55 protein-coding genes (1 of these 55 running past the window's edge) are annotated in these 57,671 nt (G+C 40.7%); 30 read left to right on the top strand and 25 right to left on the bottom strand.

Annotation, left to right across the window (positions count from 1 at the left end; all coding sequences use genetic code 11):
• Positions 1–383: the 5' portion of a shikimate dehydrogenase gene (gene aroE / locus ACHUE3_RS19065; RefSeq protein ID WP_394193882.1), read on the bottom strand. It extends 442 nt beyond the left edge of the window; the window shows 383 of its 825 coding nt (coding positions 1–383); it begins with the start codon at positions 381–383; its stop codon lies off the left edge, out of view.
• A gap of 53 nt (positions 384–436) precedes the next feature.
• On the opposite strand from aroE, the gene ACHUE3_RS19060 reads away from it, so the two are divergent.
• Positions 437–874 (top strand): group II truncated hemoglobin, encoded by a 438-nt coding sequence (locus ACHUE3_RS19060; RefSeq protein ID WP_064668289.1) that lies wholly within the window; start codon positions 437–439, stop codon positions 872–874.
• A gap of 263 nt (positions 875–1,137) precedes the next feature.
• Here ACHUE3_RS19060 and hemF read toward each other — a convergent pair whose 3' ends face one another.
• The 6 genes from hemF to ACHUE3_RS19030 form a co-directional block, all read right to left on the bottom strand.
• Entirely contained in the window at positions 1,138–2,088 is a 951-nt protein-coding gene (gene hemF / locus ACHUE3_RS19055) for an oxygen-dependent coproporphyrinogen oxidase (protein WP_394193881.1), read from the bottom strand.
• Positions 2,089–2,091: 3 nt separating this feature from the next.
• Positions 2,092–2,658 carry an L-threonylcarbamoyladenylate synthase type 1 TsaC gene (gene tsaC / locus ACHUE3_RS19050; RefSeq protein WP_394193880.1) on the bottom strand — a complete coding sequence of 189 codons (567 nt, stop codon included), beginning with the start codon at positions 2,656–2,658 and terminating at the stop codon, positions 2,092–2,094.
• Between the two features lie 33 nt (positions 2,659–2,691).
• A complete protein-coding gene (locus ACHUE3_RS19045; protein ID WP_394193879.1) occupies positions 2,692–3,264 on the bottom strand; it encodes a DNA topoisomerase family protein in 573 nt (190 codons plus the stop codon).
• A gap of 61 nt (positions 3,265–3,325) precedes the next feature.
• The gene (locus ACHUE3_RS19040) at positions 3,326–3,799 is read right to left on the bottom strand and encodes a DUF494 family protein (RefSeq protein WP_394193878.1); all 474 of its coding nucleotides are present in this window, start codon (positions 3,797–3,799) and stop codon (positions 3,326–3,328) included.
• 1 nt (position 3,800) lies between these two features.
• Complete coding sequence (dprA, locus tag ACHUE3_RS19035; RefSeq protein WP_394193877.1) at positions 3,801–4,889, bottom strand: DNA-processing protein DprA; 1,089 nt, start codon at positions 4,887–4,889, stop codon at positions 3,801–3,803.
• A gap of 28 nt (positions 4,890–4,917) precedes the next feature.
• Positions 4,918–6,039, bottom strand: a complete 1,122-nt coding sequence (locus ACHUE3_RS19030) for a LysM peptidoglycan-binding domain-containing protein (RefSeq protein ID WP_394193876.1) — start codon at positions 6,037–6,039, stop codon at positions 4,918–4,920.
• Positions 6,040–6,156: 117 nt separating this feature from the next.
• Here ACHUE3_RS19030 and def point away from each other — a divergent pair, with 117 nt between their 5' ends.
• The 5 genes from def (at position 6,157) to ACHUE3_RS19005 (ending at position 12,636) form a co-directional block, all read left to right on the top strand.
• A complete protein-coding gene (gene def, locus ACHUE3_RS19025; RefSeq protein WP_099297198.1) occupies positions 6,157–6,663 on the top strand; it encodes a peptide deformylase in 507 nt (168 codons plus the stop codon).
• Between the two features lie 21 nt (positions 6,664–6,684).
• Entirely contained in the window at positions 6,685–7,638 is a 954-nt protein-coding gene (fmt, locus tag ACHUE3_RS19020) for a methionyl-tRNA formyltransferase (RefSeq protein WP_394193875.1), read from the top strand.
• Entirely contained in the window at positions 7,631–8,929 is a 1,299-nt protein-coding gene (rsmB, locus tag ACHUE3_RS19015) for a 16S rRNA (cytosine(967)-C(5))-methyltransferase RsmB (protein WP_394193874.1), read from the top strand. Before fmt ends, rsmB begins: the two co-directional genes overlap by 8 nt.
• 8 nt (positions 8,930–8,937) lie before the next feature.
• On the top strand, positions 8,938–10,314 hold the full coding sequence (gene trkA, locus ACHUE3_RS19010) for a Trk system potassium transporter TrkA (RefSeq protein WP_099297192.1): 1,377 nt from the start codon (positions 8,938–8,940) through the stop codon (positions 10,312–10,314).
• A gap of 171 nt (positions 10,315–10,485) precedes the next feature.
• A complete protein-coding gene (locus ACHUE3_RS19005) occupies positions 10,486–12,636 on the top strand; it encodes a TonB-dependent siderophore receptor (protein WP_394193873.1) in 2,151 nt (716 codons plus the stop codon).
• Positions 12,637–12,724: 88 nt separating this feature from the next.
• On the opposite strand, the gene ACHUE3_RS19000 is transcribed toward ACHUE3_RS19005, so the two are convergent.
• The 10 genes from ACHUE3_RS19000 to ACHUE3_RS18955 form a co-directional block, all read right to left on the bottom strand.
• Positions 12,725–12,940 carry an EF-hand domain-containing protein gene (locus tag ACHUE3_RS19000; protein WP_394193872.1) on the bottom strand — a complete coding sequence of 72 codons (216 nt, stop codon included), beginning with the start codon at positions 12,938–12,940 and terminating at the stop codon, positions 12,725–12,727.
• Positions 12,941–13,008: 68 nt separating this feature from the next.
• The gene (locus tag ACHUE3_RS18995) at positions 13,009–13,221 is read right to left on the bottom strand and encodes an EF-hand domain-containing protein (RefSeq protein ID WP_394193871.1); all 213 of its coding nucleotides are present in this window, start codon (positions 13,219–13,221) and stop codon (positions 13,009–13,011) included.
• A gap of 137 nt (positions 13,222–13,358) precedes the next feature.
• The gene (locus ACHUE3_RS18990) at positions 13,359–13,571 is read right to left on the bottom strand and encodes an EF-hand domain-containing protein (protein ID WP_394193870.1); all 213 of its coding nucleotides are present in this window, start codon (positions 13,569–13,571) and stop codon (positions 13,359–13,361) included.
• Positions 13,572–13,648: 77 nt separating this feature from the next.
• Positions 13,649–13,861 (bottom strand): EF-hand domain-containing protein, encoded by a 213-nt coding sequence (locus ACHUE3_RS18985; RefSeq protein WP_394193869.1) that lies wholly within the window; start codon positions 13,859–13,861, stop codon positions 13,649–13,651.
• 77 nt (positions 13,862–13,938) lie between these two features.
• Positions 13,939–14,151 (bottom strand): EF-hand domain-containing protein, encoded by a 213-nt coding sequence (locus ACHUE3_RS18980; protein ID WP_099297184.1) that lies wholly within the window; start codon positions 14,149–14,151, stop codon positions 13,939–13,941.
• 878 nt (positions 14,152–15,029) lie between these two features.
• A complete protein-coding gene (locus tag ACHUE3_RS18975) occupies positions 15,030–15,710 on the bottom strand; it encodes a flagellar brake domain-containing protein (protein ID WP_394193868.1) in 681 nt (226 codons plus the stop codon).
• 68 nt (positions 15,711–15,778) lie between these two features.
• Positions 15,779–17,230 (bottom strand): TrkH family potassium uptake protein, encoded by a 1,452-nt coding sequence (locus ACHUE3_RS18970; RefSeq protein ID WP_394193867.1) that lies wholly within the window; start codon positions 17,228–17,230, stop codon positions 15,779–15,781.
• Between the two features lie 50 nt (positions 17,231–17,280).
• On the bottom strand, positions 17,281–17,895 hold the full coding sequence (locus tag ACHUE3_RS18965) for a YigZ family protein (protein WP_394193866.1): 615 nt from the start codon (positions 17,893–17,895) through the stop codon (positions 17,281–17,283).
• A gap of 69 nt (positions 17,896–17,964) precedes the next feature.
• Positions 17,965–19,287, bottom strand: coding sequence for a Xaa-Pro dipeptidase (gene pepQ, locus ACHUE3_RS18960; protein WP_394193865.1), 1,323 nt, complete (start codon positions 19,285–19,287; stop codon positions 17,965–17,967).
• A 111-nt stretch (positions 19,288–19,398) separates the two neighbouring features.
• Positions 19,399–21,285 carry a transglycosylase SLT domain-containing protein gene (locus ACHUE3_RS18955; protein WP_394193864.1) on the bottom strand — a complete coding sequence of 629 codons (1,887 nt, stop codon included), beginning with the start codon at positions 21,283–21,285 and terminating at the stop codon, positions 19,399–19,401.
• A gap of 210 nt (positions 21,286–21,495) precedes the next feature.
• On the opposite strand from ACHUE3_RS18955, the gene fadB reads away from it, so the two are divergent.
• The 3 genes from fadB to tusA all read left to right on the top strand — a co-directional run bounded on the left by fadB (position 21,496) and on the right by tusA (position 25,267).
• On the top strand, positions 21,496–23,655 hold the full coding sequence (gene fadB / locus ACHUE3_RS18950) for a fatty acid oxidation complex subunit alpha FadB (protein WP_394193863.1): 2,160 nt from the start codon (positions 21,496–21,498) through the stop codon (positions 23,653–23,655).
• Positions 23,656–23,659: 4 nt separating this feature from the next.
• Complete coding sequence (gene fadA, locus ACHUE3_RS18945) at positions 23,660–24,829, top strand: acetyl-CoA C-acyltransferase FadA (protein ID WP_394193862.1); 1,170 nt, start codon at positions 23,660–23,662, stop codon at positions 24,827–24,829.
• A gap of 198 nt (positions 24,830–25,027) precedes the next feature.
• Entirely contained in the window at positions 25,028–25,267 is a 240-nt protein-coding gene (tusA, locus tag ACHUE3_RS18940) for a sulfurtransferase TusA (protein WP_394193885.1), read from the top strand.
• 41 nt (positions 25,268–25,308) lie between these two features.
• Here tusA and ACHUE3_RS18935 read toward each other — a convergent pair whose 3' ends face one another.
• The 8 genes from ACHUE3_RS18935 to dnaA form a co-directional block, all read right to left on the bottom strand.
• Complete coding sequence (locus ACHUE3_RS18935) at positions 25,309–26,022, bottom strand: hypothetical protein (RefSeq protein WP_394193861.1); 714 nt, start codon at positions 26,020–26,022, stop codon at positions 25,309–25,311.
• Positions 26,023–26,149: 127 nt separating this feature from the next.
• A complete protein-coding gene (locus ACHUE3_RS18930) occupies positions 26,150–26,599 on the bottom strand; it encodes an early set domain-containing protein (protein ID WP_394193860.1) in 450 nt (149 codons plus the stop codon).
• A 60-nt stretch (positions 26,600–26,659) separates the two neighbouring features.
• Positions 26,660–28,729, bottom strand: a complete 2,070-nt coding sequence (gene glyS, locus ACHUE3_RS18925; RefSeq protein ID WP_394193859.1) for a glycine--tRNA ligase subunit beta — start codon at positions 28,727–28,729, stop codon at positions 26,660–26,662.
• Between the two features lie 2 nt (positions 28,730–28,731).
• The gene (glyQ, locus tag ACHUE3_RS18920; RefSeq protein ID WP_058562007.1) at positions 28,732–29,631 is read right to left on the bottom strand and encodes a glycine--tRNA ligase subunit alpha; all 900 of its coding nucleotides are present in this window, start codon (positions 29,629–29,631) and stop codon (positions 28,732–28,734) included.
• A gap of 143 nt (positions 29,632–29,774) precedes the next feature.
• The gene (gene gyrB / locus ACHUE3_RS18915) at positions 29,775–32,201 is read right to left on the bottom strand and encodes a DNA topoisomerase (ATP-hydrolyzing) subunit B (protein ID WP_394193858.1); all 2,427 of its coding nucleotides are present in this window, start codon (positions 32,199–32,201) and stop codon (positions 29,775–29,777) included.
• Between the two features lie 12 nt (positions 32,202–32,213).
• The gene (recF, locus tag ACHUE3_RS18910) at positions 32,214–33,308 is read right to left on the bottom strand and encodes a DNA replication/repair protein RecF (RefSeq protein WP_394193857.1); all 1,095 of its coding nucleotides are present in this window, start codon (positions 33,306–33,308) and stop codon (positions 32,214–32,216) included.
• A gap of 6 nt (positions 33,309–33,314) precedes the next feature.
• Positions 33,315–34,418 carry a DNA polymerase III subunit beta gene (dnaN, locus tag ACHUE3_RS18905; RefSeq protein WP_394193856.1) on the bottom strand — a complete coding sequence of 368 codons (1,104 nt, stop codon included), beginning with the start codon at positions 34,416–34,418 and terminating at the stop codon, positions 33,315–33,317.
• 13 nt (positions 34,419–34,431) lie between these two features.
• Positions 34,432–35,820, bottom strand: a complete 1,389-nt coding sequence (gene dnaA / locus ACHUE3_RS18900; protein WP_394193855.1) for a chromosomal replication initiator protein DnaA — start codon at positions 35,818–35,820, stop codon at positions 34,432–34,434.
• Positions 35,821–36,326: 506 nt separating this feature from the next.
• Between dnaA and rpmH the strand changes: the two genes are divergently transcribed.
• From rpmH to ACHUE3_RS18795, 21 genes are all read left to right on the top strand, one after another.
• A complete protein-coding gene (rpmH, locus tag ACHUE3_RS18895) occupies positions 36,327–36,461 on the top strand; it encodes a 50S ribosomal protein L34 (RefSeq protein WP_004335215.1) in 135 nt (44 codons plus the stop codon).
• A 5-nt stretch (positions 36,462–36,466) separates the two neighbouring features.
• A complete protein-coding gene (gene rnpA / locus ACHUE3_RS18890) occupies positions 36,467–36,892 on the top strand; it encodes a ribonuclease P protein component (protein ID WP_058562002.1) in 426 nt (141 codons plus the stop codon).
• A gap of 125 nt (positions 36,893–37,017) precedes the next feature.
• Complete coding sequence (gene yidD, locus ACHUE3_RS18885; protein WP_099297148.1) at positions 37,018–37,293, top strand: membrane protein insertion efficiency factor YidD; 276 nt, start codon at positions 37,018–37,020, stop codon at positions 37,291–37,293.
• Between the two features lie 8 nt (positions 37,294–37,301).
• Complete coding sequence (gene yidC / locus ACHUE3_RS18880) at positions 37,302–38,978, top strand: membrane protein insertase YidC (RefSeq protein ID WP_394193854.1); 1,677 nt, start codon at positions 37,302–37,304, stop codon at positions 38,976–38,978.
• 137 nt (positions 38,979–39,115) lie between these two features.
• Entirely contained in the window at positions 39,116–40,480 is a 1,365-nt protein-coding gene (gene mnmE / locus ACHUE3_RS18875) for a tRNA uridine-5-carboxymethylaminomethyl(34) synthesis GTPase MnmE (RefSeq protein ID WP_394193853.1), read from the top strand.
• A 909-nt stretch (positions 40,481–41,389) separates the two neighbouring features.
• A complete protein-coding gene (locus ACHUE3_RS18870; protein ID WP_394193852.1) occupies positions 41,390–41,845 on the top strand; it encodes a flavodoxin domain-containing protein in 456 nt (151 codons plus the stop codon).
• Positions 41,846–42,268: 423 nt separating this feature from the next.
• A complete protein-coding gene (mnmG, locus tag ACHUE3_RS18865) occupies positions 42,269–44,158 on the top strand; it encodes a tRNA uridine-5-carboxymethylaminomethyl(34) synthesis enzyme MnmG (RefSeq protein WP_394193851.1) in 1,890 nt (629 codons plus the stop codon).
• Positions 44,159–44,173: 15 nt separating this feature from the next.
• Positions 44,174–44,794 (top strand): 16S rRNA (guanine(527)-N(7))-methyltransferase RsmG, encoded by a 621-nt coding sequence (gene rsmG, locus ACHUE3_RS18860; RefSeq protein ID WP_394193850.1) that lies wholly within the window; start codon positions 44,174–44,176, stop codon positions 44,792–44,794.
• Positions 44,795–44,807: 13 nt separating this feature from the next.
• Positions 44,808–45,593: a ParA family protein gene (locus ACHUE3_RS18855; protein WP_394193849.1), complete on the top strand. Its 786-nt coding sequence runs from the start codon at positions 44,808–44,810 to the stop codon at positions 45,591–45,593.
• Between the two features lie 20 nt (positions 45,594–45,613).
• Positions 45,614–46,537 carry a ParB/RepB/Spo0J family partition protein gene (locus ACHUE3_RS18850; protein WP_394193848.1) on the top strand — a complete coding sequence of 308 codons (924 nt, stop codon included), beginning with the start codon at positions 45,614–45,616 and terminating at the stop codon, positions 46,535–46,537.
• 142 nt (positions 46,538–46,679) lie between these two features.
• Entirely contained in the window at positions 46,680–47,060 is a 381-nt protein-coding gene (locus tag ACHUE3_RS18845; RefSeq protein ID WP_394193847.1) for an ATP synthase subunit I, read from the top strand.
• Positions 47,061–47,075: 15 nt separating this feature from the next.
• Positions 47,076–47,933 carry a F0F1 ATP synthase subunit A gene (atpB, locus tag ACHUE3_RS18840; RefSeq protein WP_058561984.1) on the top strand — a complete coding sequence of 286 codons (858 nt, stop codon included), beginning with the start codon at positions 47,076–47,078 and terminating at the stop codon, positions 47,931–47,933.
• Positions 47,934–47,993: 60 nt separating this feature from the next.
• Positions 47,994–48,227, top strand: coding sequence for a F0F1 ATP synthase subunit C (atpE, locus tag ACHUE3_RS18835; protein WP_010561330.1), 234 nt, complete (start codon positions 47,994–47,996; stop codon positions 48,225–48,227).
• Between the two features lie 41 nt (positions 48,228–48,268).
• Positions 48,269–48,739, top strand: a complete 471-nt coding sequence (gene atpF / locus ACHUE3_RS18830; RefSeq protein WP_394193846.1) for a F0F1 ATP synthase subunit B — start codon at positions 48,269–48,271, stop codon at positions 48,737–48,739.
• A 16-nt stretch (positions 48,740–48,755) separates the two neighbouring features.
• Positions 48,756–49,289, top strand: a complete 534-nt coding sequence (gene atpH, locus ACHUE3_RS18825; RefSeq protein WP_394193845.1) for a F0F1 ATP synthase subunit delta — start codon at positions 48,756–48,758, stop codon at positions 49,287–49,289.
• 14 nt (positions 49,290–49,303) lie between these two features.
• A complete protein-coding gene (gene atpA, locus ACHUE3_RS18820; protein WP_013466263.1) occupies positions 49,304–50,845 on the top strand; it encodes a F0F1 ATP synthase subunit alpha in 1,542 nt (513 codons plus the stop codon).
• Positions 50,846–50,905: 60 nt separating this feature from the next.
• Complete coding sequence (gene atpG / locus ACHUE3_RS18815; protein WP_394193844.1) at positions 50,906–51,766, top strand: F0F1 ATP synthase subunit gamma; 861 nt, start codon at positions 50,906–50,908, stop codon at positions 51,764–51,766.
• 33 nt (positions 51,767–51,799) lie between these two features.
• Positions 51,800–53,185 (top strand): F0F1 ATP synthase subunit beta, encoded by a 1,386-nt coding sequence (gene atpD, locus ACHUE3_RS18810; protein ID WP_394193843.1) that lies wholly within the window; start codon positions 51,800–51,802, stop codon positions 53,183–53,185.
• Between the two features lie 13 nt (positions 53,186–53,198).
• On the top strand, positions 53,199–53,621 hold the full coding sequence (locus tag ACHUE3_RS18805) for a F0F1 ATP synthase subunit epsilon (protein ID WP_058561979.1): 423 nt from the start codon (positions 53,199–53,201) through the stop codon (positions 53,619–53,621).
• 280 nt (positions 53,622–53,901) lie between these two features.
• Positions 53,902–55,260, top strand: a complete 1,359-nt coding sequence (gene glmU, locus ACHUE3_RS18800; protein WP_394193842.1) for a bifunctional UDP-N-acetylglucosamine diphosphorylase/glucosamine-1-phosphate N-acetyltransferase GlmU — start codon at positions 53,902–53,904, stop codon at positions 55,258–55,260.
• A 143-nt stretch (positions 55,261–55,403) separates the two neighbouring features.
• Positions 55,404–57,245 (top strand): choice-of-anchor I family protein, encoded by a 1,842-nt coding sequence (locus ACHUE3_RS18795; protein ID WP_394193841.1) that lies wholly within the window; start codon positions 55,404–55,406, stop codon positions 57,243–57,245.
• The last annotated feature ends 426 nt before the right edge of the window (positions 57,246–57,671 follow it).

The raw sequence follows: 57,671 nt of genomic DNA, 5'->3' as shown, positions 1-57,671 counted from the left end.
CCAGCACCAATTAACAGTATTCGTTTATCTTTTATAGCAACTTTGTTTGCCAATAAGTCATTTACAAACCCAACGCCATCGGTGTTGTCACCAAGTAAGCGGCCATCATCAAGTAACTTAATGGTATTTACGGCGCCAACAATGGTTGCCAGCTCAGTCCGCTCGTCGACCAACTCAAATGCTTGTTCTTTAAATGGCATAGTCACATTAGCCCCCTTACCACCTTGAGCAAAAAAGTCAGTCACTGATTTTTTAAAGCCGTCAATCGGTGCTAATATTGCGCGGTAATCAATTTGTTCACCTAGTGAGGTTGCAAATTGCGTATGTATAGCGGGTGATTTTGAGTGTTCGATTGGGTTTCCAAAAACCGCATATTTGTCCATGTTCAAGCAACCTCTTTGCACAGTAAACACTGTTAATTAACGATGATAAAATTATGATTAGACGACTTTTCTCAAAATCGAAACCAGCAGAGCCACAACAAGCCCCCACGCCAGAAAAAACACCATACCAAATGATGGGCGGTGAACAAGGAGCACGTGCTCTGTCTGATAGATTCTACGATATAATGGCGAGCGATGAATACGCCAAACCGTTATATGATATGCATCCTCAACCATTAGACCGTATACGCCAAGTATTTTTTGAGTTTTTATCAGGTTGGTTAGGCGGCCCAGACTTGTTTGTAGAAAAGCACGGCCATCCGATGCTACGAAAGCGCCATATGCCATTCCCGATTGATCAGGACTTACGCGATCAATGGATGCATTGTATGAATAAAGCATTGGATGCTGAAATTGATAACCCATTACTGCGTGAAGGGCTGCGTAAATCTTTAGCGCAATTAGCCAGCCACATGATTAACCAGCATTAAACTTTTATTTAACCTGAACTCTGGTTAAGAGATGTACTAATGTATTGATATTAAATCACAAATATATTTATTAGTCTCCAGCCGGAGACTTTTAGCGATAACAAGGCGAATTTACGCGTCAATAGCTAGCCTATTGCAAGTAAATTCAACGCAGTTAGCGTTGAAAGTAGCCGCTGGAGATAGATTTATTATCCAGAGTTCAGGTTATTTAGCTCTCATACAAAAAGGCGCTAATTAGCGCCTTTTTAATTACCGTGTAATTCTTATAACTGCCATTCTCTTGCTATCAGCTCACTTGGTTGACTATTTAACCAACCTTGAGGACGTAAATAATATTGGTATAACTTCGCTTCAGCGCTGTTAGCTGTAGGTTTATAATTATATTCCCAGCGGGCTAAAGGCGGCATCGACATTAAAATGGACTCAGTTCGGCCTCCTGTTTGTAAGCCAAACAAGGTTCCTCTGTCCCAGACAAGATTAAACTCAACATACCGACCCCGACGATACAATTGGAAATCGCGCTGTTGCTGAGTGTACTCGTCGTTTTTACGACGCTCCACAATCGGTAAATAAGCATCGAGAAAGCCATTACCAACCGCTTGCATAAAGGCAAAGCTCTTTTCAAACCCTTGCTCGTTCAAGTCATCAAAGAATAAACCACCAACACCCCGGGTTTCGTCGCGATGCTTAATATAAAAATACTCATCACACCATTTTTTATATTTCGGGTATACGTCATCGCCAAACGGTGCACAGAGATCGCTAGCAACTTGGTGCCAATGCTTAACATCATCAAACACGGGGTAAAATGGTGTTAAGTCAAAGCCACCACCAAACCACCAAATAGGTTGTTCACCTTCTTTTTCGGCGATAAAAAAGCGCACATTGGCATGGCTCGTAGGAATGTGTGGGTTTTTAGGATGAATAACTAATGACACACCACAAGCGTGAAAACTACGCCCAGCAAGCTCAGGGCGATGCGCTGTCGCAGAAGCTGGCATAGAAGCGCCAAATACATGCGAGTAGTTAACTCCGCCTTGCTCAATAACATGGCCATCACGAATAACCCGAGTGCGACCACCGCCACCTTCAGCTCGCTGCCAGCTATCTTCAACAAATTTGGCGCTACCATCAGCTTGTTCTAAGCCTTGGCAAATGCTGTCTTGCAATGCCATTAAATAAGTTTTTACTTGTTCGAGTAGGTTACTGTGCATTGCTTATCCTCTAAATACTTTGCCGGTCATTACGTCTTTAATAGTGCTAGGTTGTGTATTGCCGCCAAGCGGTTCATCAACATAATAAGCAACCTGTTCAGCAAACTCACTTTTAGCCATTGCTATACTGGTAACCGTATCTTGACCAGACAAGTTAGCACTGGTTGAAACCAAAGGCTTACCTAGCTCTTGGCACAAGCGTTTTACTGTAGGGTGATTAGTTACACGTACAGCAATAGTATCAAACTGCCCGGTTAACCATTTAGGTGTATTTTTAGCTGCAGGCATAACCCAAGTAATCGCACCGGGCCAGCTAGAGAAAATATCAGCTCGCTTATCCATTGGGATTTTTGCATCATCAACATACTTTAAAAGTTGACCGTAATTATCGGCAATTAAAATCAGCCCTTTCTCGACTGGACGCTGTTTAATTGCTAATAAGCTTGCTACGGCTTGTTGGTTATCGGGGTCGCAACCTAAACCAAATACAGCTTCAGTTGGGTAAACAATTACACCACCTTGTTTTAATGCATCAACAACAGTTAAAGGTGAAGGGATTGGATCTGTCACACAAATCTCCAAATACAATAAAAGTTAAGCGTTTTACTCGCTGACAGTGATTTTATGCGAGCAACTTTTCTGTGGGCATTGTAACACAACACTGTTAGTCATTTGCTTTTGCATCATGACTGGCCACTGACACTCGGGGCAAGTATGCTCAATAGGTTTAAAATTAAGGGTGTATTTACAGCTTGGGTAACTATCACAGCAATAAAAAGTTTTACCAAATTTATTACTACGCGCAACTAACTGCCCTTTTTTGCATTTAGGGCAAGCGGGTAACACTTCAGCATCGGGCTCTTTTTCATCGTGAACAATGTAATGGCACTCTGGGTAACCGGTACAGCCAATAAACATACCGTAACGGCCATTTTTAACCACCAGCGGATTGCCACATTCTGGACACGGACTATCATCAAGTACTTTAATTTGCTGAGTATCATGTTGAGCTAGAGGCCGAATAAAATCACATTTAGGGTAGCTTGCACAACCTAGGAAAGGCCCGCTTTTACTGTTGCGTATCACTAATTCAGAACCACATTGAGGGCAAATTTCGTATTCTTTTTCGAGGGCATGCTGATTAGCAGAGAAAAGCGAATGATCTATTTTACTCATGTGGTTCCAAAGCGATTAGCTAATTTTCGCCTAATATACCCAAACTAATTAAAGATACAAGTTAATGTAATACCTCTGCTGGCTCATCAAAAATAAGATCTTCCATTTGCGAATAAGCAAGCTCAGAGCCTGGCACATTAAAGAGCACCATCAACACAACCCATTTCAAGTCATCTAGGCCAATGTATGGTTTGTCTAAAGCAAATAACCGATCCATCACCATTTCTCGGGTTTCATTATTGATTACACCTATTTGCTCTACAAACATTAGAAAGCCACGACATTGTGTACTAAGCATCTGACACTCACTGTCAGTAAAAATACGCACAGCGTGTTGTGGGTAAGCATTTAGATAAGGAACTTCATCACTGTGTTGTAGGTCTGCGAGTTGCTCAAGCCAATCAAGGGCTTTGAATATTTCGGGTTTATTAAAGCCTGCGCGCAATAGCTCATCGGTGAGCTCATTTTGCTCAACAAAGACTTCTGCTTCACTATGAATATAGTTTTCAAACAAATACATGAGGATATCGAACATATTAGCTTCCTCCCAATTTGATATAGCCGTCTAAAACTCGCTCTACTTTGTCATCCAATTCCAAATCAAGTAAACGAGTCTGTACTTTCTCAATCGACCATTGACAGCGTCGAGCAATTACATCAACCGGTGTAACTTCAAAACCTACGCTTTTCAGTACGTCGCATTCAGGCTTATTTTCAACAGGCTCATCTATATTATATAGACTGTTTTCGCTGAAAAAGCTCACTTCTTCTAAAATATCACTAACATTTTCGACTAACTTAGCCCCCTGCTTTATTAAAAAGTGGCTCGCTTGTGATAGTGGATTTTTAATAGAGCCAGGTACTGCAAACACCTCTTTATTTTGCTCAAGCGCATATCGAACGGTAATTAACGAGCCACTTTTAATCTCAGCCTCCACAATCAAAACCCCTAAGGATAATCCAGATATAATGCGATTACGGCGCGGAAAATTATTAGCATTGGCTGCTGTTCCTGGTAAAAACTCACTGACTAGTAAGCCACTATTTAACACTTGGTCTGTTAAAAGCTTATGCCGTTTAGGGTAGTAAACATCCACACCAGTGCCTAATACTGCAATGGTGTTTCCCGTTCCGGCGAGTGCGCCTTTGTGAGCTGCGCCGTCAATACCAAGCGCCATACCTGATGTAACAGTTAAATTAGCTTCGCTAAGCTGATGTGCAAATTGAGCGGCTATTTCGAGCCCGATGGGCGTTGCATTTCGGCTGCCGACGATGGCTATTTGTGGACTGGTTAAAAGCGCCAAGTCACCACGACAAAATAGTAATAATGGGGCACTGGCAATTTGTTTTAACAATGGCGGATAACGCGAATCAAAATAACTAATAACATTAATGTCGGAAGCTAATATTAGTTTTTCGTAGTGCTCAACAAGTTGCCAATCCGTTGCCACCAGATTTGTAGCGACTTGCTGGTTAAGACCTGATTTAAGTAGTTGCTGATAAGATAAATCAACGAGGTTTTCTAATGGCACTTTTTCAGCGAGTGCCAATAACGTTTTAACTCCTAGACCTTTGCATAAATAAAAAGCAAGCCAATGCGTTAGCTTGCCGTATGACTGTTCCATGCTCTCTCCTTAGAGCACTCAAACCTGCTTAATTTATTACTGCAAAATCACCGACTCGGATTGGGTGCTGGTTTTTCACTATTAAGGCATAGCTAACTTTGTCGTATACTTTAAACACCATTAGCTCACCGACTTTTTCTTTAGGCATATGCCATACAGTCGCGTCTTCATCTGCTTCGACACCCAAAAACTCGCTAGTATTTGTTATTAGCTTTTCAAGGCTATTCGAGTCTTCTTTGTATCGAGGGCCATTTCGACCATCAAAAACAGTTGGCGACTGACGCTCTATATCTAAAATATGGCCTGCTTTAATCTGCTGCTCTGACCCCAAGTTTAGCACTACTATATCCATCGTGCTAAATTCTCTCAGCTCAGTTACCGCAGAAATTATATTTCCCTCAATGGGTTGCTCTGGGCGCTTCATATTAAAGAATGCAGGAAGAGTTTGCCCTTCCATTGCTGGTAATAAAAAGTCTGTAGCTCTAATTTCTTGTTTAACGCTTTCTACTTTCACTGAAGCAGGTACGCCATTTTCTAAATTACCTGCTCTAAATGCACGGCCTACACCGACTAATACAGATTTATAAGCAAGCACATTATCGCTATCAATATCTTTATATGGTTTGCCTTTTCGGTAAATGGCATAACTTTCATGCTTGTTAAGATTACCTTTAACGTAAACGATGTGACCTAAAGTATTCATTTTAGTATTCTCGTTCGCGCCTAAAATGTAAGGTAAATCAGCAATTTGTTCACCACTAATCGCTTGTTCATAGGTTAAGTAAGGACGAAGTAGTGCTAGCGGCAATGTAGGAATCGCATTTTTACCTTTAGGCGTTATACGTCCCTGCGGAGAAAGCTTTTTATAGCCGGTGTTAATAACTAATCGTGGATTTCCATGCTCATCATAAATTAGAGAGAGTGCATCACCGGGATAAATTAAGTGCGGGTTATTAATTTGTGGGTTCATTTGCCACAGTTCTGGCCACAACCAAGGTTCGCTCAAATAGATACCCGAAATATCCCACAATGTGTCACCTTTTTTTACAACATATTGTTTAGGCGCATCTTTTTTAATTGATAAAACATCTGCATGAGATGAAAATGCAGAGCTTAATATCAGCGCAGCGGCTAAAAACGGGTATTTCATTGGGCTTCCTTGTGGTGTTTTTTCATTATTATTAACCAAAACCTGTTAAAGGTGAACGCGAATGGCTAAAATAAGAGCATACAATACCCTATATTATGCACAAGTGAAAAGGTTACTATGGCTAGGTTAGAAGTTTTAAGATTTCCAGATGAGCGTTTACGTACTGTCGCTAAAGACGTAGCAAGCGTTGACGACGAAGTTCGTCAAATAGTTAAAGACATGCTAGAAACAATGTATGACGAAAATGGCATTGGCCTTGCCGCCACACAAGTTGATATTCATCGACGTATTGTGGTGATCGACGTATCAGAAGAACGCAACGAACCATTGGTTTTAATTAACCCTGTTATTACCAAACAAGATGGCGCAACAGTAAGTGAAGAAGGCTGTTTATCTGTGCCGCATTCTTACGCAAAAGTAGATCGCGCAGAAACCGTAACGGTTAGCGCACTTAATGAAAAAGGTGAAGAATATAGCCTAGATGCCGATGAGCTTTTGGCGATTTGTATTCAGCATGAGCTGGATCACCTTAAAGGCAAATTATTTATTGATTACTTATCACCATTAAAGCGTCAACGTATTCGTAAAAAGCTTGAAAAAGAAGCTAAATTTGCAGCACAGTAATAAGCACCTTAGGAAAACTCAGTGACAAAACCACTACGCATTATTTTTGCTGGTACGCCGGACTTTGCTGCGCGCCATTTACAAGCTCTTATTGATTCTGAACATCAAATTGTTGGTGTTTATAGTCAGCCAGACCGCCCAGCGGGACGCGGTAAAAAACTAAAAGCCAGCGAGGTTAAAGAGCTTGCTTTAGCCAATGACTTACCTGTCTTTCAACCTGCGTCATTAAAAAGTGACGATGCATTAGCTGAATTAAGCAGCTTAAATGCAGATATCATGATTGTCGTTGCGTATGGGCTATTACTGCCAAAAGCAATTTTAGAGGCTCCACGCCTAGGTTGTTTAAATGTGCATGGTTCAATTTTGCCACGCTGGCGTGGTGCGGCACCGATTCAGCGCGCTATTTGGGCGGGCGACGATGAAACTGGCGTAACCATAATGCAAATGGACGAAGGGCTAGATACCGGTGATATGCTGCACATTAGCCGCTGCCCTATTGATGCTACTGAAACCAGCGCAAGCTTGTATACTAAACTCGCAGAGTTAGGCCCAACAGCACTTATCGAGACGATAGCAAAGCTAGCCAACGGCGAGCTTACTGCACAAGTACAAGATGACGAATTAGCCAATTACGCGAAAAAGCTATCAAAAGACGAAGCTAATATTGATTGGTCTATGGATGCTACACAAATTGAGCGTAATATTCGTGCATTCAACCCTTGGCCTGTCTGCTTTACAAAAATGGGCGAGAACACAGTAAAGATTTATCAAGCCGATGTGGTTGAGCAACAAGGCACTCCAGGCACTATTTTACACAGTGACAAACACGGTATTGTAGTCGCTTGTGGCACACACGCGCTAAAAATAACCCAATTACAGCCACAAGGTAAAAAACCAATGGCTGTTACAGACTTTTTAAACGGCCGCAGTGACTGGGTTACTCCAGGCAGCGTCTTAGGCGAAAATAATGAGTAATGTTCCAAACGTACGTGCGCTTGCCGCAGAAACTTTATATAACGTAGTCGATAAAGGCGCATCTCTAAACCAAGAGCTCCCTTTTGCAAGCCAAGGCTTATCGCCTAAAGATAAAGCCTTATTGCAGCAGATTTGCTATGGCGTGTTACGTTATCTGCCGAGTTTAGAGAATTATTGCCAGCATTTGGTTGAGCAACCGCTTAAAGGTAAACGCCGTATATTCCAATTTTTGTTGTATGTGGGCATTTACCAACTACAACATATGCGGGTTCCCCCACATGCTGCGATCAGTGAAACGGTGAATGCTTTAGCACAACTTCGAGCGCTTGGTTTAAAAGGCCTGATCAACGCTATTTTACGTAGTTTTCAACGCCAGCAGAGTGAGCTTGAAGAAAAAGCCAAACAAATTCCGGTGTGTTTATACAACCATCCAAACTGGTTTATTAAACAGGTAAAAGAAGCCTACCCTGAGCAATGGGAACAAATTTTAGAGGCCAACCAGCTACAAGCTCCTATGTGGTTACGTGTCAATCAAGCGCAGTACAGCACCGCTCAATACAGTGAAATGCTCAGCGCGAATGATATTGAACACACAGTAAACCCTGACTTTGTTGATGGTATTAAACTAGATAAACCACGCGATGTGTTCTCGCTGCCTGAATTTGATACTGGCGCTTGCTCAGTACAAGATGCGGCAGCGCAATTAGCTGCGCGCTTGTTAGACCCTAAAGATGATGAGCATATACTTGATGCTTGTGCAGCGCCTGGCGGTAAAACCTGCCACATTTTAGAGCTCGCCGACGCCGATGTACTTGCCCTTGATAGCGATGCAACCCGCCTTGAACGCGTAAAGCAAAACTTAACCCGTATCGGTTTAGGTGCAGACTTACAATGTGCAGACGCATCGCAACCCCATACTTGGTGGGATGAGCAGCAATTTGACCGCATTTTACTGGATGTTCCTTGCTCTGCGACTGGCGTTATTCGTCGTCACCCAGATATAAAATGGCTACGTCGCGCGTCAGATATTAATGACTTGGCTGCGCTACAGGGTGATATTTTAGATAGCATCTGGCCTTTACTAAAACCAGGCGGCACATTAATTTATGCAACCTGCTCAGTATTACCACTTGAGAATCAACAACAAGTTGCTAAATTTCTAGCAAGTAACACTGATGTTGAGCATATACCTTTGCATGATAACGACACCACCACAAACCCAGGCTTACAATTACTGCCAGGCGAAAGTGATGGGTTTTATTATGCCAAGCTTGTAAAAAAACAGTCATAAGATAAATAATGAAAATAATCATACTCGGCGCCGGGCAAGTAGGCGGCACACTCGCTGAAAACTTAGTAGGTGAACAAAACGAAATAACGGTTGTTGATATCGATGGCAACCGCTTACGTGAGTTACAAGACAAGTACGACCTACAAGGTGTTACTGGCCACAGCGCACACCCCGATGTATTACGCAGGGCCGGTGCCGAAGACGCCGATATGATCATTGCAGTAACCAGCTCAGACGAAGTCAATATGGTTGCCTGCCAAGTGGCTTACAGTATTTTTAATACGCCCACTAAAATTGCCCGTATTCGTTCTGAGCAATATCTTAAGTACCGTGAAAAACTATTTCAAAACGACGATTTACCCGTTGATCACTATATTGCGCCTGAACAATTGGTGACTAAGTATATTCGCCGCTTAATTGATTACCCTGGTGCGTTACAGGTATTACAGTTTGGCGATGGCATGCTGTCCTTAGTGGCAGTAAAAGCGTACTACGGTGGTTTACTCGTCGGTTATGCACTTTCAGCTCTCAAAGAACACATTCCCAATGTTGAGACGCGTGTAGCGGCTATTTATCGTCAAGGTAAAGCCATAAAACCATTAGGCACCACCGTCATTGAAGCCGACGATGAAGTGTTCTTCCTTGCCGCAACTAAACATATTCGCGCGGTAATGAACGAACTGCAAAAGCTTGAACGTTCATACAAAAAAATCATGATCGCAGGTGGTGGTAACATTGGTGCAGGACTTGCCCGATCGCTTGAGAAAAACCACAGTGTAAAATTACTTGAACGCAGTAAAGAACGCGCCGAGCAGTTATCTGAACTACTCGACAATACCGTTGTATTTTGCGGCGATGCATCAGATCAAGAGCTCCTCTCTGAAGAGCACATTGAACAGGTTGACGTGTTTATCGCTGTAACAAACGATGATGAAGCAAACATAATGTCTGCCATGTTAGCAAAACGCATGGGGGCACAAAAAACCATGGTGCTAATACAGCGTGGCGCTTATGTTGATTTAGTACAAGGTGGCGAAATAGACATTGCAATATCGCCGCAGCAAGCCACAATTTCAGCATTGCTTACTCATGTACGCCGTGGTGACATTGTTAATGTTTATTCACTGCGTAAAGGTGCTGCAGAAGCAATTGAAGCGGTAGCCCATGGTGACGAACACACTTCAAAAGTTGTTGGCCGAGCTATTGCAGACATCAAACTCCCCGCAGGTACTACCATTGGTGCCATTGTACGAAACGACGATGTACTCATTGCCCACGACGATACCATCATTCATTCTGGCGACCATGTGATCATGTTTTTAATCGACAAAAAGCATATTCATTTTGTTGAGAAGCTATTCCAAGTCAGCGCTATTTTCTTGTAAACATTTTTTGCCTTTTGTGGGATGCACTCAAAAGGCAAATAGAAATCAATCTCAATATCATTTACAAAAACAATTAAATCTATTACCCTCCTTGTGCCTTATTTTTAGACAGGCTTTCTTGTATGGATAACTAATTCCATATCATCAATCTATAAAAATGGACTTCTTCAGATGTTACACCCTCTATTAAAAACACCACTCTCCCTTACGTACTGCAGCGTCATTGGTATTTTATTTTCGACGTTCTCTCAATCAGTTGCAGCAAAAGCACATAATGATATTGAGAAACTAACCGTTGTCGGCGTAAAGCACAGCGGCTATAAAGTTGACTCTATGAACTCTGCAACAGGCCTTGATTTATCTCATTTAAAAACGCCGCAATCTGTTGTTGCTGTAACAAGTGAGTTTATGGCTGATCAACAACTTACTAGTACTATTGACGCCATAACCAGCGTGACAGGCATTAACGCTAGAGAGGCTGATAATGGTAAGTTTTCTATATCAGCTCGCGGCATTAGTGTGACCAGCATTTTATATGACGGTATTGCCACCACCTATGATACTCGCTTTAACTATGGCGATAACCTCACTGATACGGCTATTTATGAGCGCGTAGAAATTGTGCGCGGCGCAACAGGCTTAATGCTCGGTGCAGGTAATCCATCCGCAGCAATTAACTTAATACGAAAGCGCCCTACCGCAACTCAGCAAATCAACATTTCAGCCTCTGTAGGCTCATGGCAAAATTATCGCGGTGTTGTTGATGCATCAGGTAGCTTAAATAATAATGAGACAGTACGTGCTCGTGCGGTTATTGCATATCAGGATCAGCACTCATATCAGGACAGGTTTTCTCAAGATAAAACCACGTTATACGGTATTATTGAGGCTGATTTAACCGATAACACACTGCTAACCGTTGCTATTGATAATCAAAAAACCACACCTAAAGGCACGATGTCTGGCGGTTTGCCTATTTTTTATAGCGATGGTTCGCGTACTAACTATGATAGAGAAACATCAACAGCAACGAACTGGTCCTCTTCAACAACAAATGCACTAAATAGTTTTATTCGTATTGATCATGACTTTAATGCCAACTGGCAACTTAGTGCTAGCTATATATATGGTAACAACGATCTAGAATACGATGTGTTTTGGGCTACAGGACACCCAGACGCACATACTAATATAGGTATGACACCAGGCTCATTAAATTTTATCGATGCCAAACGAATTCAGCGTACTTATGAGATAGAGCTTACCGGTAGATTTAACTGGTTAGAGCAAAGTCACCAAATCATGTTTGGTTATAATAGCCAAGAGCAAAATTTTGCAACGCCCTACTTCCCAGGTCAAGAAGACGCAGAAATCATCGGAGACTTTACAGCCCCAAACTATGACTACGCAAAACCAACTTGGCAAACCACAGCCGCATATGGCTCTTATGGCACAACAGAGCAAAATGCTTTGTACTTTGCCTCACAACTTAATTTAACAAATTCATTCTCATTGATTTTAGGCAGCCGGTTAAATCAGTGGCAAACAAATCAAGACAACTTTGGTCGTGAACATGATTATGAATTAGATAACGAACTGACCAATTATTTAGGTGCCACTTATAGCTTGGCAGATAATTGGGCACTTTATGCTAACCACACCGATATATTTACCCCACAAAGTCGGGTCGATAAAAATGGCAATTATCTTGACCCAATTCAAGGTCAAAATTATGAGTTGGGTATCAAGGCCTCGTTATTGGATGAGCGTTTAGATATTGCACTATCGGGGTTTGAAATTCAGCAAGACAATGTGGGGGAATACACTGGTGAAACAATCCCTGATACTCTCCAAGCAATTTACCAACCTATCAATGGCACAGTTACCCAAGGTTTTGAGTTTGAACTTAATGGCACCTTGAGTGACCAGTGGGATGGCTACTTTGGTTACACTTACAGCGAAGGTGAGACACCTGAAGGTGATATTCTCAATACGACCAACCCAAAAAACCAATTTAAGTTATTCACGACTTACAAATTAAACAACATCTTAGAAGGTTTAAAAATTGGTGCAGGCTATCGCTGGCAGAGCCGTAGCTATGATGAAGTAAAAAATCCTGTTCACGGTCAAGTTGAAGTAGAACAATCAAGTTATGGAATCGCAAGCCTTATGAGTAGTTATCAAATAAACTCACAAATGTCTGTTAGTGTAAATATTGATAATTTATTTGATAAAACCTACTACAACCAAATCGGTTTTTATAATCAATACCGTTATGGCAACCCCAGAAAGTTTGCATTGCAGTTTAACTATAATTTATAAACATAAAAAAGCAGCTTGCCTATTTCAAAGGCAAAGCTGCTTTAACGTATATGAAGTGAAATTAACGTATTTTCTTTACCAAACAGTATTACTGTACTTTGGAGAACTCTTCTTTTGAAAGCTCACCATTTTGGTCAGTATCTAAAGCCGAAAAAATCTCAACAAGCTGTGCATTCACAGAGGCTTCTTTTTGGCTAATAGCGCCATCGCCATTAGTATCGAATGTGTCAAAGCTCACAGCAGCAAATGCTGCAGATGAAGTAGCAAGGGCGATAATAGCAAGTGCTGTATTAATATGTTTCATAATTTGTTTCCTAATCAAATAAAGGTAAGAAGTCCTTTTCAAAGATCCATTGTGCGTAAAAATTCACATTAAGCTTCTGAAAACTCTTGTTTAGAAAGTTCACCATTGCCATCTTTATCAAGCTCGTTGAATTGGCTTGATAACGTTGCATCAACCGCTGCTTCGCTTTGGCTTATTACACCATTACCATCAACGTCTAAGGTATCAAAATCTGTCATTGCAAACGCTGCTGATGAAGATGCAAGTGCGATTAGGGCTAATGTTTTAGTAAATTTTTTCATCTATATATTCCTTCATTGTTTATTGAACTAGCTTTAGGCTCTATATCCTTGCGCTTCTTTGTCATAGGCTCCTTGCCTATTTAGGTTGTCTTTGGCAACTCAGAATTATTACGCTAAAGCCTTTGAGTAAATTGTCATTAGGCGCTTTTGAACTCTTCTTTAGAAAGCTCGCCATTGCCATCAGTGTCTAACTCAGCAAATTGGCTCATTAATTTTGCATCAACTGATGCTTCGCTTTGACTGATCGCGCCATTACCGTCTACGTCAAGCGTATCGAAATCAGTTGCAGCAAAAGCTGCTGATGAAGATGCTAGTGCGATAAGTGCTAATGTTTTGTTTAATGTGTTCATAATAAAATTCCTTCAATCTCTGAATATTGCGTTAATTTGAAAACCGAAAATCCTTTTCTAACATCCTTGTGGCTCTATTAAGCCTTTGAGAATTCTTCTTTCGATAACTCGCCGTTACCATCAGTATCAAGCGTTTTGAACTGACTCATTAATTCAGCGTCAACTGATGCTTCGCTTTGACTGATTGCGCCATTACCGTCTACGTCAAGCGTATCGAAATCGCTAGCTGCAAAGGCTGCTGAAGAAGAAGCAAGGGCGATAAGAGCTAATGTTTTGTTTAATGTGTTCATAATAAAATTCCTTCAATCTCTGAATATTGCGTTAATTTAAAAACCGAAAATCCTTTTCTAACATCCTTGCGGCTCTATTAAGCCTTTGAGAATTCTTCTTTTGATAACTCGCCGTTACCATCAGTATCAAGCGTTTTGAACTGGCTCATTAATGCAGCGTCAACTGATGCTTCGCTTTGACTGATCGCGCCATTACCATCTACATCAAGCGTATCGAAATCAGTTGCAGCAAAGGCTGCTGAAGAAGAAGCAAGGGCAATAAGTGCTAATGTTTTGTTTAATGTGTTCATAATCAATCTTCCTTCAAAGTTTATGTACGTTGCGATTAAATACTTAATCACGTTTTCGTTTCGTTCGAACTAAGTATTACAACTTCAATGCCAACCTTGATAAAACAAATAAAAACAACAACTTAAACTTATTTTTAAACAAAACAGATATTAAAACAGTATTTTTTTGTTGCTTTTTAGCAACACGCGTAATGGCGCGAAATTTAATACTATAAAAATCAAAAAGTTAAGATTAATAAAAAAGACACAAAGCCACTCTAAACACCATTATTAGTGTTTGTTTTTGTTAAAAAGGGATAAACCTATGCTGAACAGCTTTTTGGGGAGAATATTTTTAAAAATAAAAAACAATTTAATACATTGATTTATAATTACTTTTAAATAAAAGCAAACATTTTTCCTATTGCTGTTGGGGTATTATTTGAAGAAAACTGAATTTGTTGCAAATAAGCGAAATAAGGCGAATCTAATAAACGTAAATCGCTGCTATTTGCTGTTTATAGATGGAGCACAGTTGTTACTTTAACCTGAACTCTGGTTAAGAGATGTACTAATATACTGATGTTAAATAATAATTTTTTTATAAGTCTCCAGCCGGAGACTTTCAGGGGTAACAAGGCGAATTTATGCGTCAATAGCTGGCCTATTGCAAGTAAATTCAACGCAGTTAGCGCTTAAAGTAGCCGCTGGAGATACATTTATTATCCAGAGTTCAGGTTACTTTAATCATTGACTGTAAATTTAAATCGCCTAAGCGCTACCAATTAACTGCTGCGGTTTACTGTGCCATATAGTTATTCCCATAAACTACCAATAATACTACTTATGTAAAATAACTCCCTCGCTACTGCGTTAAATAGCGAAGGCTAAAGCGCTTTTTATATTAAGGGCTCTAAAATAGACAAGTCGATTAAATGGTCTTTCATAAATTTGTCCATTTCATCTTCACTCACTATCAGTTGAATACCCAATAGAGTGTCATCGGCTATACTGCGAACACTGCAAATCTGCCCTGAAAACTCATTCACTTCGTTATCTATTTCATCGAGCAATATTTTGCAAGGAGTGTCTTTGAGTTTGCTTAGGTCGTCTTCACTTTTAAGGGCAAACATTACCCCGGTGATTGATACGTCTTTTATGACTCCTTTCAATTTGTGTTCATCGCTTAGCTGAATTGTTGCAGGCAATAACGTGGGTATACGGGTTTGAGATCGCAAACTAAATAATTGAACTTGATCTGGAAAGTGTAAAAAGATGAGTCGTTTAGGGTGAGAGGCTACAGACATAACTTTCTGGCGAAACGCAATTACCTGCCCACCGCCACTCTCAAGCACAGCACGCACAATAATAACCGTACCGTCTTTAAGGTACTCGCCTGCATTGCCTAACCGCCGTGGAGATGGCCAATTCAGCACAACAAAATGGTCGTTGAGTAACCCAACAAACTCTGTTTTCAGACGTTTACTCTTAGTAGGCGTAAGTACTTCAATATCAACTAAGGTACCTGCGGTTATAAACGCAAGTTTTTCTAAATTATGTAATTGCTTTGTTTCTGGCATTCCCTTTGACCATTTTAAATATTAATTGCCTATATGAATAGTGATAAACATATAGCTTAAAGGCTGCGCTAGCCACGCCAAAACGTAGGCGTAAATAGTACCAGCAAGGTAAAAATCTCTAACCGACCAAATACCATTGCCAGCGTAAGTAACCATTTTGCCGTATCACTCACCGCGCCATAATGACTTGCCACTTCCCCTAAACCTGGGCCCAGGTTATTTAAACACGCAGCAGTGGCTGAGAAAGCAGTGATATTATCCATCCCTGTGCCCATCAAGGCTAGCATGATGATAACAAACACAAGCGCATAAGCAGAGAAGAACCCCCACACGGCTTCAACAACTTTATCGGGTAATGCTTTTCTACCTAACTTTATAGAATAGATTGCACGTGGATGTACAAGGCGGTTCAGCTCTCGTACGCCTTGTAAGTATAGCAAGAAAACCCGAACAACTTTCATACCACCACCTGTAGAGCCTGCACACCCACCAATAAAGCTTGAGAAGATTAATAATATAGGTAAAAACAAAGGCCAAGCTGAAAAGTTATCAGTTGCAAAGCCTGCAGTGGTACTCATCGATACCGCTTGAAATAGAGCCTGATCTAACGTTTCGTCACCGTCAGCATAAATGTTATTTGATGATAAAACGGTAAAACAAATAACCACCAGCGCAAGTTGGATAAACAAAAACACTTTAAACTCAGGGTCGCGAATATATACAGCAATATTCCGACTTGAAACAGCTGCATAGTGCAAAGTAAAGTTGATTGCAGCGATGATCAGAAAGACAACGCAAATAAAGTTAATCAACGGGCTATCAAAATGCCCAATAGATGCATCGTACGTTGAAAAGCCTCCTATCGCGATGGTTGAAAATGCATGGCAAATAGCATCAAACCAATCCATACCCGCAGTCCAGTAAGCCACTGAACAACTGGCTGTCAAAAATACATAAATATACCAAAGGTGCTTTGCCGTATCTGCTATACGCGGCGTCATTTTAGAGTCTTTTACCGGCCCAGGGGTTTCTGCTCGATAGAGCTGCATGCCACCAACTCCAAGCATTGGCAGCACAGCCACCGCTAATACAATGATCCCCATACCGCCAAGCCATTGTAGCTGTTGGCGATAAAACAATACCGATTTAGGTAAATACTCAATCCCCGTTAATACGGTCGCCCCTGTGGTTGTAAGTCCTGAAAAGGCTTCAAAAACCGCATCAGCTAACGACAAATTAGGTTCACTGAGAAAAATAAGAGGAATGGAAGCGAACGCACCTAGTACCAGCCAAAACAAGACAACAATTAAAAAGCCTTCGCGTGCCTTTAAATCTCCATCCTCTTGCCTATTTGGGTAATAAGCCATTAAGCCAATAACAACACTGAAAATAAACGCTAAGACGAAAGGAACACCGCCACCATCTTTGTAAATAAGCGATACAACCGCAGGAGGCACCATTGTTATACTGAAAAGTACGACAAGTTGGCCGAGGATTTTTATTATGGTACGAAATTGCATTGAGCCATCGCTTTTATTTTAAGGTATCGTTATTAACTATTGTTATTGTCTTACTCTTTGATCTTTAACTCAACCGCGCCATGGCTCAAATCATAAATATCTTTAATCGCTTGCGCAGCTTCACGGCTATCTATAGTAATAACCCATTCAATATTAGCAGTAAATTGTTTTTCGATATCAAGTACCTGATATTTTGTTTTTAATAATTGCTCAATAGCACCTTGAATACTGTAATCACTAAAACCGATAACTTCTACACTGGGTACTTTCACTACAGTGTTAAGCTGCGCCAAGGCATTATTCAGTGAACCACCATAGGCACGCACCAATCCGCCTGTCCCTAACTTTATACCGCCAAAATAACGGGTAACGACCGCCGTTACTTCACCTAAACCAGAACCAACTAAAACATTAAGCATTGGCTTACCAGCGGTACCATTTGGCTCACCATCGTCTGAAAAACCATACACATGACTGCCTCCAGGGTTACCTGCTACATGAGCCCAACAGTTATGCCGTGCATCGGCGTACTTTTCTTCAATGCTTTTTATAAATGTTTTTGCTGCAGCTAAATCCGGGGTGTGGGCAATATGCACAATAAAGGTGCTTTTTTTTATTTCTTCTTGATGAAATACATCGGCTGCGGGGTATTTATATTCTGACATACTTTATTTAACCCAATATTCAACCAAAAAAAGGGGGCCAAAAGGCCCCTTCTATCGCTGATTTATCACTTAAGCTAAGTGTAAATCGCGCGTCATATTCTCTAAGCTGTCTTCGTGTACGATGATGTTATCTTCGATACGAATACCGCCAAATGGCTTAAACGTCTCAACTTTTTCCCAGTTAATAAACTGTTTGTTTTCCGTTTGCGCTAAATCACCTAATAACGAATCAATAAAGTACAGGCCAGGCTCGATGGTGAACACTTGGTTTTTCTCAATCAAGCGAGTGCAACGTAAGAACGGATGCCCTTCTGGTGGCGCTTGATGTGCCCCGCTTTCGTCAGCCATAAAGCCGCCCATATCATGTACTTGTAAACCAAGGTGGTGGCCAAGCCCATGTGGGAAGAATGTTGAAGTAATACCGCGCTCTACAATTTCTGCTGCAGGTAGCTTCACAATATTAAAATCACTGAGCACTTGCGCTACACGCTGGTGGCAATCAAGATGTAACTCGCCATACAGTAGGCCTGGCTTTAAAGCATTACCAAGGGCAACTTGGTGCTCAGTCATAACATTCACTAAATCAGCAAACTCACCTGATTTTTTAAAATCATACGTACGGGTAATATCTGCGGCATAGCCGTTAAAGTTAGCACCTGCATCAATTAAAAATGATTTATGTTCTTTAGGCACTACAGGGTCAAAGTGCGTGTAATGTAAAATAGCGCAGTTATCGTTTAGTGCAACAATGTTGCCATACGGCATTTCGTTTTCACTTTGGCGTGTTGCCATCAAGTAAGCTTGCTGTATATCAAACTCAGAGCCACCAGCAAAGAAGGTATCTCGCGCTGCTTTATGGCCATCTACCGCAATTCGGTTAGCTTGGCGTAAACACTCAAGCTCGTACTGCGTTTTATATGCGCGATGATAATGGAAGTAGTTTAATACTGGCTCAGGGTTAATAATACTAAAACCCAGTGCTTGCGCTACTTCTAAGTATTCGCCTATGTAAGCATACTTTTCTTTATCGTATGGCAGGAGCTTTTCAACCTGATCAGGCTTAAGTAGCAACTCAATATCAAAATAATCAGCCCAAAAATCACGTGGTTCATCAGGTACTTTATGCCAAAAATCAACTGGACGATAAAAAATAAGCTTTGGCTTGTCGCTACCATTAACAACAATCCAGCAATGTGGATTGTCGATTACAGGTAACCACGCTTTAAAATGCGGGTTAACTTTAAACGGATAATACATATCGTCTAAAAACTGACGTTTAGCTTGCCCTGAATGGATCACTAAACCTTCTAAACCTTCACGATCAATAATAGTACGCGTACGCTGTTGCAGTGTTGCAATATGTTCGGCGTAAGAAACGGCTAATTTATCCATAGTAAACCCATCTTGTTAAATTTAACTTGTGCGAGAGTCTACCATAGACTCATTTATACCCAAACTACCTAAAGGTGCGTTAAGCAGCTGCTGTGCTGGAGTGTATTACAATTAACCACCCATTTTCATATCTAATATTGGCGCGAGTAAATTCCCGTCACGGCCCATGCGAGTGTGATACACCTGACGATAAGCAAATACATTTTTTACGTAGTTACGTGTTTCACGATACGGAATAAGCTCTACCCACAGCTCTGCTGGCATTGCGTCATCAGGTATCCATCGTTTAATGCGGTGGTAACCTGCATTATAGGATGCTGTTGCGAGTACTTCGTTACCCTTATTTTTCTTTTTTAAATATCCCAAGTATTCAGTGCCTAAACGAATATTCGTTTGTGGGTGGTTTAAGCGCCGACTTGATACTGTGCTTTTATTCACATATTTAGCTGTACTTGGTAATAATTGCATTAAACCACGCGCATTAGCATGTGATCGTGCATCGGGCGCAAATGAGCTTTCTCTTCGTGAAATTGCAATGCTCCAAGTAACATCTATGCGGTTGCGTTTGCTGTAACGTTCAAATAAGTCTTGAAACGCAAATGGAAACCGCAGCTCGACATAATCCCATGCTTTTATTTGCGCTAAGGTATAAATAGTGCTGTCGTACCAATCAAGCTCTGCCGCAAGTTTTGATGCCGCTAACTTCTCTTTTTCACTAGAAGTACTTGTTAAATAATTCCACTCTCGACGCGCAGACGTAAAGCGTTTTAACTCATAAAATGCTTTTGCACGTTTAAAGCCCGGCGCTTCAGCCACTTCAGTGACCAACGCATCACTCACCTGCAAAGGTATTGTATTTAGTTGCACAGGTATATTTAATCTGGCTGCAGCTAAAAAACCATAGTAGTCACGTTCTTTGGCCACGGTTTGCCAAATCGCCTTTGCACGATCTACATCACCACGCTGCTCTAAGCTATACGCGAGCCAATATTGCTGGCCAAGGCTTAAATTTTCTTTACCTGTGAAAAACGCAACAATACCTGACCAATCTTGTGTTTTAAGCATATTACCTAGTTGCCATTGCATCAGCTTTCTATCTTGGCGTTCTTTAGGTACTTTATTTAACCAAAACCGTGCTTGCTGATGGCCACTCGACGCTAAAGACAAAGCAAACGTATAATAAACATCTGCTTTTTGCTCATCCGAGTAATCAAACATCTTATCAAGCTTTTCCCACGCTTTGAGTGCTAAGTCTCTATCACGCCAGATTAGGCGCTTTACACCATAGTGCGCAATTTCGCCCTCTTTAACTGTTTTATTTTTATAACGATAAAGCCCAGCAGATGCGCTTGGGTCACTTCTCACTTTATGATAAAGATCAGCTAAGTATTGCTCTTTTTTAGGCAGTAAAGTCTTTAAATAAGGCAACAGGTTTCTGTCTCCACCTTGCGCAGCTAAAGTAACCCTTTGCCAAACACGGTCTTGACTTAAATAACCTTTTTTACGCCATAAACTAAATAACGAGTCGCACTCTTTGGGTTGTGACTTACCTACAACCCACAAATCACTTACTTGATTTAAGATCGCCTTTTCTGGTGCGCCTAAATCAAGCTGATATTGCAAATACGTACACGTTAATTCGTTATTGCTGGTCTTCTTATAATTATTTATAAAAGTGGCTTTACGGTTAGATTTGCTCAAATACTTTAGCCATGCCTTGCGTACAGGCCATTCAAGCGGTGTGTTTTGATAAATGGTTAAGTAATTTTCTATTTCAGTTTGGTGCTTAATACTGGGATGTCGTTGCCAATATGTCTTTTCAACATAAGGTTTTAAAGGGTGGTCGAGTACACCCACCGCCTCTTTAAATTTGTTGTAGTTACTTGAGCGAGCTTGTTTCTCTGCGCTTAAAAAAGCGCTGTGTTCGTCATTGGCTTCGGCAGAAAGAAAAGGGAGAAATAATGCAGCTGCCGTCCAACCTAATAATTGTTTTTTCATGATGACCTTTAGAATTAAAAGTACTCAAAAATAAAAATATAAATTCAGCTAAAAACTTCGCCTACACCTTAGCATCAAACCAGCTATATTTTAACCAGTAGTAACAGAGCATAGTAAATTTTTCGTTGCATTTTTTATTTAAAGCAAGCACACTGATTGAAATGCAAACTCATCGTACCAGTCTTAGTTCACTAACTAGGGAGAATAATAATGTTATATAAGAGCGATTCCTTTGAAGTTGCTTTCATCAAGGATAATATCGCCGAGTTCAAATTTTGTGTTGCAGGTTCTGTAAACACTTTGTCTCAGCAAACCTTGAAAGATTGCGCCTCTGCATTAAAAGAATTAGCAGCAAACAAAGATATCAAAGGCATGATTTTTACCAGTGATAAAGACCACTTTATTATTGGCGCCGACATTTTCGAATTTTTACCAACGTTTACTAAACCAGAAGCTGAATTAGTAACGTGGATCAAAGATGCCACTGATGTTTTTGACGCTTTAGAAGATTTACCATTCCCAACACTAAGCGCAATAAACGGCTTAGCGCTTGGTGGCGGTTGTGAGTGGGTACTTGCTACCGATTATCGTGTTGCCAGTACTGCCGCAAAAATTGGCTTGCCAGAAGTTAAATTGGGCATCATGCCTGGTTTTGGTGGCACAGTGCGTTTACCACGCATCGTGGGCGCGGATAATGCCATGCTTTGGATCACTTCAGGTTCAGAAAATCGTGCAGCAGATGCCCTTAAAGTGGGTGCCGTTGACTCAGTAGTTAGTGCTGACAAACTTTTAGAGTCAAGTATTTCAACACTTGAACTTGCTATCTCTGGAAAGTTAGATTGGCAAGCAAAGCGCAACGTTAAGCTACAACCGCTTAAATTAAACCGTGTGGAGCAAGGCATGAGCTTCGCAATGGCCGAAGGTATGGTAATGGGTAAAACCAAAGGCCACTATCCTGCTCCGGTTATGGCTGTACGTACTATTAAAGCAGCTGCAAATTGCACGCGCGATGAAGCAATGGCAATCGAAAATGCTAACTTTGCAAAACTTGCACGTACTAACGAAGCAGCAGCGCAAACTGGCATTTTCTTAAATGACCAGTTCATCAAAGGTAAAGCACGTAAACTTGCTAAGCACAGCGATGTAGAAATTAAACAAGCCGCTGTATTAGGCGCAGGTATCATGGGTGGCGGTATCGCTTACCAATCTGCGTATAAAGGCACGCCTATTATAATGAAAGACATCCAACAAGATGCACTTGATTTAGGTATGGGTGAAGCATCTAAGCTATTAGGCGCAAAAGTGAAGCGCGGCCACATGCCAATGGAAAAAATGTTGGCGACGCTGAGCAAAATCAAACCGACACTTAACGACGCAGACCTACAAGACGCTAACATTATTGTTGAAGCCGTTGTAGAAAATCCTAAAGTTAAGCAAGCGGTATTAGCTGATCTTGAAAAGAACATGCCAGAAGGCACGGTTCTTACCTCAAACACATCGACTATATGTATTGATCTATTAGCAGAAGCGCTTGATAAACCTGAAAACTTCTGCGGTATGCACTTCTTTAACCCAGTGCCCAAAATGCCATTAGTAGAAATTATCCGTGGTGCAAAAACCTCAGATAAAACTATTAATGCAGTGGTTGATTACGCCCTTAAACTTGGCAAGTCTCCTATCGTTGTAAACGATTGCCCTGGCTTTTTTGTAAACCGTGTTTTATTCCCTTACTTTGCAGGCTTTAGCAAATTAGTTGTTGAAGGCGCTAACTTTGCAAAAGTAGATAAAGTAATGGAAAACGTATTTGGCTGGCCTATGGGTCCGGCTTACCTACTTGATGTTGTAGGTATTGATACGGCTTACCACTGTACAGGCGTAATGGCTGACGGTTTCCCTGAGCGCATGGCGCGTGCAGAAAAAGATCCTGTGACTGTATTTGCTAACGAAAAACGTTTTGGTCAGAAAAACAAAGCGGGCTTCTACAAATACGAAACAGATCGCCGCGGTCGTCTTAAAAAATCAAGCGATGCAACAGCAGTTGAGCTATTAGCACCAATTACTGATGCACCGAAAGAATTCGATAAGCAAGAAATCATTGACCGTTGTATGATTCCAATGATCAACGAAGTACTTCTTTGTTTACAAGAAGGCATTGTTGCTTCTCCACAAGAAGCTGATATGGCGCTTGTATACGGCGTTGGTTTCCCTCCATTTAGAGGCGGCGCGTTCCGTTACTTAGATCAAACTGGTTTAGCAAACTTTGTTGCAGCAGCAGACAAATACGCTCACCTAGGTGCGATTTACCAAGTATCAGAGCAAACTCGCAAATGGGCTGAAGAAGGCCGTGTTTTCTATAAGGTGGAAGGTTAATATCATGAATAATCCAGTAATTGTAGATTGTATCCGCACACCAATGGGTCGCTCAAAGGGCGGCGTATTCAAACACAAACGTGCGGAAGACTTAAGCGCTCACTTAATGAAGGGCTTACTAGAACGCAACCCAGCGGTTGATCCAGCATCAATCGACGACATTTATTGGGGTTGTGTACAGCAAACATTAGAGCAAGGCTTTAACGTTGCTCGTAATGCATCACTACTCGCGGGTATTCCACATTCAGTACCGGCAACTACAGTAAACCGTTTATGTGGCTCATCAATGCAAGCATTGCATGACGCAGCTCGCGCAATTATGACTGGCGCTGGCGACACATACTTAATTGGTGGTGTTGAGCACATGGGTCACGTACCTATGACTCACGGGAACGATTTTCACCCAGGCCTAGCTACATCAATTGCACAAGCGTCTGGTTCAATGGGCTTAACTGCTGAATACCTTGCTACACTTCACGGCATTAGCCGTGAGCAGCAAGACGAATTCGCTTATCGCTCACACCATCGCGCACATGCTGCAACTGTTGAAGGGCGTTTCCGCCGCGAAATTCTCGCAATGGAAGGTCACGATGCAGATGGCTCACTAATCCTTGTTGAAGATGACGAAGTAATTCGCCCAGAAACAACAGTTGAAGGCCTATCACAGCTTCGCCCTGTGTTTAACCCGGCCACTGGCTCAGTTACGGCTGGTACTTCTTCAGCACTATCTGATGGCGCATCAGCAATGCTAGTAATGAGCGAAGAAAAAGCCAAAGCATTAGGCTTGCCAATTCGTGCCCGCGTTAAAGCAATGGCGGTTGCAGGTTGCGATCCATCAATCATGGGTTACGGCCCAGTACCAGCAAGTAAAAAAGCACTTGCACAAGCGGGTATCACTATTGATGACATCGACGTTGCTGAGCTTAACGAAGCATTCGCAGCGCAATCATTACCTGTATTAAAAGACTTGGGTCTTGCAGATGTGGTTGATGAAAAAGTGAATCTAAATGGCGGCGCAATCGCTCTTGGCCACCCACTGGGTTGTTCAGGCTCGCGTATTAGCACGTCACTAATTCACTTAATGGAAGACAAAAACGCAAAATATGGTTTAGCGACTATGTGTATTGGTTTAGGCCAAGGCATTGCAACTGTATTTGAACGTGTGCAAGACTAATTAGCTTATACACGTAACCAACTCTTGGTGTAAAAAGCCGCGCTGATTTATAAATCAGCGCGGCTTTTTTATGTTCTTTTCAAATAAACCTTTATGGTCAAATAAGCATTAGTGATGTGACTTTATTTATTGCGGCTAGGCCGTTAAACTAGCGACCTTAAATTAATCGTTAAGCGCCACTTGATAAGGTCCACCGCCATGAGTTTTGATAACCCCGATCACCAATTAGACGCCATCGGCCTACGCTGCCCAGAGCCTGTCATGATGATCCGCGGTGCGGTGCGCAAAATGGCAGAAGGCGAAACCTTACTGATCATCGCAGACGACCCCTCAACCACCCGCGACATCCCCAGCTTCTGCATATTTATGGATCACACGTTAGTAGCCAAAGAAGTAGATACCGTACCGTATAGGTACTTGGTGAAGAAAGGGCTTTGAAACTAGGTTCTCGGTTCTCGGTTCTCGGTTCTCACAATAGCTTAGTTCTTAATATGTGATTTCAATTTAACTTTTGCTGTTTTAAAAATATTATTAGAGTCATTTTTAATATATTTTTTCTTTTCAGCCACTATTAGAGATGGTGTTACTACTGTATTACCATCTTCTTCAAGTGCTAAGTGATTAATTGCATCAATACCATATTTTAAGTCTTCAATATCTTCAGCAACTGACACCTTGAGATTTTTAAGTTTGTAAGAGATCTTTGTTAGTACCTTAATACTTTCTAGTACCTCACCTCTTAAGAAGGATACTTCGTTTTTATAAAGCTCCTTTAGATAATTGGCTTCCTCATGTTTTTTCTTTGGTATCAGCCTTGCTGATTTTGCATTTCTACTAGTGTTACAATAATAAATTCTATTTTCAATCTGCTTTTCTATCAACACTTCCAAGTTATCAATAATAGCTAATGCTTCAAAAACATTTTCCCGAATAACTTTGTTATCAAAATCTTTCCACCACTTTTTCGCCATACAAATAGCTACAATAGCAACAAGACAACTAACAATACTTGCCACGCTGCCTAGTAAACTTATTAAGCTGTTCATATCAACTCCTGTATTATTAAGTAAGATAAAAAGAAAAAATAGAATTAGCAGAATTAATAGAAGTGAAAGTGTTCCTGTTTCAAGCAGTTGAATTACCGAATATCGAATTAATGTTTTATTTATTTTATCACTTTCTAATTCTTTCAAACTCTTAAATCCTTTTATAATTGTTGGGCTAAAATATTTTCTTAATAAAAATGCCTAACATCCCTGTCACAAATCTATAAGTTCACTCGGATCAGGCAACTGAAAGCTGACGGCTTATAGCTTAAAGCTATTTCTTGGTTATCGTCACTTTCGGTTCATCGTAATTACGATAATCAATGCTTACTACGTAGCGACCTTTTGCTACTGGGGTGAAGCTAAAGTAATTATAAATAGTATTACAGTCTGCCAATGAGGCTTGGCCTAATGTAAGTGACTGCCCAGCTGGGGCTGCTTCACTGTAACCACAATTATAGCCTTCGCTAAAGTCGGCATCGGCAATTTTAAATTCGTATACTTTGCCAGGTGTTGAAAACTTAACATTGGCTTGGTAAATCCCAGGTGCTACTTTCTCAAACTGATATTGTGGCTCTGCATCCCATAAAGTGAAATCTCCACGTAAGTACATGGTTTTATCTAGCTCTTTACTAGGTAACACGTCATCAATACTAGGTAGTTGAACTTGGCTCGAACATGCGGTTAATAAGCTAACAACCGCAAGCGTTATAATACGTTTCATAGGTTAACCTTAAATACAAAAAAGCCAGCATAGCTGCTGGCTTTTTAAGCTGCGCTGAATTTACTTCTGTAGTACAGAAATATCAGCAATATCTAAAAATAAGCCACTTAATTGGCTTAATAATGCTAAACGATTTTGCTTAACTGCTTCGTCGTCAGCCATAACCATAACGTTATCAAAAAAGTTATCAACACTTTCGCGGATACCCGCTAATTGCGCTAATGCTTCTTGGTAATCGCCGGCGGCATAAAGTGGTGCAAGTTCAGTTGCAAACTTAGCAACCTGTGAAGCGAGTACCTTTTCAGCATCATCGCTTAATAGGCTCTCATCGACCTTGCCTTGGCTCGTTATGTCATTCTTAGCCAGAATGTTACTTACACGCTTATTAGCCGCTGCAAGTGCTTCTGCGGCGTCTAATGTACGGAAGTGACTTACCGCTTTAACTCGGCGGTCAAAATCAACAGGCTTAGTTGGGCGACGCGCAAGCACGGCTTGAATAACATCAACTTGAATGCCTTCGTCTTGATACCAAGCGCGGAAGCGGCCAAGCATAAACTCAAACACATCAGTCGATACATTTAAGTTAGTTAGCTTTTCGCCAAATAAGCTTTGTGACTTAGCAACTAAGTCTAGGATATCTAATGGCAGCTCTTTCTCTACCATGATACGCAACGCACCAATTGCAGCACGACGAAGTGCAAACGGGTCTTTATCGCCTTTTGGTGCTTGGCCAATACCGAAGATACCCACCAGCGTGTCAAACTTATCAGCAATCGCAACTGCACAACTGATTAAGTTTGTTGGCAAGCTGTCGCCTGCAAAGCGTGGCATATATTGCTCATTTTGCGCAATGGCTACGTCTTCGGCTTCACCATCATGGCGTGCGTAATGCATGCCCATAACACCTTGTACGTCGGTAAACTCCATTACCATTTCGGTCATTAAGTCTGTTTTACTTAATAAGCCAGCACGCTCTGCTAATGCTTTATCTGCGCCTAGTTGCTCAGCAATGTAACCGGCTAGTGCCGCAATACGCTCAGACTTATCTTTTAGCGTACCCAGTTGCTTTTGGAATAATACGCTATCAAGTGACTCTAAACGGCTTTCTAGGGTTTTCTTTTTATCTGTTTCAAAGAAGAATTGCGCATCAGCTAAACGTGGGCGTACTACTTTTTCGTTACCTGCGATAACAACACTTGGGTTTTTGCTTTCAATGTTTGAAACAAACAAAAACTTATTAAGTAGCTTGCCGTCTTGATCTAGTAACGGGAAGTATTTTTGGTCGTCTTTCATGGTGTAGATCAGCGCTTCTGCTGGTACATCTAAAAACGCTTCTTCAAACGTTGCGGTCAGGGTAACTGGCCACTCAACTAAAGATGTTACTTCTTCTAGTAAATCTTCATCCATAGCAACCACAGCATTAACTGCTTTTGCGGCAGCTTGAATTTGGCTGCGAATTTGTGCTTTACGTTCCTCGTAATCGGCAACAACGTGTGCAGATTTAAGTACAGCAAAAACATCGTCTGCGTGGTTAATGCTAATTTTTTCTGGATGATGAAAACGATGCCCTTGAAGCTGGTTATTAATTGCTTTACCAAGTACTTCGCCTTCAATGAGTTTATCGCCAAACAAAATAGTGGCAGTATGCACTGGACGAATAAATTGTGTTTTATTCGCGCCCCAACGCATCGGCTTTGGAATAGGCAGTTTTGCTAACGCTTTATTCACTACGTCATTTAATAATGCGGTTGTTTCTTTACCTGCTACTTTAGCAATGTGCAATAACCACGCGCCTTTATCTGTTTCGAGAGTTTGTGCGTCTTTAACATCAATACCACAACCGCGTGCCCAACCCATTGCCGCTTTAGTTGGGTTGCCTTCGCTGTCAAATGCAGCTTTTGTTGCAGGGCCACGTTTTTCAACTTCTTTATCTTGTTGTTTGTCTTCAAGCGCTGTTACTTGTAAACCTAAACGACGTGGCGATGCATACCATTTAACACCTTGATGAGCTAACTCTAACCCTTCAAGTTCTGCTGTTAGGTTTTCAGCAAATGCTTCTGCAAGTTTTCGCAGTGCTTTTGGTGGCAACTCTTCTGTGCCAATTTCTACTAATAAGTTTTGTGCTGACATGCTTAATCCTTACAAAGCGGGAAGCCAAGCGCTTCGCGTGCATCATAATAACTTTGTGCACATGCTTTAGATAATGCACGAACACGTAATATGTAACGTTGGCGTTCTGTCACAGAAATAGCGTGACGAGCATCAAGCAAGTTAAATGCGTGCGATGCTTTCATTACTTGCTCGTAGGCAGGTAATGGTAAGCCAGCTTCAATTAGCTTTTGGCTCTCAGCTTCACATTTATCAAACTGTGCAAACAAGTCTTCAACGTTGGCGTGCTCAAAATTATATTTTGATTGCTCTACTTCGTTTTGGTGAAAAACGTCACCATAAGTAACGCGTCCCATCGGACCGTCTGCCCAAACAAGGTCATAAATACTGTCTACGCCTTGTATGTACATTGCTAAACGTTCTAGGCCGTAAGTAATCTCGCCAGTCACTGGTGAGCACTCAATACCCCCTACCTGTTGAAAGTAAGTAAATTGCGTTACTTCCATACCGTTTAACCAGATCTCCCAACCTAGGCCCCACGCACCTAATGTAGGTGACTCCCAGTTGTCTTCTACGAAGCGCACTTCATCAGTTAGCGTATCGATACCTACAGCTGCTAAAGAGCCTAAATAAAGCTCCTGGATGTTCTCAGGCGATGGTTTTAATACTACTTGAAACTGGTAGTAATGTTGTAAGCGGTTAGGGTTTTCACCATAACGTCCATCAGTAGGACGGCGACACGGTTGTACGTATGCGCTAGACATTGGCTCTGGACCAATAGACTTTAAGAATGTTTGTGGGTGGAATGTACCTGCGCCAACTTCCATATCGAGTGGCTGAATAATGACACAACCTTGCTGTGCCCAGTAATCCTGTAAAGCCAGGATCAAACCTTGAAAGGTTTTAACGTCATATTTTTGCATATTTGGCTTTTAGTATCTGCTGTGATGTAGCGTGAAAATTACCCTCAGTATACCTTGTGCGTAGTCATGTTTTAAGCAGTTTGTGCATTTGCAGCCAATAAAAAAGGAGCCATCAGGCTCCTTTTTTAAATTATTACTCGCAATTAAACATCGAGGTTAACTACGCGTAGTGCGTTCGTTTCGATAAACTCTCGGCGAGGTTCTACTTGATCACCCATCAATGTAGCAAACAATTGATCAGCACCAACAGCATCTTCGATCGTTACTTGTAACATACGACGAGCATCAGGATCCATTGTCGTTTCCCACAGTTGGCTAGGGTTCATTTCACCCAATCCTTTATAGCGTTGAATATAGATCCCACGCTTAGATTCTGTGATCAACCATTCCAATGCATCCACAAAGTTATCAACAGGTTTTGTTTTTTCACCGCGTTGAATATATGCCCCTTCTTGAAGCACGTTAGCGATGTTTTTACCTGTTACAGCAATGCGTTGATAATCTTTTGAAGCAATAAAGTCATAATGAAGTATGTGTGCTTTATCCACACCATGCTGACGAATATTCACAACCGGATAGTATAGGTTACGCTCTGTATCGTGCTCAGTACCAGCATGGAATATTGTTGCATCTTCGTCACGCTCAATTAAGTCATCAACTAGCTCTTTAGTCCATGCAATTACTTTCTCTTCATCAGAAAGGTGCTCTGCTTTAAGCTCACTTTGATAAATTAAGCGATTCATAACCGTGTTCGGGTATTTACGTTTTAAGCGCTCAATAACTTTAACTGTATTTTGGTAATCGTGAACAATACTTTCTAGTGCTTCACCTTCAAGCGCAGAAGCATCAGCACTTGTATAAAGCGCTGCACCATTTAATGCTAACGATGTTAAGTACTCAACTAATGCTGGATCATCTTTGATATAACGCTCTTGCTTACCTTTTTTCACTTTATAAAGTGGCGGTTGCGCAATATAAATGTATCCACGTTCAACTATTTCTGGCATTTGACGATAGAAAAATGTCAGTAGCAAGGTACGAATGTGTGAACCATCTACGTCGGCATCGGTCATGATTATGATACGGTGATAACGTAATTTTTCAGGATTGTATTCGTCACGGCCAATACCACAACCTAATGCTGTGATTAGCGTCGCTACTTCTTGCGAAGATAACATTTTATCAAAACGTGCTTTTTCAACGTTTAATATCTTACCTTTTAGCGGAAGAATCGCCTGATTCTTACGATTACGACCCTGCTTGGCTGAACCGCCAGCTGAGTCACCCTCCACTATGTATAGTTCAGATTGTGCTGGGTCTTTCTCTTGGCAGTCAGCAAGTTTACCTGGTAAACCGGCTAAATCCATAGCACCTTTACGGCGTGTCATTTCACGCGCTTTACGGGCCGCTTCACGCGCGCGTGCTGCATCAATAATTTTGCCAACAACGATTTTCGCGTCCATTGGGTTTTCTAATAAAAACTCAGTGAACTTTTCAGCCATTGCTTGCTCAACCGCAGATTTAACTTCGCTTGAAACTAGCTTATCTTTTGTTTGAGATGAAAATTTTGGATCAGGTACTTTAACACTTACAACTGCAGTTAAGCCTTCACGAGCATCATCACCCGTCGCATTACTGGTTGTTTTAGCTTTTTTATTAAAGCCTTCTTTTTCCATATAGTTGTTAAGTGTACGAGTTAGCGCAGATCTAAAACCGGCTAAGTGGGTACCACCATCACGCTGTGGAATGTTATTTGTGAAACAGTAAATATTTTCTTGGAATGCATCATTCCACTGCATAGATACTTCAACGCTTATACCATCTTCTTCACGCTCATGAGTAAAATGGAAAACGCCTTTGTGTACTGGGTTTTTATTACGATTTAGATATTCAACAAATGCTTGAATACCGCCTTCGTATTTGAAGTGATCAGATTTATTTTCTTCTCGCTCATCCGTTAAGATGATGCTCACACCTGAATTCAAAAATGATAGCTCTCGTAAACGCTTAGCTAAAATATCGTAATGGAAATCAAGATTAGTAAATGTTTCACCACTTGGCCAAAAACGTAATTCAGTACCAGTTGTTTCAGAATCACCAATTGTTGCTAGTGGTGCATCTGGCACACCCATAGTGTAAAACTGCTCATGAAGTTTACCTTCACGACGTATTGTTAGCTTTAATTTTTCTGAAAGTGCATTTACTACTGAAACACCCACACCATGTAAGCCACCTGATACTTTATAAGAGTTATCATCAAACTTACCACCAGCATGAAGTACCGTCATAATAACTTCAGCTGCAGATACACCTTCTTCTTCATGGATTGAAGTTGGAATACCACGACCGTTATCTCGAACAGAGACTGAACCGTCTAAATGAATTGTGACAAAAATATCATCACAGTGGCCAGCTAAGGCTTCATCAATAGAGTTATCAACGACCTCAAACACCATATGGTGTAAGCCTGTGCCATCATCGGTGTCCCCTATATACATTCCAGGACGCTTTCTTACTGCGTCTAATCCTTTTAGTACTTTAATACTCGACGAATCGTAATTCTCAGACATGGTTAATCCCACTTATCTTGTTATTAGGTTGCCATGTTTCACGTGGAACATTTCTAGTTCTCGTTGCATGGGTTCCACCACAGCAGAAATACTTTCAGATTCAATTGCAGAAATAAATATTTGAGAGTGACAGTGCGACAACAATTGGCCGACCTTCTCTTTCGTATCTTCTCCAAGCTCTGAAGGTAAATCATCTATTAGCAATATAGATTGCTTTTCAGTCTCTGACTCAATCAAACTATTTTGCGTTACTTTTAACGCATAAAGCAATAGCTTCAATTGACCGCGGGAAAATGTATTTTCAACACTGTTGCCAGAAACACTAAAATTAAAATCGGCCTTATGTGGGCCTTTACTTGTAAAACCTTGGCGACTATCGCGTTCAAAGTTATGTTCAAGGGCATCACTTAGAGACTCAGTCTCTTTCCAGCCAGCTTGATAGTTTATTTCTAAATCGCTTATAAGCGTTAAGTCTGCACACATTTTATCAAAAAACTGCTGCTTAAACCTACTTATATAAGCAATTCTTAAAGTATTTATTTGTTCTGCCAGTCTAACAAATTCTTTATCCCAAAACCTAATTTGGTCAAAATAATTTCTGGGTTTGCTTTTCAACAATGCATTTCGTTGCTTTAATACTTTATTGAACGATTGCCATAAATAAAAAAAGTCTTGTTCCACGTGGAACAATCCCAAATCTAAAAATTTACGACGCTCTTTTGGGCCACCAAAAAATAAAGAATAGCTCTCAGGCGTAATAACCTGAACAGGCATGAGTTGTGCGAGCTCAGAGACTCTACGGCTAGTTTTACCTTGAATCTTAAGTTCTGTACTTCCATTTAAGCTTTTGCTGATACCGATTGGTATAGACAAGTTATAAAGCGATTTTCTACCATGAATTGTAAACTTATTCTGCTGGTGCTTTATAATGCTTTTATGTTTAGGTGTGCGGAAAGATTTGCCATGAGAAAGGTAATAAATAGCCTCTAAAAGACTGGTTTTTCCACTGCCATTTTCACCGTAAATTACATTAATACCGTTCACAGGTTCTAATGTAAGCGCCTCAATATTTCTAAAATCATTGAGGCTTAAATGACTTAAACTCATAGAACCTTATAAGCGCATTGGCATAACAACGTACATGGCTTCTTCGTCACCTGCACCTTCAATTAATGCACTACTATTTGAATCTGCGAGAGTAAATAAAACATCTTCAGTTTTAAGTGTGTTCAATACATCAAGTACATAAGAAACGTTAAAACCAATTTCTAAGTCATCACCTTGATAATTTACCTCAACCACTTCTTCAGCTTGCTCTTGCTCTGGATTGTTTGCAGTTATTTTTAGCAGACCTTCAGAAAGGTTTAATCGAACCCCTCTAAACTTTTCATTCGATAAAATAGAGACACGTTGAAAAGCACTACGTAACCATTCGCGATTTGCAGTAATAACTTTGTCACCACCACGCGGTAAAACACGACGGTAATCAGGAAAACGGCCATCAACCAACTTACTAGTAAAAGTAAACTCGGTATCAATAATTCGAATATGGTTTGCACCAAATTGAATAGTTACCAGTTCTTCATCGGCAACCATAAGGCGCATAATTTCTTGTACGCCCTTACGTGGAATAATTAACTGACGTTGAGTATTTAACGATTGCGGTAATTCTTTTTGCGCAATTGCCAAACGGTGACCATCTGTAGCTACCGTTTTAATATCTGTATTATCTACTTCAAACGACATGCCATTTAAATAATAACGCACATCTTGGTTAGCCATAGAAAAATGAGTGCTTTCTAGTAGCTTACGTAATTCTAAGCGTGTTAGCTGAAACTCTACTTCACCATCCCACTGCTCTAAATTAGGAAAGTCTTCAGCAGCAAGCGTAGTTAAAGAGAAACGGCTTTTACCACTGGTTAAAAGCAGTTGATGATCTTGGCTTGATAATGTTAACTCACAACCATCTGGTAAACTTTTACAAATATCCAGCAGCTTTTTTGCTGGCAATGTTAGCTTTGTATCTTCAACATCGTCACCAACAAACACGTTAGCGACAAGCTCAATTTCAAGATCAGTACCTGTCATGGCCAACTGACCATCTACGACCTCTAACAATACGTTAGATAAAATCGGCAAAGTGTGTTTACGCTCTATAGCACCCGACACTTGCACTAAAGGTTTTAAAAATTGATCTCTGGGTATGGTTATTTGCATAGTAAAGTCAGCCTTAAGATGACAATGTTCTTATTAGGTTTTGATAATCTTCTTTCACTTCGTGGCTTTCATCACGTAGTGATTTAACTTTTCGGCATGCGTGCAATACAGTGGTGTGATCTCGACCACCAAACGCATCGCCAATCTCAGGTAAACTGTGATTTGTTAATTCTTTTGATAAAGCCATTGCTACTTGGCGCGGCCTCGCTATGGAGCGGCTACGGCGCTTAGATAGCAAATCTGATACCCGAATTCGGTAATATTCCGCAACGGTGCGCTGAATATTGTCGATCGTAACGAGCTTATCTTGCAAAGCTAATAAATCGCGTAGTGCTTCTTTTACAAAGTCGATTGAAATTGGACGACCAGTAAAATTAGCGTTGGCAATAACACGGTTAAGTGCACCTTCTAACTCACGTACATTTGAGCGTAATTTTTTAGCGATAAAAAACGCGACTTCATGCGGTAAATTAATTTTACTCTGCTGCGCTTTTTTCATCAAAATAGCAACGCGCGTTTCAAGCTCTGGCGGCTCAATAGCAATGGTTAAACCCCAGCCAAAACGTGACTTAAGACGGTCTTCGACCCCTTCAATCTCTTTTGGATAACGGTCTGAGGTTAAAATTATTTGTTGGTTACCTTCAAGTAACGCATTGAAAGTATGAAAGAATTCTTCTTGAGAACGTTCTTTATTAGCAAAGAATTGAATGTCATCAATCATTAATGCATCAACACTACGATAGTAGCGTTTAAATTCTTCAATGGCGTTATTTTGCAACGCTTTTACCATATCTTGTACAAAACGCTCTGAATGCATATACACGATTTTAGCATCAGGCTTGTTCGCCATTATGCCATTACCTACAGCATGCAATAAATGCGTTTTACCTAAGCCGGTTCCACCATATATAAATACTGGATTAAAGGCTGCACCAGGATTATCCGCAACTTGTGTTGCAGCGGCTTTCGCTAACTGGTTAGATTTACCTTCAACAAAACTATCAAAGGTATAGTTTTCTTTTATATTTGGTTTATAACCAGATTTAGGCGCTGGCTCTACCACTTGCTTAACCGCTTTTGGTTGCGCTACAGCAGCGGGTTGATTTACTGGTGTAGCATTATCAACAACGGGCGCCGCCATTTGTGTATTTAATATAGGCTTACTGCCTACATCAAAACGCAATTCAGGAGCTTCATCTTTACAAATTTCAACGAGTAATTCGTTAATGCGGTTGAGGTATTTCTCTCTCACCCAGTCAAGTACAAACCGATTAGGTGCATAAATAGTCAGGGTATCTTCGGTACTTTCTGCTTGTAATGGTCTTACCCACATACTGAACTGCTGCGAAGGCAGTTCATCTTGCAATACATATAAACAACTTTGCCAAACCGACAGATACACAGTTAAACTCCCAAAGATTTAGTTTTTATTCCCGGCCATATTAATAAACCAGAAAGTTATACTTTTATTACTATAATTAGGCAATTTATTAACCCAAGACCGACTATTATGAAGGCACTTTATCCACAAGTACAAGATTGATTTTTTTGAAAAACATGATCTCGACTAAAAAAACAATTAAACTACTGATTTATAGTAAAATATATTTTTAACACTACTCACTGATCATAACAAAAAACCCACTAGATCGCGATGGAAATAGTTGATCTAATTTAGTTACCCCAAGCTTTTATGCACTTTTTATACAGAGGCTGTGGAAAACTCCTTTATTATAAGGATCCTAGCTGATCCCAGTGTTTTACTTTGCCCTATACTCTATTATATATGTAATTATGATTGACTTTAGGGGTCTTCCTCTATAATATCTCGCGCTCGCAATGGCACCTGTGCCAGGATCGCGACCTGCATAGGATGTTTTAACCTTTAACCGATCGGATGGAATTGTTATGAAAAGAACTTTTCAACCTAGCGTTTTAAAACGCAAACGTGCTCACGGTTTCCGTGCTCGCATGGCAACTGTAAATGGCCGTAAAGTATTAGCTCGTCGCCGCGCTAAAGGCCGTAAAGTTCTTTCTGCTTAATATAAGTGGAAGACTTTAACTTTGGCAGGGAGTTACGTCTGTTAACTCCCTCGCATTACTCTCGTATATTTAATGAACCCGCTCGGGCTGCAACTCCTTTCTTTACTTTATTAGCAAAACCCAATGACCAAGCAAAACCCCGCTTAGGCCTTACTGTTGCTAAAAAACGAGTTAAAAAAGCCTGCCAACGTAACCGTATTAAACGTCTTGCTCGCGAAAGTTTTCGTTTAAATCAGCATACTATTGATAACATCGATATTGTGTTAATGGTTAAAAGTGGCATTGATGAACAATCAAATGAAGAGCTCACAAAGCAATTAACTAAATTGTGGCGCAAAATTAATGAACGCTGCAAACCGGGTGCTCCTAAACCACCCCCATTTAAAAGACGACCTAATAAATCGGCTAAATCAAATAAACAAAGCCAATAGCAATAGAATTATAGGGTTAATTAAGGTATCTTTAGCTCACCTTTTAATCATGCATTTAAAATTCCGTTTTGGGTGTTTAAATTCATGGTATCCACCCACTAAATATACACAGAGGTTAGAACATCATGAGGTTACTTAAACCAATTGTTGCTTTTCCAACGTTTTGTTTAGTGTTAATAATTCGCGGTTATCAAAAGTGGATTAGCCCACTGTTAGGTCCGCATTGTCGTTTTAATCCCACTTGCTCAAGTTATGCCATTCAAGCAATTAATTTGCATGGATCTGTAAAAGGCAGTTGGTTAGCGCTCAAACGCATATTAAAATGTCATCCTTTACATTCAGGCGGAGACGACCCCGTTCCTGAAAAAACAACCCATATTAACCACCAACACGAGAAATAAGAGCTGTTATGGAATCGCAACGCACGTTTTTATTCATCGGTTTGATGCTTGTATCGTTTTTATTGTTCCAAGAATGGAATAACGATTACAACGCACCAAAAGCCGATCCTAGTGCCAACACACAAACACTAAAATCTAACTCACCTGATTCTGATGATTATGTACCTTCGTCAACAGATGGTGATTTACCAACTGCAGCAACCAGTGCAAAACGTTCAGTAATCGATATCACGACTGACGTATTCACTGTAAAAATTGATACCCGCGGTGGTGATATTGTTGAATCTGACCTACTCCAATATGAAGAAGTAAAAGGTGAAGAAACACCATTTATGCTATTGGGTGAGTTTGATGGTAATCAATACTTCTCACAAAGTGGCTTAATTGGTTTAAATGGCCCAGATGCATCTGCAAATGGCCGCCCTGTTTATAGCACTGAGCAAAAAAGCTATACAATGAATGGTGATGAACTTCGCGTTCCTCTAACATTCACTGATGGCAACGGAGTGACGTTTACTAAAACCTATGTATTCAAAAAAGGCCAATATGATGTGGCTTTAGAGTATACAGTAAACAACAGCACAGCAGCCCCTATCCAAGTGCAGCTTTACACCCAAATTAAGCGTACTGTGCAAGAAAAAGGTAGCCTAGTTGACCAAAACTACCTTGGCGCTGCTTACGGTTCAAGTGAAGAAAAATACGACAAATACAGCTTTTCAGACATGGCTGATAAAAACCTTAACATTAATACCCAAGGTGGCTATGTTGCCTTTATTCAGCATTACTTTGTAAGTGCTTGGGTACCTGTACAAGAACAGCAAAATACACTCTATAGTTTAATTGCTAAAGGCAATGCGGCCATCATCGGCGCAAAAGGTGAGCCAGTAAATATACAAGCTAACCAACAAACTACCATTGGTGCTACTTACTACATGGGCCCGAAAGAGTCTGATAAGTTAGAAGCTATTCACCCTAACTTAGACCTAACTGTAGACTACGGTTGGTTATGGTTTATCTCACAACCATTATTTGAACTACTTAAGTTTTTATACTCAGGTGAAGGTTCATTCTTTGGGTTATTTGATATCAGCATTGGTGGTTTAGGTAACTGGGGTCTGGCGATTATTGCCATTACTATTATTGTTAAATCATTAATGTACCCGCTAACTAAAGCACAATACACCTCAATGGCGAAGATGCGTGCCCTGCAACCTAAAATGGCTGCACTTAAAGAAAAGTATGGCGACGACCGTCAAAAATTCGGTCAAGCAACCATGGAAATGTATCGCAAAGAGAAAGTAAACCCAATGGGCGGTTGTTTCCCTATTTTGCTACAAATGCCGATTTTCTTAGCCTTGTTCTATGTATTCTTAGAATCAACAGAGTTACGTCATGCTGAGTTCTTTTTATGGTTAACTGACTTATCAGCAAAAGACCCATACTTCATCCTACCAATCTTATTTGGTGCAAGTATGTTCATTACGCAAAAACTACAGCCGATGACAGTGACTGATCCGATGCAGCAAAAGATGATGACTTACATGCCGGTTATCTTCTCTGTATTCTTCTTGTGGTTCCCATCTGGCTTAGTACTTTACTGGTTAGTATCGAACCTTATTTCAATCGCGCAAATGCTCTACATTTACCGCGGTATGGAAAAACAAGGAATAAAAGTAAGAGGCTAACTTAGCCATTACTTATACAAAGGCGACTTAGGTCGCCTTTTTTATTGCTTGTTTTTCACCACTGCTATTCGCTACTAATAATTCCATAGGTTACAATACGCACATAACGTTATTCATTTAATTGGCAAATTATTAGCATGATTAATCAAGACACAATTGCAGCACAAGCAACCGCACCAGGACGTGGTGGGGTTGGCATTATTCGCGTCTCTGGCAGCTTAGCAAAAAGCGTGGCAGAGCAAATTATTGGTCATTGCCCTAAAGTACGCTATGCCGACTATGTACCTTTTAAAAGTCTTGCAGGTAAGCAACTTGATCAAGGTATTGCAATTTACTTCGCGGGTCCTAATTCATTTACTGGCGAAGATGTACTTGAGCTACAAGGTCACGGCGGCCCAGTGGTGCTAGATATGCTACTAAAGGAAATAAGCCAAATTGAAGGCGTGCGACTTGCCAAGCCAGGTGAATTTTCAGAACGCGCTTTCATGAACGATAAAATGGATTTAACTCAAGCAGAGGCCATTGCTGATTTAATTAATGCAACCAGTGAACAAGCAGCAAAAAGCGCCCTACAATCGCTTCAAGGTGAGTTTTCAAAGCATATTGATACCTTAGTCGAAAAAGTCATTCACTTACGTATGTATGTTGAAGCAGCAATTGATTTTCCAGATGAAGAAATCGATTTTCTATCAGACGGTAAAGTCTCTGGTGATCTAAATGCTATTATTGAGCAACTCAACAACGTGACTAATCAAGCTAAGCAAGGCAGCATTATGCGTGAAGGTATGCGTGTTGTTATTGCAGGGCGCCCTAATGCGGGTAAATCAAGCTTACTTAATGCCTTAGCAGGTAGAGAAGCCGCCATTGTGACAGAGATTGCCGGTACCACCCGTGATGTATTACGTGAACATATCCATGTAGATGGCATGCCACTGCACATTATAGATACCGCAGGCCTTCGTGAAAGCCCAGATCGAGTAGAGCAAATAGGTATAGAGCGCGCGTGGGATGAAATAAACCAAGCTGATCGCGTATTATTTATGCTCGATGGTACAGACACAAAAGACACCGACCCACATGCTATTTGGCCGGAGTTTATGGCCAAGCTTCCTGATGGAATGGGAGTAACGGTGATCCGCAATAAAGCGGATTTATCGGGTGATGAAGTCGGTATGAGTGAAAACCAGCAATACCCAGTGATAAGTCTCAGTGCTAAAAATGCTGAAGGTATAGAGTTAGTTCGTAGTCACTTAAAAGCATGCATAGGTTTTGATGGCGCCACTGAAGGTGGCTTTATGGCGCGCCGTCGTCATTTAGATGCATTAGAAAATGCAGCCCATCATTTGCATACAGGTAAAGACCAATTAGAGATGCATATAGCTGGTGAAATACTGGCCGAAGAGCTGCGTTTAACCCAGCATTACCTCAATGAAATCACCGGTGAATTTACCTCTGACGACCTACTTGGCAAAATATTTAGCTCGTTTTGTATTGGTAAATAACTTTATTTCTATATTAAAAGAGTGTGAAAACACTCTTTTTTCCCTCAATTTCAGCCTTTTTAATTATAAAACCTCTACACAGAGCCAACGAACTCCTTTTAAAAATCAAAAAACAGAATCAATTAGCTGGTGGATAACGCCACTCTAAATAAACTCCCTCTTCAATTAGAGCACTTGATCATCATCATCTACACTCATAAAACACCTTACACGCGTGTTTGAAAGCCTAAACTTCATTAAATAAATCTAGCTGAAAGCAATATCCCATCTCTTAATTTGACATTTTTACGCTCAAATTAAGTCATTTAAAAATGCACTTAACGCTTAATAATAAGCTGTGCTGATCGATCCTAAAATGAAAAATGCGTTAAATAGTGCGAAGGATCACTTAATAACACAAAAAACTTATCCACAAACGGGCGATCTTCAGATAAAAAGCCTTAGTTTTTATAAAAAATAAGCAAGGAACCTCACTCTTTCGCTCTTTATTTAAGGTTTTTTAAAAATAAACCGCTAATTTAGCTGTAAATGAAAAAATAATTAATGCTGAATACTTTTTTTATAATCGCAAACGATCGTTATTCACAACCGATCTATCCACATATTATTTATAAGCGTATGAATAAAAATAAACACCTTGTTACCTAAAAAAGATCAATAACTTAGCAAGTAATAATGCTGATCAATTAACAAAAACCCAATACTTCCACACCAATTACACACAGCTTTATCAGATGATTACATTTAGGAATATTTTATTTTATTTATATTTTTCAACAAATTAAAATACAACCTGACAGAATGAATAGTTTTTACTCATAAAAAGTTATACAAAGTGAAAGTATTCCCTTTACTGAGCAATAAAGTTAGCTATCATAGCTGCAAATTAAGTAAGTGATCAGTAAATTTATGTCTTCGGTAAATATTATAATTGGCAGCCAAATGGGATCTGCCGAGTATGTGGGTGAACAACTGGCTGAACAGCTAATTACTTTAGGAATTCCAACTGAAGTGCATGATCAGCCTAGCTTTAATGATATTAACCAAGACAACACAATCTGGCTTTTGTGTACATCAACGTATGGCGCTGGTGATTACCCAGAAAACCTACTTCCTTTTATTGAAAGTATTAATCAAGCAAATGATTTAAAAGGATTAAAATTTAGTGTTATTGGCTTAGGAGACACAAGCTATGACACCTATAATCTCGCTGGGCGCAATTTAGAGGCACTACTTTTGAGTAAAGGTGCACACTGTACAGCACAGCGACTTGAACTGAACATCCTTGATGAAAACCTACCAGAAGACACTGCTTTAGCCTGGTTGCCAGAGTGGATCGAAATAAACAACCTAAAAGTACAGTGATCTAGTACTAATTCCACCAGCTAGAGTTATGCACAATTTATTGATAATTTAGATCGGTTTGTGGATAACCTATGATCTAACTGCGTTTTAAAGGGTTGTTATCCATGGGATAAGATCCATTCGATAACCCCCTGTGTATAAACAGCTCTTTTGATCAGAGCTTATATGCGTGTTGATCCGATCATATATACACCTTTAGATCTGATCTAACCCTATGTTTTTATATATAAACTAGACCTTATCAACAGAAAAGCTGATCAGTAGTAGTAATAGAAATAAAAGATCTCTTTAAAAGATCCTTTATATTATTAGAGATCACTTACTTAGATCTTGAGCACAGTTTAATCATTTATCTTCTGTCAATTTATAGGTAGAATACGCTCCCCTTGGCAGTTTGCTGGTTGATTTAAGTAGGATCCTGAAATGATTTTTCACGAAAATTTTGATGTTATCGTTGTTGGTGGTGGGCATGCAGGCACTGAAGCTGCATTGGCCGCTGCGCGTATGGGAATGAATACGCTTTTACTGACTCACAACATGGATACCTTAGGCCAAATGTCATGCAACCCAGCTATTGGCGGAATTGGCAAGGGCCATTTAGTTAAAGAAATTGATGCACTCGGTGGTGCAATGGCGCAAGCTATTGATAAAGGCGGGATCCAATTTCGTACACTAAATTCTTCTAAAGGCCCTGCTGTTCGTGCAACTCGTGCGCAAGCTGATCGCGCTCTTTATAAAGCGGCTATCCAAGATATCCTACAAAACCAAGATAACTTAAAGATCTTTCAGCAATCGTGTGATGATCTCATTGTAGAAAATAATCAAGTTAAAGGCGTAGTTACCCAAATGGGATTACGCTTTAGTGCGCCCTCTGTCGTATTGACTGTTGGTACTTTCCTTGGTGGTCAAATCCATATTGGTCTTGAGAATTTTAAAGGCGGCAGAGCGGGTGATCCACCTTCAATAGCGTTAGCTGATCGCCTACGTGAATTGCCATTTCGCGTTGATCGCTTAAAAACAGGTACTCCTCCACGTATTGATGCACGTACTGTTGATTTTACAAAAATGCAAGAGCAACCTGGTGATGCACCAACTCCTGTATTTTCATTTTTAGGTAAGCAATCTGATCATCCACAGCAGATCCCATGTTACATAACATATACTAATGAAAAAACGCATGATGTGATCCGAAATAATTTACACCGTTCTCCAATGTACTCTGGTGTAATTGAAGGTATAGGCCCACGCTACTGCCCTTCTATTGAAGACAAGATTGTTCGTTTTGCAGATAAAGATAAACACCAAATATTTGTAGAGCCAGAAGGATTAACCTCGTATGAGCTTTACCCTAATGGAATATCAACGAGCTTACCGTTTGACGTGCAACTTGAAATAGTCCAATCAATAGACGGTTTTGAAAATGCCCATATTTGTCGACCAGGCTATGCAATAGAGTATGACTTTTTTGATCCTCGCGATTTAAAGAAATCACTCGAAACTAAATTTATTGATGGTTTATTCTTTGCAGGCCAAATCAATGGCACCACAGGATATGAAGAAGCGGGTGCACAAGGTTTAATTGCGGGTATGAATGCAGCGCTTCAAGTTCAAGGTAAAGAACCATGGACTCCACGTCGTGATGAGGCCTATGTTGGTGTACTTATTGATGACTTAACAACACTCGGTACTAAAGAACCATACCGTATGTTTACTAGCCGTGCTGAATATCGTTTATTACTACGTGAAGATAATGCTGATATTCGTTTGACTGCAAAAGGTCGTGAATTGGGTCTTGTTAATGACGAGCGCTGGCAATCATTTAACGAAAAAATGGATGTGATCGCAAAAGAATCACAGCGCATTAAAGAAACGTGGATCCATAAAGATCATGCTGTTATTGATCAAGTAAATAACTTATTGAAAACACCATTGGTACGTGAAGCCAGTTTAGAGGATCTTTTGCGTCGTCCTGAAATTCGTTATAACGATCTAATGGCTATCGATGGCCTTGGATCTGAATTTGATAATGCACCAGCACTTGAGCAAGTTGAGATCCATACTAAATATGCAGGTTACATTGCACGCCAGCAAGATGAGATCAATAAACAATTACGTCACGAAGAAACGGTATTACCAAAAGATTATGATTACTCGACTGTTTCAGGGTTATCAAATGAGGTTGTTGCTAAGTTAACAGAAGCCCGCCCTGACACTATTGGCCAAGCATCGCGTATTTCTGGTATCACCCCTGCGGCGATTTCGCTATTATTAGTGTATCTAAAGAAGCAAGGCTTGTTACGTAAAATTGCGTAACGATTAAGGAATACTGTGTTACAGCAACAATTGACCTCTTTGTTAGCGCAAACTGATATTGCGCTAAGTGAAAAACAACAGCAGCAACTCGTTCAATATGTTGAGCTACTTAACAAATGGAACAAAGCATATAATCTAACGTCTGTGCGTATGCCAGAAGAAATGATGATTAAACACATCATGGATAGTTTAGTTGTTGCTCCTCACCTACCCGGTCATCATTATATAGATGTTGGTACCGGCCCTGGCTTACCGGGTATTGTTTTAGCGATAGCGCTACCCGATACTCAGTTTGTTCTACTAGATAGTTTGGGCAAGCGAGTAAGATTTTTAATGCAAGTTAAACATGAGCTTGGCCTTAAAAATGTCACCCCAGTACAGTCTAGAGTTGAACAATACCAGCCAAGTGTTAAATTAGATGGTGTATTAAGTCGTGCATTTGCTTCATTGCAAGATATGGTTGACTGGTGTTCACACTTGATTGATCATTCAGGTAAATTTATAGCATTAAAAGGTGTGTTTCCTAGTGACGAACTAGAATCATTACCTGCAGGCATTAAATTTGAGCAAAAAATAGCATTGGAAGTTCCAGAGTTAGATGCACAAAGACATTTAATTATTCTTTCTAAAGACTAGGGATCAGAGCACTGTGGCAAAAGTCATTGCAATAGCAAATCAAAAAGGCGGCGTGGGTAAAACCACCACAGCTGTAAATTTAGCTGCTTCTATGGCAGCAACAAAACGCAAAGTGCTATTAATCGATCTCGATCCGCAAGGTAATGCCACCATGGGAAGCGGTGTTGATAAATACAGTGATGTTGCAACCATCTATGATTTATTAATCGAAGAAAAGCCAATCGATGAAGTAGTATGCAAAGAGACCTCTGGTGAATATCATTTAATTGCTGCTAATGGCGATGTTACCGCAGCAGAAGTTAAGCTGATGGAGCTTTTTGCTCGCGAAATTCGTTTACGTAATGCGCTTGAAAAAATATCGGATCAATACGAATTTATTTTTATCGACTGCCCACCTTCTCTAAATATGTTAACAGTAAACGCAATGGCTGCTGCAGATTCCATTTTAGTGCCAATGCAGTGTGAATATTATGCTCTTGAAGGATTAACTGCTTTGATGGATACCATTACCCAACTTGCTAAGATGGTTAATCCAAAACTGCAAATAGAAGGTATATTGCGTACGATGTACGATCCACGTAATCGATTAGCAAACGATGTATCAGAACAGTTAAAACAACATTTTGGTGATAAAGTATACCGTACTGTCATTCCACGTAATGTACGTTTAGCCGAAGCCCCAAGTTTTGGCGCACCCGCTATGTACTATGACCGGGCATCAAGTGGCGCTAAAGCATATTTAGCCCTTGCCGGTGAAATGCTTCGCAGAAAAGAAAAAAAATCTCCTGTCGTCGCCTAACTTTGAGGTAAAAAAATAACATGTCTGCTAAAAAACGCGGTTTAGGCCGAGGACTCGATGCTTTACTTAGTTCATCAAAACCAGCCCCAACGTCAGTAAATCAAGATTCGGCTGAGTTAGCACCTGTAGTAGAGCAATCAGTTGATGCTCCAAAGTCTGATTTACAGAAATTAGCTATTGAGTTCTTACACTCAGGTAAATACCAACCGCGTAAAGACATGTCGGAAGAAGCACTTGAAGAGCTAGCTAGCTCTATTCGCTCTCAAGGTATTATTCAACCAATCGTAGTGCGCCCTATTGCTGAAAATAGTTATGAAATTATTGCCGGTGAGCGTCGTTGGCGTGCAGCACAGATAGCGAAGCTTGATGTTGTCCCTTGTATTATTAAAGATGTGCCTGATGAAGCGGCCGTCGCTATCGCGCTTATTGAAAATATTCAGCGTGAAGACCTAAATGCAATGGAAGAAGCGATAGCATTAAGTCGTTTACTAAATGAATTTGAATTAACGCATCAGCAAGTTGCTGATGCAGTAGGTAAATCTCGCACCACGGTTACTAATTTACTGCGCTTAAATAACTTAAACGACGATGTTAAAATATTGTTAGAACATGGTGACATCGAAATGGGCCATGCACGCTGTTTGTTAGCATTAGAAGGTGAATCTCAATCTGATGCTGCTCGATTAGCCGTAGCTAAAGCACTAACAGTGCGTGAAACAGAAAAGTTAGTCCGTTCAATTTTAGAGCCTGCACCTAAAAAAGAGACTGCAGAAAAAGATCCAGATGTCAAACAGTTAGAACAGCAATTAGCAGACAACTTGGGCGCCAAAGTAGAAATCAACTACAACAAAAAAGGCAAAGGTAAATTGGTTATTTCCTACACTAATTTAGATGAGTTAGATGGAATTTTACACCGTATAAACCAAGACTATTCCGAGCATTAATTAATATCATGTCCAAAATGAGACAATTGTCGCTATTTTGCACCACAATACACCGACTCAAGTTGCAAAACTGGCAGGATTCAGTATAATTTCGCCAGTTTTCATACCCTGACAAATAGAACGCCAATAAGGTTAACGAAACGTGACTAATAAGTTAGCAGCGCCTTATCAATTGGCTGCATTTAAATTAATCTGTTTGCAAGGTAGTGTAGCATTGGTTGCTGCCATCATTATTTTTCTCGGTTGGGGGGTCAACGCCGGCCTATCAGCATTAGCTGGAGGCGCTGTAGCGGTACTTCCCCACTGTGTTTTTGCCATCTATGCATTCAGGTATATGGGTGCTAGTAGGGTAAATCAAGCGTATACCTCGCTAAAGCGTGGTAATGGGCTAAAATTTTTGCTGACAATCATATTGTTTGCGTTAGTACTAAAGCATTTTACGGTAATAATGTTACCTTTTTTTACTATTTATGTACTTACGCTAATGACAGGATTGTTCGCACCAGTTTTTTTTAAACATTAACTTTTGGGATATAACATGGCTGCAGAAGAAGTTACTCTATCTAGCCATATTCAGCACCACTTAACCAATGCTAAGATGTGCTCGACCGACGCCGGTCTTGCCTTCAATAAAGCATGTGCGGATAGTGGTTTCTGGACATGGCATATAGATACCCTCGCATGGTCTATCGGTTTAGGTCTTATATTTTTATGGATCTTCCGTAGTGCCGCAAAAAAATCAACACTGGGTGTACCGGGTAAATTTCAATGTTTTATTGAAATGATAGTTGAGTTCGTTGGCGACAACGTACGTGATACCTTCCACGGTAAGAGCAAGCTTATCGCACCATTAGCATTAACAATATTCGTTTGGATATTCTTAATGAACTTAATGGATTTAATACCGGTTGATTTCTTACCTGCATTTGCTGGTTTTGTTGGCGAAACTGCATTTGGTATGGATTCACACGATGTATATATGAAAATCGTACCTACTACTGACATCAACTTAACAGCAGCGCTAGCGCTTGGTGTGTTCTTATTGATGATCGGTTACTCAATTAAAATCAAGGGTATCGGTGGTTTCATTAAAGAGTTAACGCTTCACCCGTTCAGCTCAAATAATACTTTGGTTCAAATTCTTTTGATCCCATTTAATTTGTTACTTGAACTTATTGCTCTTGTTGCTAAGCCTTTCTCGCTAGCACTGCGTTTGTTCGGTAATTTATATGCTGGTGAGTTGATTTTCATCTTAATCGGCGCAGTTGGTTTAATGCAACTTCCGTTGCACTTTATCTGGGCAGTATTCCATATCTTAGTAATCGTATTACAAGCGTTCGTATTCATGATGCTTACAATCGTTTACCTAAGCATGGCAAGCTCTGATAATCACTAATTTATACATTTACAATTTTACTTTTAACTTTAATTTACAATTGAAACTTTGGAGAAAAAAATGGAACTAATGATCGGTCTTAAGTATATCGCTGTAGCTTTACTTATCGGTTTTGGTGCAATCGGTACTGCAATCGGCTTCGGTAACATGGGTGGTAAATTCCTAGAAGCATGTGCGCGTCAACCTGAGCTTGCTCCTTCACTACAAGTTAAGATGTTCATCCTAGCTGGTCTAATCGATGCTGTAGCAATGATTGGTGTTGGTATCGCGATGGTATTGTTGTTCGTACTTTAATTTTATTTTTTGAACAGCTTACTATTTAAGGAGGAGCGGTTGTGAACTTAAACGCCACTCTTATCGGTGAATTAATTGCGTTTACGGTGTTCGTACTTTTTTGTATGAAATTCGTATGGCCACCATTAAACGGTGCAATTGAAGCTCGCCAAAAGAAAATCGAAGATGGTTTAGCTGCCTCTGATAGAGCCGAGAAAGACTTAGAACTTGCGCAAAAGAAAGCTGCTGATCAGCTTAAAGATGCAAAAGCTCAAGCGGCTGATATCATTGAACAAGCTAAAAAGCGTGCCGTGCTAATTGTTGACGAAGAAACAGTTCGTGGTCAGCAAGAGCGTGAAAAAATTATTGCTCAAGGGCAATCTGAAATCGAAGCAGAGCGTAACCGTGTAACAGAAGAGCTACGTAAAAAAGTAGCTACTCTTGCAGTGGTTGGTGCTGAACGTATTTTAGAGCGCGAAATCAATCAAGCCGCACACAGTGACATCGTTGAAAAACTTGTCGCTGAGCTGTAATTAGGAGGGTATGAGCATGTCTGAATTGACTACTATCGCTCGCCCATACGCTAAAGCGGCTTTTGAACTTGCCGTTGAAAAAGGCACCATTGAAAGCTGGAATGACATGTTGTTCTTTGCTGGCCACGTTGCCAGCAATGAGCAGGCATCTGCCATTTTAGCTGGATTGCCTACTGCTTCAGCACAAGCTGAGTTATTTATTAACTTATGTGGTGAGCAGCTCAACGAACAAGGTCAGAACCTAGTGAAGGTGATGGCTGAAAATGGACGTTTGATTGCACTGCCTGATGTTGCTCAGTTATTTTCTGCTTTAAAAGCAGACTATGACAAAGAAATCGATGTTGATGTGATTTCGGCAACTCCTCTTGCTGCAGAGCAGCAAGAATCATTGGCAGCGACACTTGAAAAACGTTTCGCACGCAAAGTTAAGCTGAATTGTAGTGAAGACGCTACAGTGGTTGGCGGACTTATTATCAAGTCTGGTGATACTGTAATCGACGGCTCAATACGCGGAAAATTAAACCGCTTAGCCACAACACTACAATCGTAATTGGGAAAAAGAGCATGCAACTTAATTCCACTGAAATTTCTGATCTGATCAAACAACGTATTGAGAAGTTCGAAGTTGTAAGTGAAGCTCGTAACGAAGGTACAATTGTATCTGTTACTGACGGTATCATTCGCATCCACGGTCTAGCTGACTGTATGCAAGGTGAGATGATTGAGCTTCCTGGCAACCGTTATGCTATCGCACTAAACCTTGAGCGTGACTCAATTGGTGCAGTAGTAATGGGTCCTTACGCTGACCTTACAGAAGGCGTAAAAGTATACACAACTGGTCGTATCTTAGAAGTTCCTGTTGGTGCGGGTCTACTTGGTCGTGTTGTAAACACACTAGGTGCTCCTATCGATGGTAAAGGCGCTTTAGATAACGACGGTTTTGAACCTGTAGAAAAAATTGCACCAGGTGTAATCGAGCGTCAATCAGTAGATGAGCCAGTACAAACTGGTTACAAATCTATCGATGCGATGATTCCAGTTGGTCGTGGTCAGCGTGAGCTTGTTATCGGTGACCGCCAAACAGGTAAAACTGCACTAGCAATCGATGCAATCATCAACCAAAAAGACACAGGCGTTAAGTGTGTGTACGTAGCGGTTGGTCAAAAAGCATCTACTATTGCTAACGTAGTACGTAAATTAGAAGAGCACGGTGCACTTGCAAATACTATCGTAGTTGTAGCATCTGCTTCTGAATCTGCGGCACTTCAGTACTTAGCACCGTTCTCGGGCTGTACTATGGGTGAATACTTCCGTGACCGTGGTGAAAACGCATTAATCGTATATGATGATTTATCTAAGCAAGCTGTTGCTTACCGTCAAATCTCATTGCTACTTAAGCGTCCACCAGGCCGTGAAGCATACCCAGGTGACGTATTCTACCTTCACTCGCGTCTTTTAGAGCGTGCATCACGTGTAAACACTGATTACGTTGAAAAATTCACTAATGGTGAAGTGAAAGGTAAAACAGGTTCATTGACGGCATTGCCTATCATTGAAACTCAAGGCGGCGACGTTTCTGCGTTCGTACCGACAAACGTTATCTCTATCACCGATGGTCAGATCTTCTTAGAAACTGACTTATTCAACTCAGGTATCCGTCCGGCAGTAAATGCTGGTATCTCGGTATCGCGTGTTGGTGGTGCTGCACAAACTAAAATCGTTAAGAAACTAGGTGGCGGTATCCGTCTAGCCCTAGCTCAGTACCGTGAATTAGCTGCGTTCTCGCAGTTCGCGTCTGATCTTGATGATGCTACTCGTGCTCAACTTGAGCATGGTGAGCGTGTAACAGAGCTAATGAAGCAGAAACAGTACGCGCCAATGTCTGTTGCTGAAATGTCTTTGTCGTTATTTGCAGCTGAGAAAGGTTATCTTAAAGATATCGAAATCGCTAAAATCATGGATTTCGAAGCAGCTTTACTTTCTTATGCAAACAGCACATACGCAGAGCTTATGGCTCAAATCAATGAAACAGGTAACTACAACGCCGAGATCGAAGCGCAGCTTAAAGAACTTCTAGAGAAGTTCAAGTCTACGCAAACTTGGTAATTTAGTTATTAATGGTGCGCTTTAGTTTGCTAAAGCTCACCTTGATTCGGAGAGAGAGTCATGGCCAGCGGAAAAGAGATTAAAAGCAAGATCGGCAGTATTAAAAATACTCAAAAGATCACCAGCGCAATGGAAATGGTTGCTGCGTCTAAAATGAAAAAGGCGCAAGAACGAGTGGCTTCAAGCCGTCCATATGCTGAAAAATTACGTAAAGTGATTGGTCGTGTTGCTCAAGCAAATCTTGATTTTACTCACCCGTTCTTAGAAGAGCGTGAAGTAAAACGAGTTGGTTATATTGTTATCTCTACTGACCGTGGTCTATGTGGCGGTTTAAACTCAAATGAGTTTAAAAAAGTTGCATTAGAGATTAAAGCGTGGAAAGAGAAAGGCGTAGATGCTGATTTTGCTACTTTAGGTAGTAAAGCAGCTGGCTTCTTTCAACGTTTTGGTGGTCAAGTACTTGCTAAAAAGGCAGGTCTTGGAGATACACCTTCTGTGCAGGATGTAATTGGTCCTGTAAAAATAATGCTAGATGCATTTTCAGAAGGCAAAATTGACCGTTTATTCCTGGTATATAACAACTTTGTTAATACCATGAAGCAAGAGCCAATAGTAGATCAGTTACTCCCTTTGCCAAAAGCTGAAGAAGAAGTATCTACACATTCGTGGGATTACTTATATGAACCAAACCCAGAGGCTATTTTAGAGTCTTTGTTAGTACGTTTCATTGAATCTCAAGTATACCAAGGTGTAGTTGAAAACGCTGCCTCTGAACAGGCTGCCCGCATGGTTGCAATGAAAGCTGCAACTGATAATGCTGGTGACCTTATGGACGAGTTACAGCTTGTTTATAACAAGGCTCGCCAAGCAGCAATCACACAAGAAATTAGTGAGATTTGTTCTGGTTCAGCAGCAGTTTAATGCTTCAGGCAAAGATTAACGAGAGGAATAGACATGAGTTTAGGTAAGGTCGTCCAAATTATCGGCGCCGTTGTGGATATCGAATTTCCACAAGACAGCGTGCCAGCCGTATATGACGCGCTAAAAGTAACAGATGGCGATTTAGCTGGTTTGACTTTAGAAGTTCAACAGCAGCTAGGTGGCGGTGTGGTACGTACTATCGCACTAGGTACTACTGACGGTTTACGTCGTGGTGCTTCAGTAGAGAATTCAGGCAAAGCAATCCAAGTTCCAGTTGGTACTAAGACCCTAGGTCGTATCATGAACGTACTTGGTGAGCCTATTGATGAAGCAGGTCCAATCGGTGAAGACGAGCGTATGTCTATCCACCGTGCAGCACCTACTTACGAAGAGCAATCAAGCTCAGTTGAACTTTTAGAAACAGGTATCAAGGTAATCGACCTTGTATGTCCGTTCGCTAAAGGTGGTAAAGTTGGTTTATTCGGTGGTGCCGGTGTTGGTAAAACCGTAAACATGATGGAACTTATCCGTAACATCGCAATCGAGCACAGCGGCTACTCAGTATTCGCAGGTGTTGGTGAGCGTACTCGTGAGGGTAACGATTTCTACCATGAAATGAACGATTCAAACGTACTTGATAAAGTATCGCTTGTATACGGTCAGATGAACGAGCCTCCAGGTAACCGTTTACGCGTAGCGTTAACTGGTCTTACTATGGCTGAGAAGTTCCGTGATGAAGGTCGCGATGTACTTTTCTTCGTAGATAACATCTACCGTTATACACTTGCGGGTACAGAAGTATCAGCACTTCTTGGTCGTATGCCATCAGCAGTAGGTTACCAGCCTACACTAGCTGAAGAAATGGGTGTACTACAAGAGCGTATCGCATCTACTAAGACAGGTTCAATCACTTCAATCCAAGCGGTATACGTACCTGCGGATGATTTAACGGATCCATCTCCAGCAACAACGTTTGCTCACTTAGATGCAACAGTGGTACTTTCTCGTGATATCGCATCACTAGGTATCTACCCAGCGGTAGACCCTCTTGATTCATCTTCACGTCAGCTTGATCCACAAGTAATTGGTGAAGAGCACTATGGTGTAGCACGTGGCGTTCAAACAGTTCTTCAGCGTTACAAAGAACTTAAAGACATCATCGCAATCCTAGGTATGGACGAGCTTTCTGACGAAGATAAGCAACTTGTATCTCGTGCACGTAAAATCCAACGTTTCCTATCTCAGCCATTCTTCGTGGCAGAGGTATTTACAGGTGCGTCAGGTAAATACGTTTCACTTAAAGACACAATTGCTGGCTTTAAAGGCATCTTAAACGGTGAGTTTGATGACCTTCCAGAGCAAGCGTTCTACATGGTTGGCTCTATTGAAGAAGCTCAAGAAAAAGCCAAAAGCATGTAATTAGGAGGGTAGTATGGCAGCTATGACTGTACATCTTGATGTAGTAAGCGCTGAAGAGAAATTATTTTCTGGTTTAGTTGAATCTATTCAAGTAAGTGGTAGTGAAGGTGAGTTAGGTGTAAATGCCGGTCACGCTCCACTACTAACTGCCCTTAAACCTGGTATGGTACGTTTAGTTAAGCAATTTGGTGAAGAAGAGTTCATCTATATTGCAGGTGGTACACTAGAAGTTCAACCGAACATAGTGACCGTACTTGCTGATACAGCTGTTCGTGGTGAAGACCTTGACGAGCAAGCTGCTGAGCAAGCTAAACGTGACGCTGAACAACAAATGGCACAAGGTGGCACTGCTGAGTTAGATTATAACCAAGCAGCTGTACAACTAGCTGAGGCAATTGCCCAGTTACGTGTTATTCAGCAATTACGTAATAAGTAAGCCTATCTGGTTTTTTAAAAGCCCACTATATGTGGGCTTTTTTGTGCTTAAAATAAATTATTGATGCAAAGAGTGCATTAGATCACTTCTTATACTTATATACTTGTCCAAACCTCGCTACAATAGCAGCAGATAAGCAAACCCTCACTCAGTTTAGGTACGCAGCACAAGACTATTTTTTGCTGTGAGTATGCGCACATGAAGTGGCATACGTCACCGTATAAGCAGAGTGGTGAGTTGTGTTAGTTAACTAAAACAAAGAAAGAAGGATATTGTTTTAATGTCACTTACGACGGTTATTTTAGCTGCGGGTAAAGGTACTCGTATGCGTTCAGCTCTTCCAAAAGTACTGCATAAAGTTGCGGGTAAACCTATGGTGCAACATGTTATCGATAACGCCAATGCATTAGGGGCGACCTCTACAAATTTAGTTTATGGTCACGGCGGCGAATTATTACAACAACAACTAGCTGATAACGACGTAAATTGGGTGCTTCAAGCTGACCAGCTTGGTACTGGTCATGCTGTAGCGCAAGCAAACCCTCATATTAATGATGAAGACACTGTTTTAGTTTTATACGGTGACGTACCACTGACCAAGCAATCAACTCTTGAGCGCTTACTTGCTGCAACCCCTATTAATGGCTTAGCCGTACTAACAGTTAACTTAGTTAACCCAAATGGCTACGGCCGTATGTTGCGTGTAGACGGCAAATTGGTCGGTATTGTTGAGCAAAAAGATGCTACATCTGAGCAGTTATTAATTACTGAAGTAAACACCGGTATTATGGCGGTGAATGGCAAGCTATTAAAAAGCTGGTTAGGTAACCTATCTAACGAGAATGCTCAAGGTGAGTATTATCTAACGGATATCGTTGCTATGGCGCATAGCGAAGGTGTTGAAATTAGTTCAGCGCAACCTGATCACCCAATGGAAGTTGAAGGTGCAAACAACCGTGTACAACTTGCTGGACTTGAACGTGCTTATCAAGCATGGCAAGCAGAAGAGTTAATGCTAAACGGTGCCACCCTTGCCGACCCTGCTCGTATTGACGTTCGTGGTGATGTTACAACCGGTGAAGATGTACTGATTGATGTGAATGTTATCTTTGAAGGCAAAGTAACACTGGGTAACAACGTCGAAATCGGTCCTAATTGTGTACTAAAAGATTGTACTATTGGCGATAACGTTGTTATTAAAGCGAATACATTAGTAGAAGACGCATCTGTCGCAGCTAAGTGCACACTAGGTCCTTATGCGCGCCTTCGCCCTGGCGCTATTATGGAAGAAGATTCGCACATAGGTAACTTTGTTGAGATGAAAAAATCGCGTCTAGGTAAAGGCTCTAAGGCAAATCACTTAACTTACCTTGGTGATGCAGAAATTGGTGAAAAGGTAAACATTGGTGCAGGTACGATTACCTGTAACTATGATGGTGTAAATAAATCAAAAACTATCATTGGCGATAATTCATTTATTGGTTCAAATTCGTCGTTGGTGGCACCGGTAAATATTGGTGCAACAGCTACAATTGGCGCTGGTTCTGTAATTACAAACGCAGTTGCTGATGAACAATTAGCGGTAGCCCGTGGCAAACAAAGAAACCTGGATGGTTGGAAGCGACCTGTTAAAAAGTAACTGAGTCTGTTTCTATTAATAAAGCGAGTTTTGAAACTCGCTTTTTTATTGCCATAAATTTGACCCAATCTAAATAAAAATGCCATTTTATTGTCATGCCTTTGTGTTGATATTTAACCAATTACAATACTAAGGAAATAACAATGTTACGAAGAACAATACTAACGCTATCAATCCTATCGGTACTCACTGGCTGCTCTCTTGATGGAGACGATGGAGTTAATGGTGTGCAAGGTGAAGCCGGTGCACAAGGAATTCCGGGAAATAATGGTGTTGATGGTATTAATGGTGCGGACGGCATAGATGGTATAGACGGCAGTGATGGCGCAGATGCAAATTCAAACCTTAATATTAATCTTGTTGGTCGTGCGGTACTCAATGCACAAAGCCCTGAAGGGGCAGCTGAAATTGTGGCGTATCAAAAATCAAAAAAATGGATATACGCAATCAACAGTTCAGGTGATGCCGCTGTGGTCAATATTATTCCAGCTGATTCCTTTGATACTGCAGCATTGGTTAAAGATAACGAAGGTATTGTAAATACAACTAACTTAACCACAGCTATTACGCTTTCCCTAAACGAAAATACTCCTGGAGATGCAAATAGCATCGCAATTGACTCTAATAATGAGTTACTTGCAGTTGCTATGGCTGCAAAGAATGTAGGCGAATCTGGTCAAATAGCGTTTTACGACATCAGTGGTGGTAGCCCTGTGTTTATTAAAAATGTGACGGCGGGTTTTTTACCTGACATGGTCACATTTAGCCACGATGGTACAAAAGTGGTTGTTGCAAACGAAGGTGAGCCCAATGGGGACTATAGTATTGATCCTGAGGGGTCTATTAGTATTATAAATGTCGTCGATGGAGTTATTGAAGATACAGCGACTAGTATAGGCTTTACAGCATATAACAATCAGCAAACAGAGCTAGAAGCAAAGGGGTTGGTATTTGCAAATCCAACAGGGCGAACTATTAATGGCAATTTAATAAGTACTACTGTTGCAATGGATTTAGAGCCTGAATATGTAAGTATCTCGAAAGATAATAAATACGCTTATGTATCAATTCAAGAAAATAACGCTCTCGCTATTGTTAACCTTGAAGATAATAGCTTGGAGCTAAAAGGGTTGGGCTTTAAAGATTGGTCTAACTTACAAATAGATGCTTCAGATAAAGATGGCGGTGTAAATTTTAAGTCATACCCAAATTTATATGGCATGTATCAGCCAGATACAATTTCAAGTTTTAGTTGGAAAGGTGCCAAATTTATTGTTTCGGCTAATGAAGGTGATGCGAGAGAGTATTTCTTTGATGTTACAGATGAAGCAGACTGTACAGCAAAAGGCGGACTTGATTACGATGAAGACGATGGTTGTCTTGCTTATATAGATGAGAGCCGTGTTGAAGATTTAACACTCGCTGCCAATTTTGATTACTTAAATAACGATGATAATGATATCGGTCGCTTAAAAGTAACGACTGTTAAAGGCGATACGAATAACGATGGTCAGTACGAAGCGCTTTATGCTTATGGCGCACGTTCATTTACTATTTGGGATAGTAACGGGCTGGTGGTATTTGATTCAGGAGATTCAATCGGTCGCATTACAGCATCTGTTCACGGTGAAGCATTTAATAATAATGAGGATGAAAACGAAGGTGATACACGTTCAGATGATAAAGGTGCAGAGCCTGAAGCGCTAACTCTAGGAAAGGTTGATGATAGATTATTTGCATTTATTGGATTAGAGCGAATGGGTGGGATAATGGTTTTTGATATAACCAACCCTTACGATGTGAAGTTCCAAGATTATTTCTATAATCGAGGATTAGAAGCAGGTTCTAATATAACAGGGGATCTTGCTCCTGAAGGAATGGCGTTTGTACCTGCAGAGCAAAGTGCAACAAATGAAGCATTGCTTATAGTCGGAAATGAAATTTCAGGCTCAATTGCCATCTGGGAAATAACTACAAAAGAGTAAACTATTAATAAAGTAAAAGTGATACATCATTAAGACATATCGCTTTTACTTAACTTATCAAAAACAACTTTTTGTGCGTTTATTATTCAGCATGTCCATTGCAGCCCTTTGTTTGTATGGTTATTGTACTAAATTAGAATTAATTCAATAAAACTGAAATAAAGCATTGACCCCTTCCTGATAATCCCTATAATGCGCATCCACTGACCCGGCAGGCAGCAATGAAAAGCGCTGAGCAAACGGTAAGTGAGTCGAGTAAAACTTAATATTAAAACTTATTGAAATTAAGTATTGACAAAAAAATAGGAAAGCGTACACTTCGCTTCCCTTGAGTCGCTAAAGCAACTCAAACGTTCTTTAACAATATAAAGCAATCATCTGTGTGGGCACTCGTACAGATTGAGTTCTAACAGCCAAGCTACTTCG

Origin of the sequence: Pseudoalteromonas atlantica, assembly GCF_043641955.1 — a bacterium.
Classification (GTDB): domain Bacteria; phylum Pseudomonadota; class Gammaproteobacteria; order Enterobacterales; family Alteromonadaceae; genus Pseudoalteromonas; species Pseudoalteromonas atlantica_A.
This window is presented reverse-complemented; position numbering and strand designations above follow the sequence as displayed.

Excerpts from the sequence above, each read along its gene's own strand:
- ACHUE3_RS19060 (WP_064668289.1), top strand. The coding sequence starts at position 437 with ATGATTAGACGACTTTTCTCAAAATCGAAACCAGCAGAGCCACAACAA.
- hemF (WP_394193881.1), bottom strand. The coding sequence starts at position 2,088 with ATGCACAGTAACCTACTCGAACAAGTAAAAACTTATTTAATGGCATTG.
- ACHUE3_RS19045 (WP_394193879.1), bottom strand. The coding sequence starts at position 3,264 with ATGAGTAAAATAGATCATTCGCTTTTCTCTGCTAATCAGCATGCCCTC.
- ACHUE3_RS19040 (WP_394193878.1), bottom strand. The coding sequence starts at position 3,799 with ATGTTCGATATCCTCATGTATTTGTTTGAAAACTATATTCATAGTGAA.
- dprA (WP_394193877.1), bottom strand. The coding sequence starts at position 4,889 with ATGGAACAGTCATACGGCAAGCTAACGCATTGGCTTGCTTTTTATTTA.
- ACHUE3_RS19030 (WP_394193876.1), bottom strand. The coding sequence starts at position 6,039 with ATGAAATACCCGTTTTTAGCCGCTGCGCTGATATTAAGCTCTGCATTT.
- def (WP_099297198.1), top strand. The coding sequence starts at position 6,157 with ATGGCTAGGTTAGAAGTTTTAAGATTTCCAGATGAGCGTTTACGTACT.
- rsmB (WP_394193874.1), top strand. The coding sequence starts at position 7,631 with ATGAGTAATGTTCCAAACGTACGTGCGCTTGCCGCAGAAACTTTATAT.
- trkA (WP_099297192.1), top strand. The coding sequence starts at position 8,938 with ATGAAAATAATCATACTCGGCGCCGGGCAAGTAGGCGGCACACTCGCT.
- ACHUE3_RS19005 (WP_394193873.1), top strand. The coding sequence starts at position 10,486 with ATGTTACACCCTCTATTAAAAACACCACTCTCCCTTACGTACTGCAGC.
- ACHUE3_RS19000 (WP_394193872.1), bottom strand. The coding sequence starts at position 12,940 with ATGAAACATATTAATACAGCACTTGCTATTATCGCCCTTGCTACTTCA.
- ACHUE3_RS18995 (WP_394193871.1), bottom strand. The coding sequence starts at position 13,221 with ATGAAAAAATTTACTAAAACATTAGCCCTAATCGCACTTGCATCTTCA.
- ACHUE3_RS18990 (WP_394193870.1), bottom strand. The coding sequence starts at position 13,571 with ATGAACACATTAAACAAAACATTAGCACTTATCGCACTAGCATCTTCA.
- ACHUE3_RS18985 (WP_394193869.1), bottom strand. The coding sequence starts at position 13,861 with ATGAACACATTAAACAAAACATTAGCTCTTATCGCCCTTGCTTCTTCT.
- ACHUE3_RS18980 (WP_099297184.1), bottom strand. The coding sequence starts at position 14,151 with ATGAACACATTAAACAAAACATTAGCACTTATTGCCCTTGCTTCTTCT.
- ACHUE3_RS18975 (WP_394193868.1), bottom strand. The coding sequence starts at position 15,710 with ATGCCAGAAACAAAGCAATTACATAATTTAGAAAAACTTGCGTTTATA.
- ACHUE3_RS18970 (WP_394193867.1), bottom strand. The coding sequence starts at position 17,230 with ATGCAATTTCGTACCATAATAAAAATCCTCGGCCAACTTGTCGTACTT.
- ACHUE3_RS18965 (WP_394193866.1), bottom strand. The coding sequence starts at position 17,895 with ATGTCAGAATATAAATACCCCGCAGCCGATGTATTTCATCAAGAAGAA.
- pepQ (WP_394193865.1), bottom strand. The coding sequence starts at position 19,287 with ATGGATAAATTAGCCGTTTCTTACGCCGAACATATTGCAACACTGCAA.
- ACHUE3_RS18955 (WP_394193864.1), bottom strand. The coding sequence starts at position 21,285 with ATGAAAAAACAATTATTAGGTTGGACGGCAGCTGCATTATTTCTCCCT.
- fadB (WP_394193863.1), top strand. The coding sequence starts at position 21,496 with ATGTTATATAAGAGCGATTCCTTTGAAGTTGCTTTCATCAAGGATAAT.
- fadA (WP_394193862.1), top strand. The coding sequence starts at position 23,660 with ATGAATAATCCAGTAATTGTAGATTGTATCCGCACACCAATGGGTCGC.
- tusA (WP_394193885.1), top strand. The coding sequence starts at position 25,028 with ATGAGTTTTGATAACCCCGATCACCAATTAGACGCCATCGGCCTACGC.
- ACHUE3_RS18930 (WP_394193860.1), bottom strand. The coding sequence starts at position 26,599 with ATGAAACGTATTATAACGCTTGCGGTTGTTAGCTTATTAACCGCATGT.
- glyS (WP_394193859.1), bottom strand. The coding sequence starts at position 28,729 with ATGTCAGCACAAAACTTATTAGTAGAAATTGGCACAGAAGAGTTGCCA.
- glyQ (WP_058562007.1), bottom strand. The coding sequence starts at position 29,631 with ATGCAAAAATATGACGTTAAAACCTTTCAAGGTTTGATCCTGGCTTTA.
- gyrB (WP_394193858.1), bottom strand. The coding sequence starts at position 32,201 with ATGTCTGAGAATTACGATTCGTCGAGTATTAAAGTACTAAAAGGATTA.
- recF (WP_394193857.1), bottom strand. The coding sequence starts at position 33,308 with ATGAGTTTAAGTCATTTAAGCCTCAATGATTTTAGAAATATTGAGGCG.
- dnaN (WP_394193856.1), bottom strand. The coding sequence starts at position 34,418 with ATGCAAATAACCATACCCAGAGATCAATTTTTAAAACCTTTAGTGCAA.
- rpmH (WP_004335215.1), top strand. The coding sequence starts at position 36,327 with ATGAAAAGAACTTTTCAACCTAGCGTTTTAAAACGCAAACGTGCTCAC.
- yidD (WP_099297148.1), top strand. The coding sequence starts at position 37,018 with ATGAGGTTACTTAAACCAATTGTTGCTTTTCCAACGTTTTGTTTAGTG.
- yidC (WP_394193854.1), top strand. The coding sequence starts at position 37,302 with ATGGAATCGCAACGCACGTTTTTATTCATCGGTTTGATGCTTGTATCG.
- mnmE (WP_394193853.1), top strand. The coding sequence starts at position 39,116 with ATGATTAATCAAGACACAATTGCAGCACAAGCAACCGCACCAGGACGT.
- ACHUE3_RS18870 (WP_394193852.1), top strand. The coding sequence starts at position 41,390 with ATGTCTTCGGTAAATATTATAATTGGCAGCCAAATGGGATCTGCCGAG.
- mnmG (WP_394193851.1), top strand. The coding sequence starts at position 42,269 with ATGATTTTTCACGAAAATTTTGATGTTATCGTTGTTGGTGGTGGGCAT.
- ACHUE3_RS18850 (WP_394193848.1), top strand. The coding sequence starts at position 45,614 with ATGTCTGCTAAAAAACGCGGTTTAGGCCGAGGACTCGATGCTTTACTT.
- atpB (WP_058561984.1), top strand. The coding sequence starts at position 47,076 with ATGGCTGCAGAAGAAGTTACTCTATCTAGCCATATTCAGCACCACTTA.
- atpE (WP_010561330.1), top strand. The coding sequence starts at position 47,994 with ATGGAACTAATGATCGGTCTTAAGTATATCGCTGTAGCTTTACTTATC.
- atpH (WP_394193845.1), top strand. The coding sequence starts at position 48,756 with ATGTCTGAATTGACTACTATCGCTCGCCCATACGCTAAAGCGGCTTTT.
- atpA (WP_013466263.1), top strand. The coding sequence starts at position 49,304 with ATGCAACTTAATTCCACTGAAATTTCTGATCTGATCAAACAACGTATT.
- atpG (WP_394193844.1), top strand. The coding sequence starts at position 50,906 with ATGGCCAGCGGAAAAGAGATTAAAAGCAAGATCGGCAGTATTAAAAAT.
- atpD (WP_394193843.1), top strand. The coding sequence starts at position 51,800 with ATGAGTTTAGGTAAGGTCGTCCAAATTATCGGCGCCGTTGTGGATATC.
- ACHUE3_RS18805 (WP_058561979.1), top strand. The coding sequence starts at position 53,199 with ATGGCAGCTATGACTGTACATCTTGATGTAGTAAGCGCTGAAGAGAAA.
- glmU (WP_394193842.1), top strand. The coding sequence starts at position 53,902 with ATGTCACTTACGACGGTTATTTTAGCTGCGGGTAAAGGTACTCGTATG.
- ACHUE3_RS18795 (WP_394193841.1), top strand. The coding sequence starts at position 55,404 with ATGTTACGAAGAACAATACTAACGCTATCAATCCTATCGGTACTCACT.